Below are 55,627 nucleotides of genomic sequence, written 5' to 3' on the forward strand. Positions count from 1 at the left end.
CGGCCACGCCTACGCGAACTCAGACCAGCGCCGCGAAGCCCTGCCTGTGTGGAACCACTTCTACAACTGGCACCGCCCGCACCACGGCATCAATCTCGTGGCCCCCGTCTCGCGTCTCTCGATGTCTCGCAAGAACCTCTTGACACTTCACATCTAGGCGCGGACGCGGCGGTGCGAGAGACCTGACGCGGGAATCACGTGCCTCAGTTGCGTCCGACGATGGCGGCGGTGGCCATCAGTTCCTCGAGCAGGGCCATCGACACCTTGCCGGAGACGGCGTAGGGGTCGAGCTCCGGGCGCTCGGAATAGCGCAGCAGCGTGGCGGCATGGACCTTGGTCAGGTGCACCTGACCCATGGTCCAGCCCCCGAAACGGCGCTCGCTGATCTCTTCGTAGTGCAGCAGCACCACGTCCTTGTGGCGCGGGTCCTTCTGGATGTGGCCGTACAGGTCGCTCACGGCCGCGCGGCCGCCTTCGATGGCCTGCAGGAAGATGCCCGCGCTGTAGCACAGGATGCCCGTGATGCCGCAGGCGGTGTTGTGCGCCCTCGATTGCGCGAGGATCGCATCGGTGGCGCTCGTGCTGTTGTCGACCGCACGGCTGGCGTAGATGAGGCGTACCAGCATGGCGTTCAGCGCGAGCGCGGCAGCAGGGACAGGAATTCGCGGCGCAGGTTCGGGTCCTTGAGGAACACGCCGCGCATGACGGAGTTGATCATCTTGCTGTCCATTTCCTTGACGCCACGCCAGGCCATGCAGAAGTGCTCGGCCTCCATCACCAGCGCCAGGCCGTCGGGCTGGGTCTTCTGCTGGATCAGGTCGGCCAGTTGGACCACCGCCTCTTCCTGGATCTGCGGCCGGCCCATCACCCACTCGGCCAGGCGCGCGTACTTCGACAGGCCGATCACGTTGGTGTGCTCGTTGGGCATCACGCCGATCCAGAGCTTGCCGATGATCGGGCAGAAGTGGTGCGAGCAGGCGCTGCGCACCGTGATCGGGCCGACGATCATGAGCTCGTTGAGGTGCTCGGCGTTCGGGAATTCGGTCAGCGAGGGCGGCGGCACGTAGCGGCCGCGGAACACCTCGTTGAGGTACATCTTCGCGACACGGCGTGCGGTGTTGTCGGTGTTGTGATCGTTCTCGACGTCGATCACCAGGCTCTCGAGCACGCCCTTCATCTTGACCTCGACCTCGTCGAGCAGCGCCTCGAGCTCGCCCGGCTGGACGAATTCGGCGATGTTGTCGTTGGCGTTGAAGCGCTTGCGCGCGGCCCGCAGGCGCTCCCGGATCTTGACGGAGACGGGCGTCCCCTCGTCATCGGCCGGTGCGGCGGGGGGTTGGGGGGCGTCGATCTTCCTGAGCATGGCGGGAATCCTACCAGCGAACGCCCCGACGCCGCGGGGCCGCCGACGCACACCCCGTGCCCGCGCAGCGCTACTTATTCGATAGCGAGAAATCGGTCAGCAGCGGCAGGTGATCGGACATCCGGGCCCAGATCGGCCCGCGCGGCACGCTGCAGGCGACCGGCGCGAGCCGACGCGCATAGATGAAGTCGAGCTGCGTGACCGGCAGGCGCGAGGGATAGGTCAGCGTGGGCGGCCCGCGCAGGTCGCTGGAATCGCGCATGCCCATGGCGTTCATCGCGTAGCGCATGCGCGCGCCCCAGTCGTTGAAGTCGCCGGCCACCAGCACCGGCTCGTCGGGCGGGATCTCGCGCTCGATGAATTCGCGCAGCCGCGCGATCTGGCGCACACGGCTGCCCTTGATCAGGCCCAGGTGCACCACGATGGCATGCACCGGTGCGCCGTCGACGTCGATCAGCACGTGCAGCAGGCCGCGCTGTTCGAAGCGGTGGTCGGAGATGTCCTGGTGGGTGGTGCGGATCACCGGCCAGCGCGTGAGCAGCGCGTTGCCGTGCTCGCCGTGGCGCGTGACGGCGTTGGTCTCGTAGACGGCGGTGTAGCCCTCGGGGGCGAGAAAGTCGGCCTGCGGCAGCTCGGGCCAGCGCGCGAAATGGCGCTCGCCCTGCCGGTTCATCTTGCGCACTTCCTGCAGGCACACGATGTCGGCATCGAGCTGCTCGATCGCATGGCCGAGGTTGTGGATCTCGAGCCGGCGCGCCGGGCCGATGCCCTGCACGCCCTTGTGGATGTTGTAGGTCGCCACCCGAAAGGTGTTCGCGGTCGCGTTCATGGTGCAAATTGTGGCAGCAGCAGGATGGCTTCTGCGTTGGAGGGGGAAAAACAGGCGTCGGCCGCCTGGCGGTACGGCAGCCACTGCCAGGCCGTGTGCTCGCGCGGTGCCAGCACCGGCACGATGCACTCGGGCACGCACAGGCCGAACAGCTGCTCGGTGTTGCGCGTCACGCCCGGTGCGTAGCGCGCGCGCCAGCGCGGGTAGATCTCGTAGACGTTCTGCAACTGCCAGTCGCGCAGCTGCGAGGCCAGCGCGCTGCCGGGCAGGCAGTCGATGCCGGTCTCTTCGCCGACCTCGCGCGCCGCCGTGAGCGCCGGTGGCTCGTCGAGGTGGTCCTTGCTGCCCGTCACCGATTGCCAGAACTCATCCGCATCCGCGCGGCGGATCAGCAGCACGTCGAGCGCCGGCGTGTGGATCACGACCAGCACCGACTCGGGTATCTTGAAGGGTCTCATCGGCTGCGTGTGGAAGACGGCAAAGCAGCGACGGTACCGCATGCGGCCTTGCCATGGCCCGGGTTTTGGCGCCCCGGTAAAATTCGCATCGACGCAGCCATGGTGCTTCCCGGCAGGCCCGGAGAAGCCCACGCCACGCATTCCAGGAGCCCGGGCCTCGCCGCCCGCAGCACAAGCTCCGCGCGCGGCTCCATCCAACAGTCGGTAGACGTCGGTGCAGGGGACATACGGATTCGAGAGGAAGGCATCGGCCTTCGGTCTCGTTGTGTCCGTTCGTTCGCATGGCTCCCTGCACCCATCGTGCATGCCGCCCATCCGCGCCTCGTGCCCGGCCCGGGCGCCTCGGGGCCCAGGGCGAAGGACGGACGTCTTTCCACTCACAGGAATCACCAGATGATGATGTTGAAGAAAACCTACCCTGCCCTGCTGGGATTGGCGATGTCCCTCGCCCTGGTCACGGCCCATGCGGCAGAACCCAAAAAAGTGGATGTCATGCTCATCGGCGGCGGCATCATGAGTTCGACCCTGGGCATCTGGCTCAGCGAACTCGAACCCGGCTGGTCCATGGAAATGGTCGAGCGGCTCGACAGCGTCGCCAAGGAAAGCTCCAACGGCTGGAACAACGCAGGCACCGGCCACTCGGCCCTGGCCGAGCTCAACTACACGCCCGAAGACAAGAACGGCAAGATCGAGATCGCCAAGGCGGTGGAGATCAACGAGGCCTTCCAGATCTCGCGCCAGTTCTGGTCCTGGCAGGTCAGGAACAACGTGCTGAAAAACCCGCGCTCCTTCATCAACTCGACGCCGCACATGAGCTTCGTCTGGGGCGACGACAACGTGCAGTTCCTCAAGAAGCGCTACGACGCGCTGCAGGCCAGCCCGCTGTTCCGCGGCATGCAGTACTCGGAAGACCCGGCGCAGATCAAGCAATGGGTGCCGCTGATGATGGAAGGCCGCGACCCGGCCCAGAAGATCGCCGCCACCTGGACGCCCATCGGCACCGACGTGAACTTCGGCGAGATCACGCGCCAGTTCGTCGGCCACCTGCAGTCGCAGCCCAACTTTTCGCTCAAGCTCTCGAGCGAGGTACAGGACATCACCCGCAACGCGGACGGCACCTGGCGCATCGCCTACAAGAACGTCAAGGACGGCACGGCCACCCAGACCGACGCCAAGTTCGTGTTCATCGGCGCGGGCGGCGGCGCGCTGCACCTGCTGCAGAAGTCGGGCATCCCCGAAGCGAAGAACTACGCAGGCTTCCCGGTGGGCGGCTCCTTCCTCGTGACCGACAACCCGGCCATCGCCGAGCAGCACCTGGCCAAGGCCTACGGCAAGGCCTCGGTGGGCTCGCCGCCGATGTCGGTGCCCCACCTCGACACCCGCGTGCTCGACGGCAAGCGCGTGATCCTGTTCGGCCCCTTCGCCACCTTCTCGACCAAGTTCCTCAAGGAGGGCTCCTACCTCGACCTGTTCAGCAGCACCACGCCGCACAACGTCTGGCCGATGGCCAAGGTGGGCATGGCCGAGTTCTCGCTGGTCCAGTACCTGGCCGGCCAGCTGATGCTGTCGGACAACGACCGGATGAACGCATTGAAGGAATACTTCCCGAATGCGAAGAAGGAAGACTGGCGCCTGGTGCAGGCCGGCCAGCGCGTGCAGATCATCAAGCGCGACGAAGCCAAGGGCGGCGTGCTCAAGCTGGGCACCGAGATCGTCAGCTCGGAGGACGGCAGCCTCGCCGGCCTGCTGGGCGCCTCGCCCGGCGCCTCCACCGCGGCGCCGATCATGCTGGACCTGATGAAGCAGGTCTTCAAGGACAAGCTGGCGACGCCCGCCTGGCAAACGAAGATCCGCGAGATCGTGCCCAGCTACGGCACGGCGCTCAACGCCTCGCCCGAGAAGGTGGTGCAGGAATGGACCACCACGGCCCAGGTGCTGCAGCTGACCCCGCCGCCGACCATCGACCTCACGCCGACCGTAGCGCCCTCGCCGGCGCCGGCACCGGACAGTGCCCCGGCGGCCGCCCGCAAGCGCAAGCCCGTGGCCGACGTCGCGCTGTGACGCGCAGCCGGAGCGGCAGGCTCCGGCTTTGAAAACCCCAAAAAAAAGGGCACCCCTCGGGGTGCCCTTTCTTGTTGCGGCCTGCGCCGCGAACAGCGTCGTCAGACCGCAGCGGGCTGGACGTTGCGCAGCTTGATGTGCAGTTCGCGCAGCTGCTTCTCGTCGACCGGGCTCGGCGCCTGCGTCAGCAGGTCCTGTGCGCGCTGGGTCTTGGGGAAGGCGATCACGTCGCGGATCGACTCGGCGCCGGTCATCAGCATGACCAGGCGGTCCAGGCCGATGGCGATGCCGCCATGCGGGGGCGCGCCGTACTGCAGCGCGTCGAGCAGGAAGCCGAACTTGAGCTGGGCGTCCTCGGCGCTGATCTTGAGCGCGCGGAACACCTTGCTCTGCACTTCCTCGCGGTGGATACGCACCGAGCCGCCGCCCATCTCGATGCCGTTGAGCACCATGTCGTAGGCCTTGGCGATGCACTTCTCGGGCGCGGTGTCCATGAGGTCTTCATGACCGTCCTTGGGCGCCGTGAACGGATGGTGCACGGCCGACCAGCGCTGGCCTTCCTCGTCGAACTCGAACATCGGAAAGTCCACCACCCACAGCGGTGCCCAGCGGTCGTCGAACAGGCCGCTCTTCTTGCCGAAGGCGCTGTGGCCGATCTTCACGCGCAGCGCGCCGATCGCGTCGTTGACGATCTTCTCCTTGTCGGCGCCGAAGAACAGGATGTCGCCGTTGCGCGCACCGGTGCGCGCGATGATCTCGGCCAGCGTGGCGTCGTCGAGGTTCTTCACGATCGGGCTCTGCAGGCCGTCGCGGCCCGCGGCCGCGTCGTTGACCTTGATGTAGGCCAGGCCCTTGGCGCCGTAGATCTTGACGAATTCCTGGTACGCGTCGATTTCACCGCGCGACAGGCCGCCTTCGCCGCCGCCGCCCGGCACGCGCAGGGCCACCACGCGGCCGTCCTTCTGCGTCGCGGCGTTCGAGAACACCTTGAACTCGACGCGCTTCATCAGCTCGGTGAGTTCGGTGAATTCGAGCTTCACGCGCAGGTCGGGCTTGTCCGAACCGTACTTGAACATCGCGTCGCCATAGGTCATGGTCGGGAACACCGGCAGGTCGATGCCCGCGGCGTTGCGGAACATGGTGCGGACCATGCCTTCGAACATCTCGCGGATCTCTTCTTCCGACAGGAAGGAGGTCTCGATGTCGATCTGCGTGAATTCGGGCTGGCGGTCGGCGCGCAGGTCCTCGTCGCGGAAGCACTTGACGATCTGGTAGTAGCGGTCGTAGCCGGCCACCATCAGCAGCTGCTTGAACAGCTGGGGCGACTGCGGCAGCGCGAAGAAGCTGCCGTCGTGCACGCGGCTGGGCACCAGGTAGTCACGGGCGCCTTCGGGCGTGGACTTGCCCAGCATCGGGGTCTCGATGTCGATGAAGCCGTTGGCGTCGAGGAACTTGCGCGTCTCCATCGTGACCTTGTAGCGCAGCATCATGTTGCGCTGCATCGCCGGGCGGCGCAGGTCGAGCACGCGGTGCGTGAGGCGGGTGGTCTCCGACAGGTTGTCGTCGTCGAGCAGGAACGGAGGCGTCACCGAGGGGTTCAGCACCTTGAGCTCATGGCACAGGACTTCGATCTTGCCGCTCTTGAGGCCGTCGTTGGTCGTGCCTTCGGGGCGCGCGCGCACCAGGCCCTTGATCTGCACGCAGAACTCGTTGCGCAGGCCTTCGGCCACGGCGAAGGTGGTGGCGCGGTCGGGATCGCAGACCACCTGCACATAGCCTTCGCGGTCGCGCACGTCGACGAAGATCACGCCGCCATGGTCGCGGCGGCGGTTGACCCAGCCGCACAGGGTGACGGTTTCGCCCATCTGGGCTTCGGTCACGAGACCGCAGTAGTGAGAACGCATGGCCATAAGTCGATTCCGGCGCCCCGAGGGCGCGTGTTCATTCAGGAAGAAGTTGCGAGGGTCGCGGGGCCGCCGGGAACGACCACGCCCATCGAGACGATGTACTTGAGCGCCTCGTCCACGCTCATCTGGAGTTCGATGCAGTCGCTGCGCTTGAGCATCACGAAATAGCCGCCGGTGGGGTTCGGCGTGGTCGGCACGTAGACGCCGAGGTATTCGCCGCCGCCCAGGTGCGCCAGCACGTCGGCGCCCGGCGTACCGGTCACGAACGCGATGGTCCAGACGCCTTCACGCGGCCACTGCACCAGCACCGCGGTGCGAAAGGCGTTGCCGTTCTCGGAGAACAGCGTGTCCGACACCTGCTTGACGCTGGAGTAGATCGAGCGCACGACCGGGATGCGCCGCACCACCGCGTCGCCCCAGCCCAGCAGGCGCTTGCCGATGAAATTGCTCGCCACCGCGCCCACCACCAGCAGGATCGCCAGCGTGAACAGCACGCCCAGCCCGCGCACCTTGTGCATCGTGAGCCAGCTCTGCCAGTCCTCGGGCAGCAGCCAGAGCGTCTGGTCGAGGGTGTCGATGATCCACTTCAGCACCGCCAGGGTGACGAACAGCGGAACGATCACCAGCAGGCCGGCGAACAACCATTTGCGCAGCGCGAGCATGGCGAAGGCGGGCCCGTTCAGTCGCCGCTCTTGGCGGCGGGGGCCGGCGCGGGCGCCGGTGCAGGGGACGATGCAGCGGGCGCGGGCGCCGGACTGGCCGCGGGAGCAGGCGCGGCCGACGATTCACCGGACTTGGCACTGTCGCCCGAGGCCGGTGCGGTCGCGGGCTCGGCCTTCTTGCCGCCGCCCTCTCGGAAATCGGTCACGTACCAGCCCGAGCCCTTGAGCTGGAAGCCGGCGGCGGTCACCTGCTTCTCGAAGGTGCTCGCCCCGCAGGCCGGGCACACCGTGAGAGGGGCGTCGGACATTTTCTGCAACGCGTCTTTGGCAAAGCCGCAGGCACTGCACTTGTAGGCGTAGATAGGCATGGGAGTGGGCGAAAAAGAACGACGCAGCTGTCGCTCGCAAAGCCCGCAATTATAGGGCCGCGCCCGAAAGCACCCCGCCCGTCAGAGCGTGCCCTCGACCAGCGGGCGGTGCGGCGTACGGGTGTTGGCCACCCACTGCGGCGCCAGCGACCCGGCCACCATGCCCACGAAGGCCGCGAGCACGCCGGCCAGCTGCGCCGGAAAGGCCAGGCCCCAGGGCAGCGCCAGGAACAGCAGCCAGGTGCCGATGCCCAGCAGCACCGCCGCCATGGCGCCCTGCGTGGTCGCGCGCTGCCAGTAGAGCCCGCACACCAGCGGCACGAAGGCACCGACCAGGGGCACCTGGTAGGCACCGGAGACCAGTTCGTAGATGGGCGTGCCCTGCATGCGGATCGAATAGGCCAGCACCGCGGCGCTGAAGACCAGCGTGGTGATGCGCATGGTGCGCAGGTTCTCGCGGTCGTTGCCGGCCGGGCGGAACTGGCGCCAGATGTTCTCGGTGAAGGTCACGCTCGGTGCCAGCAGGGTGGCCGAGGCGGTCGACTTGATGGCCGACAGCAGCGCACCGAAGAAGAGCACCTGCATCACGAAAGGCATCTTCTCGAGCACCAGCGTGGGCAGCACCTTCTGCGGGTCGTCCTTGAGCAGGGCCGCGGTCTGCTCCGGCATGATCAGCAGCGCGCTGGCCACCAGGAACATCGGGACGAAGGCGAACAGGATGTAGGCGATGCCGCCGATCACCGGGCCGCGGGTCGCGGACTTGACGTTGTTGGCCGACATCACGCGCTGGAACACGTCCTGCTGCGGGATCGAGCCCAGCATCATGGTGATGGCCGCGGCGAAAAAGAAAACCATGTCCTTGTAGTTCGGCTCGGGCCAGAACTTGAACAGGTCCTTGCTGACGGCGAAGGCCACCACCTTGTCCGCGCCGCCGGCCATCTGGCCCGCGAACACCGCGATCACCGCCAGGCCCAGCACCAGGATGATCATCTGGATGAAGTCGGTGACGGCCACCGACCACATCCCGCCGAAGAGCGTATAGGCCAGGATCGACACCACGCCGATCACCATGCCCAGCGACACGCCGATGGCGCCGCCCGACAGCACGTTGAAGACCAGACCCAGCGCCGTGACCTGCGCCGAGACCCAGCCCAGGTAGCTCAGCATGATGATCAGCGAGCACGCCACTTCGATCACCCGGCCATAGCGCTCGCGGTAGTAGTCGCTGATGGTCAGCAGCGTCATGCGGTAGAGCTTGCCGGCGAAGAACAGGCCCACCAGGATCAGGCAGGTGCCGGCGCCGAAGGGGTCTTCGATGACGCCGTTCAGGCCGCCCTCGATGAACTTGGCCGGAATGCCCAGCACCGTCTCGGACCCGAACCAGGTCGCGAAGGTGGTGGTCACGATCATGAAGAGCGGCAGATGCCGCCCGGCAATCGCGAAGTCGGTGGTGTTCTTGACCCGCCGGGCCGCATAGAGCCCGATGGCGATCGTGAGCAACAGGTAGACGGCGACCAGGGTCAACAACACGACGATTTCTCCTCTTCTTCTCTCAATTCAATGCGGCTCTTGAAGGCCGCGCAAGGGCCGTGCCAGTCAGAAGACCTGGACGCGCACGACGATCTGCATCACGACCATGCCCAGCACGAAGCCCAGGGCCGTGGCGATCACGATCTGCAACAGCCGGTTGGTGCGTTTCTGCGCCGCCAGCAGCTCGAGCAGTTCCCGGCGATGGTCGGCCGGCTTGTTCTCCAGGAACTCGTGCAGCAGGCGCGGCAGCTGCGGCAGCAGCTTGGCGTAGCGCGGGGCCTCGGCCTTGAGCTGCGCGAACAGGCGCTTGGGGCCGATCTGGTCGAGCATCCACTTCTCGAGGAAGGGCTTGGCCGTGGCCCAGAGGTCGAGCTCGGGGTCGAGCTGGCGGCCCAGGCCCTCGATGTTGAGCAGCGTCTTCTGCAGCAGCACCAGCTGGGGCTGGATCTCGACGTGGAAGCGGCGCGAGGTCTGGAACAGCCGCATCAGCACCATGCCCAGCGAGATCTCCTTGAGCGGCCGGTCGAAGTAGGGCTCGCACACGGTGCGGATCGCGGCCTCGAGCTCGTCGATGCGCGTGCCCTCTGGCACCCAACCGCTCTCAAGGTGCAGTTCGGCCACGCGCTTGTAGTCGCGCCGGAAGAAGGCCACGAAGTTCTGCGCCAGGTATTCCTTGTCGGTCTCGGTGAGCGTGCCCACGATGCCGAAGTCGAGCGAGATGTAGCGCCCGAAGGTCTGCGGCTGCAGGCTCACCATGATGTTGCCGGGGTGCATGTCGGCATGGAAGAAGCCGTCGCGGAACACCTGGGTGAAGAAGATGGTGACGCCGTCGCGCGCCAGCTTGGGGATGTCGACACCGGCCGCGCGCAGGCGCTCGAGCTGCGCGATGGGCACGCCGTTCATGCGCTCCATCACGATCACTTCCGGGTGGCAGTAGTCCCAGAGCATCTCGGGGATCAGCACCAGCTCGAGCGTCTCCATGTTGCGGCGCAGTTGCGCGGCATTGGCGGCTTCGCGCACCAGGTCGAGCTCGTCGTGCAGGTACTTGTCGAACTCGGCGATCACCTCGCGCGGCTTGAGGCGCTTGCCGTCGGCCGAAAGGTTCTCGACCCATCGGGCCATCATGGCCATCAGCGCCAGGTCTTTCTCCATGACCGTGCGCATGCCCGGGCGCAGCACCTTGACCGCCACGTCGCGCAGCGTGCCCTTGGCATCGCGCACGGTCGCGAAATGGACCTGCGCGATCGACGCGCTGGCCACCGGGGTCTCGTCGAACTGCACGAACACCTCGCCGACCGGGCGGCGGAAGGCGCGCTCGATGGTGGCGATGGCGATGGCCGAGGGAAAGGGTGGCACCCGGTCCTGCAGCCAGGCCAGCTCGTCGGCGATGTCGGGCGGCAGCAGGTCGCGCCGTGTCGAGAGCACCTGGCCGAACTTGACGAAGATCGGGCCGAGGCGCTCGAGCGCCTCGCGCAACCGCTGGCCGCGCGGCGCATCGAGGTTGCGGCCGATCGAGACGACGCGCGCCACGATCCGAAGCCAGGGCTTCTGGAAGCTCGTGAGCACGAGCTCGTCGAGGCCGTAGCGCAGCGCGACCCAGACGATGAAGATGCCGCGATAGAAGCGCGTCATTCGACGCCCGCGCCGCCAATGCCTGGTTTGCGCGTGCGATCGCCGACGAACTGCCGCAGCGCGGCGACGACGCGGCGCGCTGCGTTGCCCAGGGTATGGGCCGGCACGTCGCCGATCACGCGGGCGAGGTCGTCCTCGACGTCCCAGCGCACATGGTCGACCAGCCAGTTCACCTCGGCCGCGAGCTGCACGTCGCCGACGATGCGCACCGCCGGCTTGTCCCCGCGCAAGGTGGCGCGGGCCAGGTCGAACGGCGAGGTGTCGGTCACGGTGAGCGTGAGTTCGGGGACCGCGCCCTCGGGCGCCAGGTCGAGCAGGCCGGCCGGCGTGGCGATCAGCCGCATCGTGACGAAGCTCCACTCGAACTGCACGACACGCCCCTTCTGCCGCACCAGGCGCTGCTGCGCCTCGGGTTCTTGCTGCAGCACATGGTTGAGGAAGAGCACCGCGCGGTGCTGGACCTCGTGCACGGCCCACGGCGGCGGCTGCAGCCGGGTGCCGATACGGCTGACGAGGTCATTCAAAAAAGCGAATGGGGACGATGGTGTGGCCATGTCCCCATTATTCCCGACCCGGCCCCTGGATCGGGGCCTGTGGCGCGACAGATCGCGCCTATCTATGGCCTCATTGCAGCGCCTGGACGCCCGCCACCAGCCAGCCGCCGCGGCCATCGGTCGGCTTGGCCATGTTCCAGACTTCGCGGAACGGGCTCGGGCCGGCCGATGCGTCTTCGCGGATCATCCCCGAGAACTCGACGCTCGCCAGGTAGGCATCCGGCGCTTCCTCGATGCCCAGCAGCTTGGCGTCGAGCATCACGACCTCGGTCTTGTTGGGCTGGCTGCCGGTGTGCACTTCGCGCTCCGCCAGCTGCGACTGGATCTCGCCGACCATGCTGTCGGTCATCATCGAACGCAAGGTCTGGATGTCGTTGCGGTCCCATGCGCCCTGCAGGGTCACGAAGTTGCGCTTGGCCGCGGCCAGGAAGCCGTCGACGTCGAAGCCGGCCGGAATGCCCCACGACTGGGCGCCGTCGAGTGCCGAACCGATCATGCTGGCGCCACCCGCCACGGCCGCACCGGCCATCGACGAACCGCCGTTGCCGGCCTGCGCTGGCGCCGGCGCGCTGTCGAAGGCAGCGTTCTGCTGCTCCCAGGGACGCGCCGAGGCATCGTTGCCGACGTTGCCGGGGTTGTACTGCGCTGGCGCCGCAGGGTTGCCGGGGCTGCCCGCGCCCTGGAAGGCGAAGCCACCCTGGCCCGAGCCGTTCTGTTGCCGCGAACGCGCCGCGAAGATGCGCCACACCACCACCGCCGCCAGCACCAGCAGACCGATCAGCAGCATGTTGCCGAAGGCGGCGCCCAGGCCCAGCGAATTGGCGAGCCAGGCCAGGCCCAGGCCGGCGGCCAGGCCGCCCAGCATCGCGCCCCATGGGCGCTTGGGTGCCGCGGCGGCCGCAGGGGCGGCGCCAGCGGGCTTGGCGGGCGCGGCGTTGGTCGCGTTCTGTGCCGGTGCACCCGGCGTGTTGGCCGGCGGGGTCGCCTGGCGTTGCGTCACGTTGCCCGATTGGCGGCCAAAGGACTTGCCGCCGCCCATGCGCGCGGCCTCAGCCTGCATGCCGACCAAGGTCATGGCGCACACCAGCAAAACGGTACCCAATTTTTTCATCATGAAGTCTCCTCAGATCGCCATAAATGGCACTGCAATCGTCAATTCAACACTTGATTCCAACATGCAGGGCGACCACGCCCCCCGTCATGTTGTGATAGTCCACATGCCCGAAACCACCCTCTTTCATGAGGGTCTTGAGCTCTTCCTGCGCCGGATGCATCCGGATCGACTCGGCCAGGTAGCGGTAGCTCGCGTCGTCGCCCGCCACCACCTTGCCCAGGCGCGGCAGCACCTTAAAGGAATACCAGTCGTAGGCCTTCTGCAGGGGCTTGGCGACCTTGGAGAACTCCAGCACCAGCAGCTTGCCGCCGGGCTTGAGCACACGGTTCATCTCCTTGATGGCCGCGTCCTTGTGGGTCATGTTGCGCAGGCCGAAGGCCACCGTCACGACGTCGAAGTGGGCGTCGGCGAAGGGCAGCTTCTCGGCGTCGCAGACCATGGTGGGCAAGGCCACGCCGGCGTCGAGCAGGCGGTCGCGGCCGGTGCTCAGCATGGCCTCGTTGATGTCGGTGTGCACCACCTGGCCGGAGGCGCCGACCTTCTTGGCGAAGGCCAGGGCCAGGTCGCCCGTGCCGCCGGCGATGTCGAGCACGCGCGAGCCCTCGCCGACGTTGGCCACCATCACCGTGTAGGCCTTCCAGGCGCGGTGCAGGCCCATCGACATCAGGTCGTTCATGATGTCGTAGCGGGTGGCGACCGAATCGAAGACGCCGCGCACGCGGCGCGCCTTGTCGCTTTCGTCGACGTTCTCAAAACCGAAATGGGTGGTGCTCATGCACCCGATGTTAGGGCGGAAGCGCCTGCCATCAAGTGGACGACCCCGCAGCGACGGCGGACATTGCCGCCGCGGGCCTCAGTGGCTGCTGCAGCCGTGGCCGCCCTTGGGCGCCATCGGGGCGTCGCGCTCGACGCCCGCGGCGGCCAGGCGCCGCTCGTATTCGGCCCACAGGGCCGCCTGCTTCTGGCCCAGTTCGTAGAGCAGCGTCCAGGTGAAGATGCCGCTCTCGTGGCCGTCGGTGAACACCGGCTTGACCGCGTAGTTGCCCACCGGCTCGAGTTCGAGCAGGCCGACCTCGCGCTTGCCGGTCTGCAGCACCTCCTCGCCCGGGCCATGCCCCTGCACTTCGGCCGAGGGCGAGTAGATCCGCATCAGCTCGAAGGGGATGCGAAAGCTCGCGCCGTCGGAGAAGCCGACCTCGAGCACTTTCGACTTGTTGTGCACCGTGATCGATTGGGGCGTCGGAGCGCCGGCTTGCAGACCTGCCATCAGGATGTCCTTTTGCTGAGTGCCGCGATCATCGCAGCCTCGGCCGCAGGCAGTGCCGCCGCGACGCCCGCCTCCCTGCCGGCGTCGCGGTCTCGCTGCGCCGTCGCCCAGACGGGTGCCGGGAAGCGCGTGTCCCAATCGAAGCGGGCGATCACGTGCCAGTGCAGGTGCGGCACCATGTTGCCGAGCGCCGCCAGGTTGATCTTGGCCGGCGCGACATGCGTGCGCAGGCTCTGCTCGACGATCGCCACCGCCTCCATGCAGAGCGCCCGATCGGTGCTCGACAGGTCGGAGAACTCCGCGGCATGCGCTTGCCAGATCACGCGGTAGAAGGCGGGAAAGCCCGCCTCCTCGGCGTGGATCACGCGCAACTGCGGTGTCTCGAAGACCAGGCGGCCGCCGGGGGTTTCGCAGAGCACGCAGCCGTCACGCTGGGCACTCATACGAGCACCCGCTCGATGCCGCCGCTGTTCGCAGCCGCGACGTACTCCGGCAGCCACTGATCGCCCAGGATCTGGTTGGCCATCTCGACCACGATGTAGTCGGCTTCGAGCAAACCGTTGTTCAGGTCGTTGCCGTAGCGCGAGAGGCCCTGCAGGCAGCTCGGGCAGCTGGTGAGGATCTTCACGTTGCCCTGGGCCGCGACCTTGCCGCTGTCGCGTAGCGCGGCCTCGCCCTTCTTGAGCTCCTCTTCCTTGCGGAAGCGGATCTGGGTCGAGATGTCGGGCCGCGTCACGCCCAGGGTGCCCGATTCGCCGCAGCAGCGGTCGTTCTTGAGCACGTTGTCGCCCACCAGCGCCTTGACGGTCTTCATCGGGTCCTGCAGCTTCATCGGGCTGTGGCAGGGGTCGTGGTACAGGTAGCCGCCACCGCCGGCATCGCCCAGCGTGATGCCCTTCTCGAGCAGGTACTCGTGGATGTCGATGATCCGGCAGCCCGGGAAGATCTTGTCGAACTGGTAGCCCTGCAGCTGGTCGTAGCAGGTGCCGCAGCTCACCACCACCGTCTTGATGTCGAGGTAGTTGAGCGTGTTGGCCACGCGGTGGAAGAGCACGCGGTTGTCGGTGATCATCTTCTCGGCCTTGTCGAACTGGCCGCTGCCGCGCTGCGGATAGCCGCAGCACAGGTAGCCCGGCGGCAGCACCGTCTGCACGCCCGCATGCCAGAGCATGGCCTGCGTCGCCAGGCCCACCTGCGAGAACAGCCGCTCCGAGCCGCAGCCCGGGAAGTAGAACACCGCCTCGGTCTCGGAGGTCGTGGCCTTGGGGTTGCGGATGATCGGCACGTAGTCGGCATCCTCGATGTCCAGCAGCGCGCGCGCCGTCTGCTTGGGCAGGCCGCCGGGCATCTTCTTGTTGATGAAGTGGATCACCTGCTCCTTGATCGGCGCCGGGCCCAGCGTGGCCGGCGGCGCGGCCGTCTGCTTGCGCGCCACGCGGCGCAGCAGGTCGTTGGCCAGGCGCTGCGCCTTGAAGCCGATGCCCACCATGCCCAGGCGCATGGCCTTGATGGTCTGCGGGCTGGTCGCGTTGAGGAACAGCATGGCGGCCGCGTTGCCGGGCCGGAAGCTCTTCTGGCCCATCTTGCGCAGCAGGTTGCGCATGTGCATCGACACCTCGCCGAAGTCGATCTTCACCGGGCAGGGCGTGAGGCACTTGTGGCAGACCGTGCAGTGGTCGGCCACGTCCTCGAACTCCTGCCAGTGCTTGATGCTCACGCCGCGCCGGGTCTGCTCCTCGTAGAGGAAGGCCTCGACCAGCAGCGAGGTCGCGAGGATCTTGTTGCGCGGGCTGTAGAGCAGGTTGGCGCGCGGCACGTGGGTGGCGCAGACCGGCTTGCACTTGCCGCAGCGCAGGCAGTCCTTGACCGAATCGGCGATGGCGCCGATGTCGCTCTGCTGCATGATCAGCGACTCGTGGCCCATCAGGCCGAAACTGGGCGTGTAGGCGTTGGTGAGGTCGGCCTGCAGGCCGTGCGCGGCCGGCGAATCGCCGCGCAGCAGCTTGCCCTTGTTGAAGCGGCCTTCGGGGTCGACGCGCTGCTTGTAGTCGGTGAAGGGCTGCAGCTCGGCGTCGCTCAGGAATTCGAGCTTGGTGATGCCGATGCCGTGCTCGCCCGAGATCACGCCGTCGAGGCTGCGCGCCAGCGCCATGATGCGCACCACCGCCGCATGGGCGGTCTGCAGCATCTCGTAGTTGTCGCTGTTGACCGGCAGGTTGGTGTGCACGTTGCCGTCGCCCGCGTGCATGTGCAGCGCCACCCACACGCGGCCCTTGAGCACGCGCTGGTGGATGGCCGCGCACTCGGCCAGGATCGGCGCGAACTCGGCGCCGCTGAAGATGGCCTGCAGCGGCTGGCGGATCTGGGTCTTCCAGCTTGCGCGCAGCGTGTGGTCCTGCAGGCGCGGGAACAGCGCGTCGACGTCCTGCAGCCAGCCGGCCCACAGCGCGCGCACCTCCTGCACCAGGGCCACGGCCTGCGCCACGCGGTCCTCCAGCAGCTCGGCCGAGGGAATGTCGTTGGCGTCGTCGCTCTTGCCAAGCGGCAGGTTGCCGCGCAGGAAGAAGGCCTCCAGCGCGTCGGCGAAGGCCAGCTTGTTCTGCAGCGAGAGCTCGATGTTGATGCGCTCGATGCCGTCGGTGTATTCGGCCATGCGCGGCAGCGGGATCACCACGTCCTCGTTGATCTTGAAGGCGTTGGTGTGCTTGCTGATCGCGGCCGTGCGCTTGCGGTCGAGCCAGAACTTCTTGCGCGCCTCCGGGCTGATGGCGATGAAGCCCTCGCCGCTGCGCGAATTCGCGATACGCACCACTTCCGAGGTGACGCGCGCCACCGCATCGGCGTCGTCGCCCGCGATGTCGCCGAACAGCACCATCTTCGGCAGGCCGCCGTGCTTCTTCGACTTGGTGGCGTAGCCAACCGCCTTGAGGTAGCGGTCGTCCAGGTGCTCCAGGCCCGCGAGCAGCACGCCCGAGCGCTTCTGCTCGGCGAACATGAAGTCCTTGATCTCGACGATGCTGGGCACCGCGTCCTTGGCGTTGCCGAAGAACTCCAGGCACACGGTGCGGGTGTGCGCGGGCATCTTGTGCACCACCCAGCGGCAGCTGGTGATCAGGCCGTCGCAGCCCTCCTTCTGGATGCCCGGCAGGCCCGAGAGGAACTTGTCGGTCACGTCCTTGCCCAGGCCCTCCTTGCGGAAGGTCTTGCCCGGGATGTCGAGGATTTCGGTGCGCAGCCTGGTCTTGCCGTCGGCCGCGAAGTACTGCAACTCGAACACGGCGCGCTCGGCGTCGTGGATCTTGCCCAGGTTGTGGCCGATGCGCGTGACCTCGAGCCATTCGGCCTGCGGCGTCACCATGCGCCAGGAGGCCAGGTTGTCCAGCGCCGTGCCCCACAGCACGGCCTTCTTGCCGCCCGCGTTCATCGCGACGTTGCCGCCCACGCAGGAGGCTTCGGCCGAGGTCGGGTCGACCGCGAACACGTAGCCCGCGCGCTCGGCCGCGTCGGCCACGCGCTGGGTGACCACGCCGGCCTCGGTCCAGACCGTGGGCACGGGCGCCTCCAGGCCCGGCAGCGCCATGAACTCGACCTCGGTCATGGCCTCGAGCTTCTCGGTGTTGATGACCGCGCTGTTCCAGGTCAGCGGGATCGCGCCGCCGGTGTAGCCGGTGCCGCCGCCGCGCGGGATGATGGTCAGGCCCAGCTCGATGCAGCCCTTGACCAGCAGGGCCATCTCGGCCTCGGTGTCGGGGCACAGCACCACGAAGGGGTACTCCACGCGCCAGTCGGTGGCATCGGTCACGTGCGACACGCGCGACAGGCCGTCGAACTTGACGTTGTCCTTGGCGGTGAGCCGGCCGAAGGCGCGCGTGGCCTTGCGGCGCAGCGCGGCGACGTTGCGGAACATGGTGTCGAAGGACGCGATGGCCTGCGCCACCAGCGTGGTCAGCTCACCGACCAGCAGGTCGCGCTGGGCGTCGACGTCGGGGGTGCGGCGCTTGGCGACTTCGCTCAGCCGGTGGTTGAGCGCATCGACCAGCTGGCCTCGGCGGCGCGGGTTGTCCAGCAGGTCGTCGACCAGGTAGGGGTTGCGCTGCACCACCCAGATGTCGCCCAGCACCTCGTAGAGCATGCGGGCCGAGCGGCCGGTGCGGCGCTCGTCGCGCAGCGACTGCAGCAGCGTCCAGCCGCGTTCGCCCAGCAGGCGGATCACGATCTCCCGGTCGGAGAAGCTGGTGTAGTTGTACGGGATCTCGCGCAGTCGGGCAGGCTCTGCGGCCTGCGTCAACAACGCAGTCAGCGCGATCGGAGCGTTCATCGGGGAGCACCTCGGCAGGACGCTGCGCGCCCTTGAACCGGGCCGGAGATTTTAAGTCAGCGCCGATGCCGGCGCTGACGGCTCAGAAAAGGACCCGGCTGCGGATGGTGCCGGGCACCTGGGCGAGCTTCTCGAGCGCCAGGTCGGACGAGGCCGCATCGATGTCGGTCACCACGTAGCCGACCTTCTCGTTGGTCTGCAGGTACTGCGAGGCGATGTTGATCTGGTTGTCCGAGAAGATCTTGTTGATCTCCGACAGCACGCCCGGCACGTTGTGGTGGATGTGCAGCAACCGGTGCTTGCCCGGGTGCGCGGGCAGCGCCACCTCGGGGAAGTTGACCGAGGAGATCGAGGTGCCGTTGTCGCTGTACTTGACCAGTTTCTCGGCCACCTCGCCGCCGATGTTGGCCTGCGCCTCCATCGTGGAGCCGCCGATGTGCGGCGTGAGGATCACGTTGTCCAGGCCACGCAGCGGCGACTGGAACTCCTCGTTGTTGCTGCCGGGCTCGACCGGGAACACGTCGATCGCCGCACCCCAGAGCTTCTCGCTTTGGATGCCCTGGGCCAGCGCGTCGATGTCGACCACCGTGCCGCGCGCCGCATTGATCAGGATGCCGCCCTGCTTCATGGCCGCGATCTCGGCCGGGCCGATCATCCATTTCGTGGACGGCAGCTCGGGCACGTGCAGGCTCACGATGTCGCTCTGGGCCAGCAGGTCGTGCAGCTTCGGCACCTGGCGTGCATTGCCCAGCGGCAGCTTGCTCACCACGTCGTAGAAGGCCACGTGCATGCCCAGGCCTTCGGCCAGCACCGACAGCTGGGTGCCGATCGAGCCGTAGCCCACGATGCCCAGCGTCTTGCCGCGGATCTCGTGCGAATGGGCCGCCGACTTCATCCAGCCGCCGCGGTGCACCAGCGCGTTCTTCGCCGGGATGCCGCGCAGCAGCAGGATCGCCTCGGCCAGCACCAGTTCGGCCACCGAGCGGGTGTTGGAGTACGGCGCGTTGAACACCGCCACGCCACGCTCGCGCGCCGCGTTGAGGTCGACCTGGTTGGTGCCGATGCAGAAGCAGCCGACCGCCACCAGCTTGGGCGCCGCCGACAGCACGTCGGCCGTGAGCTTGCTCTGCGAGCGGATGCCGAGGAAATGGACGTCGGCCAGCTTGGCCTTGAGCTCCTCGCCTTGCAGCGCCTTGGGCAGGGTCTCGATCTGCGAGTAACCCGCGCCCTTGAGGACCTCGATTGCAGAGGGATGCACACCTTCGAGCAGAAGGAACTTGATCTTGCTTTTGTCGAGGGAGGTCTTGCTCATGGGAGGTCGCGAAAGCCCTGCGAATCGCTCGCAAGACAGAGCTGAAAAGGAGGGATGACGATGCTAGCATGGTGCAGCGCAACACAACGGCTGGCGGGCCCCGGCCCGGGCGCCAAAAGGGTTTCCCCGCTTGGCGCCGTCGACACCCTCGTGCGACAAACATGACGCGGTTGTGTCACAGGCACGACCTACGATCAAGCACGGTCTACCATTCGCGCTTTTCTGCTTTCAAAATCCCATCAGGAGTCTTCATGCGATTCAAAACGCTCGCCTTGGCCTCGGCGCTCGCGGCAACACTGTTCAACACGGCGCAAGCGCAGACCGAGATCCAGTGGTGGCACTCGATGACCGCGGTCAACAACGAGTGGGTCAACGACCTCGCCAAGCAATTCAACGAAAGCCAGAAGGACTACAAGATCGTCCCGACCTTCAAGGGCACGTACGACGAGTCGATGACCGCCTCGATCGCGGCCTTCCGCGCCGGCAACGCACCGCACATCCTGCAGGTGTTCGAAGTGGGGACCGCCACGATGCAGGCCAGCAAGGGCGCGGTCATCCCGGTGGGCCAGATCATGAAGGACGCGGGCGAGAAGTTCGACCCGGCCGCCTACATCCCCGCCGTGGCCGGCTACTACACGGCCCCCAACGGCCAGATGCTGAGCTTCCCGTTCAACAGCTCGACCACCATCTTCTATTTCAACAAGGACGCCTTCAAGGCGGCCGGCCTGCCGACCGACAAGGCGCCGGCGACCTGGCCCGAAGTGGTGGCCGCGGCCGCCAAGCTCAAGGCCAGCGGCCACAAGTGCCCGTTCACCACCGCCTGGCAGAACTGGACCCAGGTCGAGAGCTTCTCGGCCTGGCACAACGTCGAGTTCGCCTCCAAGGCCAACGGCCTGCAGGGCCTGGACGCCCGCCTGAAGGTCGATTCGCCGCTGCATGTGCGCCACATCGAGAACCTGGCCAACATGGCCAAGCAGGGCCTGTTCGTCTACAAGGGCCGCGGCAACGTGCCCGAGGCTTCGTTCGTCTCGGGCGAGTGCGCCATGATCAACACCTCCTCGGGCTTCTACGGCAACGTGGCCAAGAACGCCAAGTTCGCCTACGGCCTGGCACCTCTGCCCTACTACCCGGACGTGCCGGGCGCACCGCAGAACACCGTCATCGGTGGCGCCAGCCTGTGGGTGATGTCGGGCAAGAAGGCCGAGGAGTACAAGGGCGTGGCCAAGTTCTTCAGCTTCATCTCGCAGCCTGAAGTGCAGTCCGCCAGCCACAAGCGCACGGGCTACCTGCCCGTCACGACCGCCTCGTACAAGCTGACCGAGGAATCCGGCTTCTACAAGCAGAACCCGGGCACCGACGTCGCCGTGACGCAGATGATCCGCAAGGTGACCGACAAGAGCCGCGGCATCCGCCTGGGCAACTACGTGCAGATCCGCGCCATCGAGGACGAAGAACTCGAACAGGTCTGGAATGGCAAGAAGACCGCCAAGGAAGCCCTGGACTCGATCGTCAAGCGCGGCAACGAGCAGCTCGAGCGCTTCCAGAAAGCCAACAAGGGCTGACGCCTTTTCGGTCTTCGCCGCACCGCCGGCACCCCGCCCTGGCCTCCCTGCGAGACAGAGAGGGTTCCCGCCGGTAAAAGAGGGGCGTCGACCACAGTAGACTCTGCCCGCCGCGCTTTCGAGCCCGGCGGGTTTTCTTTTATCCAGGGTCCCTATGGAAAAACGCGTTTTCTTTCGCTCCGGCTGGTTGCCGTGGCTGCTTCTGACACCCCAAATGGCGGTGATCCTGGTCTTCTTCTTCTGGCCTGCGGCGCAGGCCTTGCTGCAGTCGCTGCAGCAGCAGGACCCGTTCGGCACGTCCATCGAGTTCGTCGGCTTCGACAACTTCAGGCAGCTGTTCGCCGACCCGAGCTACGTCGAGTCCTTCAAGACGACCGCGCTGTTCTCGGTGCTGGTCGCCGGCATCGGCATCAGCCTGTCGCTGATGCTGGCGGTGTTCGCCGACCGCGTGGTGCGCGGCGCCACCTTCTACAAGACGATGCTGATCCTGCCCTACGCCGTGGCCCCCGCGGTCGCGGCCGTGCTGTGGGTGTTCATGTTCTCGCCGTCGCTGGGCGTCGTGGCCTATGCGCTGGGCAAGTTCGGCATCAACTGGAACCACCTGCTGGACTCCGGCCACGCCATGACGCTGATTGTCATGGCCTCGGTCTGGAAGCAGATTTCCTACAACTTCCTGTTCTTCCTGGCCGGCCTGCAGTCGATCCCGAAGTCGCTGATCGAAGCCGCCGCCATCGACGGCGCGCGCCCGTGGCGCCGCTTCTGGACGGTGCAGTTCCCGCTGCTCTCGCCCACCACCTTCTTCCTGCTGGTGATCAACGTGGTCTACGCCTTCTTCGACACCTTCGCGATCGTCGATGCGGCCACGCAAGGCGGCCCGGGCAAGGACACCGCGATCCTGGTCTACAAGGTTTATTACGACGGCTTCAAGGCCATGGACCTCGGCGGTTCGGCGGCCCAGTCGGTGGTGCTGATGCTCATCGTCGTGGCGCTCACGGTCGTGCAATTCCGCTACGTCGAGAAAAAGGTTCAATACTGATATGGTCGAAAAACGCGGAACCCACGGGATCCTGGCGCACGTCGTCATGGTGCTCGGCGTCCTGATCGTCGCCTTCCCGCTCTACCTGGCCTTTGTGGCCTCCACCCACACGGCGCAGGAGATCGTGCAGGCGCCGATGCCGCTGCTGCCCGGCGGCCACATGTGGGACAGCTACAAGGCCGCGCTGTTCGGCCGCGAAACCAGCGCCGGCTCCAATGCGCCGGTGGCCCACATGATGTGGGTCAGCTTCGTGACCGCCATGGTGATCTCGGTCGGCAAGATCTCGATCTCGCTGCTGTCGGCCTTCGCGATCGTCTACTTCCGCTTCCCGTTCAAGAAGATCTGCTTCTGGGCCATCTTCGTGACGCTGATGCTGCCGGTGGAGGTGCGGATCCTGCCCACCTACAAGGTGCTGGCCGACCTGAACATGCTCAACACCTATGCGGGTCTCACGGTGCCGCTGATCGCGTCGGCCACGGCCACCTTCCTGTTCCGCCAGTTCTTCCTGACGGTGCCCGAGGAATTGACCGAAGCCTCGCGCATGGACGGCGCGGGCCCGATGCGCTTCTTCTTCGACGTGCTGCTGCCCCTGTCGAAGACCTCGATCGCGGCGCTGTTCGTGATCCAGTTCATCTACGGCTGGAACCAGTACCTCTGGCCGCTGCTCGCGACCACCAGCGAAGACATGTACCCGGTGGTGGTGGGCATCAAGCGGATGATCGCCGGCGGCGACGGCCAGAACGAGTGGAACGTGGTGATGGCCACGGCCATCCTCGCGATGCTGCCGCCCGCGCTGGTCGTGGTGCTGATGCAGAAGTGGTTCGTCAAGGGCCTGGTCGACACAGAGAAGTGACCCACCCCCGAGGCGGGCTCACTTCGTGTAGCCCGCTCCCCCCTTAAGGGGGCACCACCAGCGGCCCGGCGAAGCCGGTTCTGCGGTGGTCCTGGAAAAAGAAATAGCGCCTCGTTGAGGCAGAGATCGAGAAGAACATGGCTGCACTTTCCCTTCGCAACGTCATCAAGCGCTACGGCGTGGGCCCCAAGGCCAACCAGGTCATCCACGGCGTGAGCGCCGAGATCGCCGACCATGAATTCATCGTGATCGTCGGGCCCTCGGGCTGCGGCAAGTCCACGCTGCTGCGCATGGTCGCCGGCCTGGAAGAAGTCTCGGCGGGCGAGATTTCCATCGGCGGGCGCGTGGTGAACGACCTCGAACCCTCCGAGCGCGACATCGCGATGGTGTTCCAGAACTACGCGCTCTACCCGCACATGACGGTCTTCGACAACATGGCCTACGGCCTGAAGATCGCCAAGGTGCCGGTGCCCGAGATCAAGACCCGCGTCGACAAGGCCGCGAAGATCCTCGAGCTGGGCCACCTGCTCGAGCGCAAGCCGCGCGAGCTGTCCGGCGGCCAGCGCCAGCGCGTGGCCATGGGCCGCGCGATCGTGCGCCAGCCGCAGGTCTTCCTGTTCGACGAACCGCTGTCGAACCTCGACGCCAAGCTGCGCGCCCAGACCCGCATCGAGATCCAGAAGCTGCACCGCGAGTTGGGCATCACCTCGCTGTTCGTGACCCACGACCAGGTCGAGGCCATGACCCTGGCGCAGCGCATCATCGTGATGAACGGCGGCGTGATGGACCAGTTCGGCACCCCCGAAGAGGTCTACAACCGCCCCGCGACCACCTTCGTGGCCAGCTTCATCGGCTCGCCGCCCATGAACCTGCTCAAGCACGCACCCGGCGTGCGCCCGGGCCAGATCCTCGGCGTGCGCCCCGAGCACCTGAAGCTGGACCAGACCGGCTGGACCGTGCAGGTCGAGCACGTCGAACTGCTGGGCGCCGAGCGCCTGGTCTACGGTCGCATCGGCGAGGAGCAGATCATCATGCGCACCGACGCAGCCGACCATCCGCCGACCGCCGGCGACACGGTCCATATCTCGGCGCCGCAGGAGAGCCTGCACTGGTTCGACGCCGGCTCCGGCAAGAGAACAGTCTGACCATGGCGGCGCCCTGGCCCTACCCCCGCTGGGTCGCGCATCGCGGCGCCGGCAAGCTCGCGCCCGAGAACACGCTAGCGGCCTTCCGGCTGGGCGCTTCGCATGGCTACCGCATGTTCGAGTGCGACGCCAAGCTCAGCGCCGACGGCGTGCCCTTCCTGATGCACGACAGCACGCTGGAACGCACCACCAGCGGCCGCGGCACCGGCGGCGACCGGCCGTGGGCCGAACTGTCGCAGCTCGACGCCGGCAGCTGGCATTCGCGCGCCTTCGCGGGCGAGCCGCTGCCCAGCCTGGAGAACGTGGCGCGCTACTGCGTGCGCAACCACCTGCTGCTGAACATCGAGATCAAGCCCACGCCCGGCGTCGAACGCCGCACCGGCGAAGTGGTGGCACGCGACGCCGCACGGCTCTGGGCCGGCGAGGCGATCCCGCCGCTTCTGACCTCCTTCAAGACCGAGGCGCTGGCCGGCGCGCGCGACGCGGCGCCCCAGTTGCCGCGCGGGCTGCTGCTCGACACGCTGTGGGACGGCTGGCTGGTCGCGGCGCGCGATCTGGGCTGCGTGGCGATCGTCTGCAACCATGCGTTGTGGGACGCCACCACCGTGGCCCTGGCCCATGAGGCCGGGATGCGCACGCTGAGCTACACCGTCAACGACGAGTGGGCGGCCGAGCGACTCATCGCCCTGGGCACCGACGGCATCATCACCGACCGCGTCGATCTGTTCAGCCCCGCGGGCTGAATCCGGCGCCGCCGCGGGCTCTCATAATGGCCCGATGAGATCCATTTCCCGCGGGCTGGCCGCCCTGCTGCTGCTGGCGGCCTTCGCCATGACCGCTGTCGCGGCCCCACCGCCGGCGGCCAAGGCCACGGCCGTGGCCGTGACCGCCGGCGACGGCAGCAATGGCAGCCCGGTGCCGGCGCCCGAAATCACGGTGCCCGCGCTGCGCGCCCGGCTCGACAAGATCCCCGAGGCGGTCGACACCGACGACGACGTCACGGCCCTGGTCGCGCAGACCCAGGACATCGTGGCCCAGGCCCAGCGCTTCGTGGCCTCGCGCGCCGGCCCGCTGGCCGACCTCAACGCCCGGCTGGGTGAACTGGGCACCGCCCCGCCCAAGGGCACCGCCGAGGACGCCGACATCACGCGCCAGCGGGCCGCGCTGGAAAAGGAACGCAACGCGCTGGACGCCGACATCCGGCTCGCACGCCTGGTCGCGGTCGACGCCCAGCAGCGCGGCAGCGACCTGCTCGCCCAGCGCCGCGCGCTGTTCGAGGCGCATCTGCTCGAACGCTCCAATTCACCGCTGGCCGGCGCCTTCTGGCGTGACATCCGCAGTGCCTGGCCGACCGACCGCGACCGGCTGGTGGCGCTCGAGAAGGAGGTCCGCACCGGTGTCTCGACCGCCCTGCACGGCCCCGAGCGCGGCGGCGTGATCGCCTCGCTGGTCGGCGCGCTGCTGCTGGCCCTGCTGGGCAGCTGGGCCGCCGAACACGGGCTCACCCGGCTCGCGGCCCGCAGCTTCCCGATGGGCCGGCTGCGGCGCTCGCTGCTGGCCGTGGCCATGGTGACGGCCACCGTGCTGATCGTGGCGCTGGCCGCGCAATGGGGCTGGCAGACGCTCGAGGACGCGGGCCAGTGGGGCCCGACCGCGCAGCGCCTGGGCGAATCGGTGGCCAACTTCGCCATCTTCGTGGGCTTCGTGATCGGCCTAGGCCGTGCCCTGCTGGCCAACGGCCGACCGTCGTGGCGGCTGCCGCCGATGGCCGACGCCATGGCCGCGCGCATGGCGCCCTACCCCTGGCTGATCGCGGGCGTGACCACGCTGATCTGGCTCACGACCCAGATCAACACGCTGGTCGACGCCAGCCTGGCCGCCACGGTTGCGACCCATGTGGCCACGGCCCTGGCGCTGACCGCACTGACGGTGGTGATGCTGATGCGCCTGCGCCTGCCCGAGGCCGACGTGGCGCCGGCCATCGCCGCAGCGCCCGCGCCCGACGCGCTCAAGCCGGAAGAGGCCGCGGCGCTCGCCGGCCGGCCCCTGTGGGTCGGGCTGGTGACCGGCGCGGTCGCGGTGGTGCTGATCGCGATCTGCGTGCTGGCCGCCTTCGGCTATGTGTCGCTGGCCAGCTTCCTCGCCAGCCAGCTGACCTGGACCGGCGTGGTGGGCGCCGCGGCCTACCTGCTGTTCAAGTTCACCGACGACCTGTTCATCGCGCTGCTGTCCTCGCGCAGCAATGCCGGCCAGCGGCTGCAGAAGAGCCTCAACGTCGCGCCGCAGACGCTCGACCAGGCGGCCATCGTGCTGTCCGCGGTGGGCCGCGTCGCGCTGTTCTTCTACCTGGTGATCGCGCTGCTGGCGCCGCTGGGCACGTCGCCGAGCGAACTGTTCCAGCGCAGCGGCAAGGTCGGCTCCAGCCTCAAGGTGGGCCAGTTCGAGCTGGTGCCGGGCGCGCTGTTCGGCGCGCTTGCGGTGCTGGTGATCGGCTTCCTCGTGCTGCGGCTGTTCAAGCGCTGGCTCGACAACAGCTACCTGCCGAGCACCACGCTCGAGCCCGGCATGCGCAGCTCGCTCACCACCCTGCTGGGCTATGTGGGCGGCATCCTGGTGGTCGCCTCGGCGCTGTCGGCGCTGGGCATCGGCATCGAACGCATCGCCTGGGTGGCGAGCGCGCTGTCGGTGGGTATCGGCTTCGGGCTGCAGGCCATCGTGCAGAACTTCATCTCGGGGCTGATCCTGCTGGCCGAGCGGCCGGTGAAGGTGGGCGACTGGGTGGTGCTGGGCACGGCCGAGGGCGACGTGCGTCGCATCAACGTGCGCGCCACCGAGATCCAGCTGGGCGACCGCTCGACGCTGATCGTGCCGAATTCCGAGTTCATCACCAAGACCGTGCGCAACATGACGCTGGCCAATGCCGAAGGCCGCGTGCTGATCCGCCTGCCGATGCCGCTGACCACCGACGCGCAGCAGGTGCGCACGCTGATGCTCGCGGCCTGCAGCACCCACGAGGGCGTGCTGGCGACGCCCGCACCCTCGCTCACGCTCGAGGGCATCGAGAACGGGCTGCTGATCTTCCAGGCCATCGCCTATGTGGCGAGCCCGCGGCTGGCGGGTGGCGTGCGCAGCGACCTGCTGTTCGTGATCCTCGAAGAGCTCAAGAAGGCCGGGCTGCCGATGGCGACGCCGACCACGATGGTGATGGCGCCGGCCGAGCCGGCGGCGGCGGCCGTGGTGCCGGCCACGCCCAGCTCGCCGATCCCCGGCACGCAGACCTGACGCGATTCGGGGATTCATGCACCGTCCCTGTGCGTTCCAGCCTCTAGACTCGCCATTGCCGGCAACGCATTGCGCGCGCCGGCCTGCTGCGTGCCGCGCCGGTCATCCAGACCGAAGCGGCATTCAGACGCATCCACGCTTCTTCGGAGACCTTCAGTGAAAAATGCCTTGCTTCGCACCCCCTTCAGCGCCGTGGCCCTGGCCCTCGGCATGCTGGCCGCCGCGCCCTCCTTCGCCGCCGACACCAAGTCGGTGGCCGTGACCGCCATCGTCGAACATCCCGCGCTCGACGCCGTGCGCGACGGCGTCAAGGCCGAGCTCAAGGCCGCCGGCTACGAAGAAGGCAAGAACCTCAAGTTCAGCTACCAGAGCGCGCAGGGCAACGTGGGCACCGCGGCGCAGATCGCCCGCAAGTTCGTGGGCGATGCCCCCGACGTGATCGTCGCCATCGCCACGCCCTCGGCGCAGGCCGTGGTGGCCGCCACCAAGACCATCCCGGTCGTGTACTCCGCGATCACCGATCCGGTCGCGGCCAAGCTGGTGAAGAACTGGGACGCCACGGGCACCAACGTGACCGGCGTGTCCGACCTGTCGCCGCTCGAGAAGCACGTGGCCCTGATCAAGCAGGTGGTGCCGAACGCCAAACGCATCGGCGTGATCTACAGCCCCGGTGAAGCCAACTCGGTGGCCATCGTCGCCGCGCTCAAGAAGGCTGCGACCGACGCCGGCATGACGGTGGTCGAAGCCGCCGCCGCACGCACCGTCGACGTGCCGACCGCCGCCCAGAGCCTGGTGGGCAAGGCCGACGTGATCTACACGCCGACCGACAACAACGTGGTCTCGGCCTTCGAGGGCATCGTCAAGGTGGCCCAGCAGGCCAAGCTGCCGGTGGTGGCCGCCGACACCGCCACCGTCGAGCGCGGCGCCGTGGCCGCCCTGGGCCTGAACTACAGCGACATCGGCCGCCAGACCGGCAAGATCGTGGTGCGCATCCTCAAGGGCGAGAAGCCCGGCACCATCGCCTCGCAGACCAGCACCAACTTCGAACTGGTGGTGAACCCCGGCGCGGCCAAGCTGCAGGGCGTGACCCTGTCCGAAGAACTGCTGAAGACGGCCAAGGTCGTGAGCACCAAGTAAGCCAGCCCCTGCGGGCCCGTCGCCGCCGTGTGGCGGCGGCGTCGGGCCTGTCCTCTTGCCTCGCAGGAAGCCCCCATGTCCCTCATCGCATCGCTGGGCGCCATCGAGATCGGTCTGATCTTCGGACTGGTCGCGCTGGGCGTCTTCATGTCGTTCCGCATCATCAATTTCCCCGACCTCACGGTCGACGGGAGCTTTCCGCTGGGCGCCGCCGTCGCCGCGACGCTGATCGTCGCCGGCTGGAACCCGGTCCCGGCCACCGTCATGGCCTGCATTGCCGGTGCGGCCTCTGGCTGGCTCACGGCCTGGCTCAACGTCAAGCTCAAGATCATGCAGCTGCTCGCGAGCATCCTGGTGATGATCGCGCTGTACTCGATCAACCTGCGCGTGATGGGCAAGCCCAACGTCGCGCTGATCACCGAGCCCACCGTGTTCACCATGGTCGACTTCGGCGGCATGCCCGAGCAGTGGGCCAAGCCGCTGTTGCTGCTGCTGATCGTGATCGCGGCCAAGATCGTGGTCGACATCTTCTTCGCCTCCGAAGCCGGGCTCGCGATGCGCGCCACCGGCAGCAACGCACGCATGGCGCGCGCCCAGGGCATCTCGACCGACTTCCACACCATGGCGGGCCTGGCGATCTCCAATGCGCTGGTGGCGCTGGCGGGCGCGCTGTTCGCGCAGAGCCAGGGCACGGCCGACATCTCGATGGGCGTGGGCACGATCGTGATCGGCCTGGCCGCGGTGATCATCGGCGAGACGCTGCTGCCCGCGCGCAGCATGGTGATCACCACGCTGGCCTGCATCATCGGCGCGCTGCTCTACCGCTTCTTCATCGCGCTGGCGCTCAACACCGACTTCATGGGCCTGCAGGCGCAGGACCTGAACCTGGTGACCGCCGTGCTCGTGGCCTTCGCGCTGCTGGTGCCCGCCTACAAGCGCAAGCTGGGCGCGCTTTTCAAGGGGAAGAACTGATGCTGCGCGCCCAACAACTCGAGATCACCTTCAACGCGGGCACGCCGATCGAGAACCGCGTGCTGCGCGGGCTCGACCTGGAGATCCCCACCGGCCAGTTCGTCACCGTGATCGGCTCGAACGGCGCGGGCAAGTCGACCTTCCTCAATGCGGTGAGCGGCGACCTGATCGTCGACCAGGGCCGCATCGAGATCGACGGCAAGGACGTCACGCGGCTCAACGCCTGGCAGCGCTCGGGCATGGTGGCCCGCGTGTTCCAGGACCCGATGGCCGGCACCTGCGAGGCCCTGACCATCGAGGAGAACATGGCGCTGGCCTGGAAGCGCGGCGAGCGCCGCAGCTTCGGCTTCGCGCTCAACCGCGGCCTGCGCGAGCTGTTCCGCGAGAAGCTGGCGATCCTCAAGCTGGGGCTGGAGAACCGGCTGACCGACCGCATCGGCCTGCTCTCGGGCGGCCAGCGGCAGGCGGTGAGCCTGCTGATGGCCTCGCTGCGGCCCTCGCGCATCCTGCTGCTGGACGAACACACGGCCGCGCTCGACCCCAAGACCGCGGCCTTCGTGCTCGAGCTCACGGCCAAGATCGTCGAAGGCAGCCAGCTGACCGCGATGATGGTCACGCACAGCATGCGCCAGGCGCTGGACTACGGTTCGCGCACCGTGATGCTGCACGAGGGCCAGGTGATCCTCGACGTGGCCGGACCGCAGCGCGATGGGCTTGACGTGCCCGACCTGCTGCGCATGTTCGAGCAGACGCGCGGCGAGAAGCTCGACGACGACAAGCTGCTGCTGGCCTGATGGCGCCGCAAGCCGTGCGGCTGCGCACGATGCACGCCGACGACCTCGAGGCCGTGCTCGCGATCCAGCTGGCCTGCTACGGCGCCGGTTTCGTCGAGGACGGCGCGCTGATCGCCCGCCGCCGCGCGGCCGCGCCGCACACCGGCTGGGTGGTCGAACAGGCCGGCGCGGTGCGCGCCTACCTCGCCGCCTATCCCTCGGTGCGGGGCAAGCTCACGCCGCTGCACGGCGAATTCGAGCCCGCGCCCGCGGCCGACGCGCTCTACCTGCACGACCTGGCGGTGCATCCGTCGGCGGCCGGTCTGGGCCTGGGGCCGTTGCTGGTGCGCCACGCCTGGGCCCACGCGGCGCAGGCGGGCTGGGCGCACTCGACACTGGTGTCGGTGCAGGCATCGGTCGGCTTCTGGGCGCGTCACGGCTATGCGGCGGTCGCGCCGGCGGGGCCCGCGCAGCAGGCCCGGCTCGACACCTACCCAGGCGACGCGGTGTACATGGCGCGCCGGCTCGGCTGAGGGCGGCTCAGCGGCGCCAGCCGCGCAGCACCAGCCACTGCACGGTGCCGCAAACGACCACCAGCGCGGCATAGGTGCTCATCCGGCCGTCGCGCCCGGACACCACGAGCCCGGCCACCAGGACCGCCACACCGGCGACAAAGGTGATCGCCCACTGCAGCCACCAGCGCGGCACGCCGGTGCGCGAGGCACCCAGGAAACGCCCGATCGCCACCAGCACCAGCGCGAGAAAGGCCGCCGGCGCGGCGAAATTCAGCAGGTGATCGAGGGTGTTCAGCAGGTCCATCAGAGGCGAAACGTGGGCCAGGCGGCAAAAATCATGGCGGTCATAGGGAATGCCATTGACCCCCGGGCGGGACCCGGTCGGCCGCTGATTTTATAATCGCTGTCTATGTCAGTCTGGGCCCTTGGGTTGAACCACACGACCGCGCCGCTCGATCTGCGCGGTCGTTTCGCGTTCGCGGTCGATCAGCTGGCCCCCACGCTGCAGAGCCTGCGCAGCTCTTTCGCCTCTGGCCGGCACCCGGCCATCGAGGCCGCGATCATCTCCACCTGCAACCGCACCGAGATCTATTGCGCGGCCGACCACACCGCCGTCGACCATGCGCTGGGCTGGCTGGCCGAGAGCGGCGGCGTGTCGCCGGCGCTGCTGCGCACCCATTCCTACACGCTGAGCAACGACGCCGTCGCGCGCCACGCCTTCCGCGTGGCCAGCGGCCTCGATTCGATGGTGCTGGGCGAGGCCCAGATCCTGGGCCAGATGAAGGACGCCGTGCGCGCTGCCGAAAGCGTCGGTTCGCTGGGCAGCACGCTCAACCAGCTGTTCCAGCGCTCCTTCGCGGTCGCCAAGGAAGTGCGCACCGCCACCGAGATCGGCGCGCATTCGATCAGCATGGCGGCCGCGGCCGTGCGGCTGGCCGGCCAGCTGTTCGAGGATTTGCGCCAGACCCGCGTGCTGTTCGTGGGCGCCGGCGAGATGATCGACCTGGCCGCGACCCACTTCGCGGCCAAGGAACCCAAGTCCATCACCATCGCCAACCGCACCATCGAGCGCGGCGAGAAGCTCGCCACCCGCTTCGGCGGCACCGCGATGCGGCTGGCCGACCTGCCGGCGCGGCTGGCCGAATTCGACATCGTGGTGAGCTGCACCGCCAGCACCTTGCCGCTGATCGGCCTGGGTGCGGTCGAACGCGCACTCAAGCAGCGCAAGCACCGCCCCATGTTCATGGTCGACCTGGCCGTGCCGCGCGACATCGAGCCCGAAGTCAAGGCGCTGGAAGACGTCTACCTCTACACCGTGGACGACCTGGCCCAGGTGGTGCAGCAGGGCCAGGCCAGCCGCCAGGCCGCGGTGGCGCAGGCCGAAGTCATCATCGACGCCGGCGTGCAGAGCTTCATGCACTGGCTGGACCAGCGCGGCACCGTGCCGCTGATCCAGCAGCTCAACGCCCAGACCGACGAGTGGCGCGCGGCCGAGCTGGCCCGCGCCCGCAAGCTGCTGGCCAGGGGCGAGTCGGTCGATGCGGTGCTGGAGGCGCTCTCGCGCGGCCTCACGCAGAAGATGCTGCACGGCGCCATGGCCGAGCTGCACGCGGGCGACGCCGCCGCGCGTGCCCAGACCGCGCAGGTGGTCTCGCGCCTGTTCCTGCGCGGCGACCCGCGCGGCCCCAAAGAGCGTTAGCGACGCTGGTCTGCCCGGCTGCCGCATGCGGCCGCCCGCCCCTGTCTTCCCTTTGACGGAAGGCGCCCTCTTCCCTTTTTCCGTTCCTGCCGTGAAACCCTTTCTGCGCCATCAACTCGAGCGCTATGCGCAACGCCTCGGCGAGCTGGACTTCCTGCTCTCGCGCGAGGACATCATGAGCGACATGGCGCAGTACCGCGTGATCTCCAGGGAGCACGCCGAGGTCACGCAGATCGCCGGCCGCTGGGCCCGCTACACGCAGCGCGAGGCCGACATCGCGGGCGCGCAGGAGATGCTCGACGACCCCGACATGGCCGAGATGGCGCGCGAGGAGATCGCCGGCGGCGAGGCCGAGCTGCTGCAGCTCGAGGACGAACTGCAGCGCCTGCTGCTGCCCAAGGACCCCGACGACGCGCGCAACGCCTTCATGGAAATCCGCGCTGGCACGGGCGGCGACGAGTCGGCGCTGTTCGCGGGCGACCTGCTGCGCATGTACACGCGCTACTGCGAGCGCGCCGGCTGGCGCTGCGAGATCGTCAGCGAGAGCCCGAGCGAGCTGGGCGGCTTCAAGGAAGTGGTGCTGCGCATCGTGGGCGACGACGTGTTCGGCCAGCTGCGCTTCGAATCGGGCGGCCATCGCGTGCAGCGGGTGCCGGCCACCGAGACGCAGGGCCGCATCCACACCAGCGCCTGCACGGTGGCGGTGCTCGCCGAGCCCGACGAGACCGTGGCGGTGCAGATCAACCCGGCCGACCTGCGCATCGACACCTACCGCGCCAGCGGCGCGGGCGGCCAGCACATCAACAAGACCGACTCGGCGGTGCGCATCACGCACATCCCGACCGGCATCGTGGCCGAGTGCCAGGACGACCGCAGCCAGCACCGCAACAAGGCCAAGGCGCTGCAGGTGCTGTCGGCCCGGATCCAGGAAAAGGACCGCAGCGAGCGCGCCGCCAAGGACGCGGCGCTGCGCAAGGGCCTGGTCGGCAGCGGCGACCGTTCCGACCGCATCCGCACCTACAACTTCCCGCAGGGCCGACTCACCGACCACCGGATCAACCTCACGCTCTACAAGCTGCTGCAGATCATGGAAGGCGACCTGGGCGACGTGCTGGCCGCCCTGCAGGCCGCGCGCGAGGCCGAACAGCTGGCCGAGCTGGAATCGAGCCTGCCCGCATGACGGACCTCCCACAAGCCCCTTCGACGCTGGCCCAGGCGCTGCGCGCCGCGGCCGCGCTGGGCGTGGACCGGCTCGATGCCCAGCTGCTGCTGCTGCAGGTGCTGCAGCGCCCGGTGCACGAGCGCGCCTGGCTGCTGGCGCACGACGGCGATGCGCTGCCCGCTGACGCGTGGACCGTGTTCGCGCAGCTGTGCGCACGGCGCGTCGCGGGCGAACCGGCCGCCTACCTGCTGGGCGAGAAGGAATTCCACGGCCTGGCGCTGCAGGTCGATGCCCGCGTCTTGGTGCCGCGGCCCGACACCGAGACGCTGGTCGAGTGGGCGCTCGAAGTCCTGGAGGCGCACCAGGCCCCGACCGTGCTCGACCTCGGCACCGGCAGCGGCGCGATCGCGCTGGCCGTGCAGCATGCACGCCCCGACGCCCGCGTCGACGCGGTGGACGCCAGTGCCGACGCGCTGGCGGTCGCGCGCGAGAACGGCCGCCGGCTGGGCTTGGCGGTGCGCTTCGCCCAGGCCGACTGGCTGGCCGGCGCGGCCACGGGCTACCAACTCATCGTGTCCAACCCGCCTTACATCGCGGCCGGCGACCCGCACCTGCCCGCGCTGGCGCACGAACCCGTGGCCGCGCTGGTGGCGGGCACCGACGGCCTCGACGACCTGCGCCGCATCGTGCGGGCCGCGCCCGGCCACCTGGCGGCCGGGGGCTGGCTGCTGCTCGAGCATGGCCACGACCAGGCCGATGCCGTGCGTGCGCTGCTGGCCGCGCAGGGCTTCGAGGAGGTTCAGCACCGCCACGACCTGGCCGGCATCGCGCGCTGCACCGGCGGGCGCTACGCCGGGCTTTGAATCCGCCGCGCGGCGCGAAAGCCGGCGCGGTGAAATAATCCGATCAGTCTATTTTCAGGAGTGCCCCCATGTCCGACGCCCAACAACGCATCGACGACCTCGTCAAGACCAACGAACTCGTGCTCTTCATGAAGGGCAACGCCAGCTTCCCGATGTGCGGCTTCTCCGGCCGCGCGATCCAGATCCTCAAGGCCGTGGGCGTCGACACGCGCACGCTCAAGACGGTCAACGTGCTCGACGACCAGGAGATCCGCCAGGGCATCAAGGAATACAGCAACTGGCCCACCATCCCCCAGCTCTACGTCAAGGGCGAATTCATCGGCGGTTCGGACATCCTGATGGAGATGTACGAATCGGGCGAGCTGCAGCAAGTGATCAGCGCCCCGGCGGCGTAAGCCGTCCCGCCGCCGCGCCACCCATTGGTGCGGCTGGCTCCGTGGGCGAATCGGGCGCCTTGCGCAATCAGTAACATGAGGGGCATCCGAGACCCCCATGACACTGACCCAAAGCCTGCTTCTCATCCTCGGGCTCATCGCGGCGAGCGCCTTCTTCTCGCTGGCCGAGATCACGCTCGCCGCCTCCCGCCGCCTGCGCCTGCGCCAGATGGCCGACGACGGCGACGCACGCGCCGACCGCGTGCTGCGCATCCAGGAACAGCCCGGGCCCTATTTCACCGTGGTCCAGATCGGCCTCAACGCGGTGGCGATCCTGGGCGGCGTGGTGGGAGAAGGCGCCTTCTCCCCCTTCTTCGCCGACCTGCTCGGCCGCTGGCTCAGCGCCGAAGCGGCCCAGGGTTGGGCCTTCGCGGCCTCGTTCTCGATCGTGATCGCGCTGTTCCTGGTCTTCGCCGACCTGTTCCCCAAGCGCCTGGGCATGAACGACCCCGAACAGCTGGCGGTGCGCATGGTCGGTCCGATGAACGTGCTGATCACCACCTTCAAGCCGCTGGTGTGGTTCTTCACGCGCTGCACCGACCTGCTGTTCAAGCTCCTGGGCGTGCCGCTGCAGCGCGTCGACCAGATCACCTCGGCCGACATCCTGGCCATGACCGAGGCCGGCGCCCGCGCGGGCGTGCTGGCCGCGCGCGAGCAGCAGGTGATCGCCAACGTGTTCGAGCTCGACACCCGGCTGGTCGGCAGCGTGATGACCTCGCGCGACCGCATCGCCTGGTTCCAGAAGGACGACCCCGAATCGGTGCTGCGCGCACGCATCGTGGCCGAACCCTTCTCCGCCTACCCGGTGTGCGACGGCGACATCGACCACGTGCTGGGCTACGTCGATGCCAAGGACATGTTCCAGCGCGTGCTGAGCGGCCAGCCGCTGGCGCTCGACCAGGGCGTGCCGCTGCACAAGGCGCTGGTGGTGCCCGACCGGCTCTCGCTGACCGAGGTGCTCGAGCAGTTCCGCCAGGCGCACGAGGACTTCGCGATCATCGTCAACGAGTACAGCCTGGTGGTCGGCGTGATCACGCTCAACGACGTGATGAGCACGGTGATGGGCGACCTGGTCGGCCCGCAGGAAGACGAGGAGCAGCAGATCGTGCGGCGCGACGAGAACTCCTGGCTGATCGACGGCGTGACGCCGGTGCAGGACGTGCAGCGCGCGCTCGACATCGACGTGCTGCCGCATGCCGACGAGTACGAGACGCTGGCGGGCTTCCTGATGGTGATGCTGCGCCGCGTGCCCAAGCGCACCGACAGCGTGGTCTGGGCCGGCTACACCTTCGAGGTGATGGACGTCGACAGCTACCGCATCGACCAGGTGATGGTGACGCGCACGCCGCCCAAGAACTAGTCCGCCGCGCGGTCCTTGAAGGTCCAGAGCCGCTGGTTGGCGAACACCGCGTCCGGGTACGGCGCCCGCCCGCGGCTGCCGTTGTAGCGGCCGAGCGTGAGGAACAGGTCGCCACGCTCGCGGTCCAGGTAGTGGCGCAGGATCACGCAGCCGAAGCGAAGGTTGGTCTGCATGTGGAACAGCTTGGCGGGATCGGCGTCGCCGATCACCCGGGTCCAGAAAGGCATGACCTGCATGTAGCCGCGCGCCCCGGCGCTCGAGACGGCGAACTTGCGGAAGTTGCTCTCGACCTGGACCAGGCCCAGCACCAGGCTCACGTCCAGCCCGGCGCGCTTGCTCTCGTACCAGGCGGTCTGGAGGAATTCCTTGCGCGAGGGCCAGTCGGCGATCTTCTTCTTGAGCCGCTCGCTCATGTCGCCCAGCCAGCGCAAATAGGCCATCCGCGCCTCGGTGCTCGCGAATTCGGGGATCGGGGGCGCCTTGTTGTGGATGGCCGAACTCAGCGCGGTGCGCACCGAGTCGATCAGCGGCTCCTCGATCTGCGCGCCGGCCCATGCGCCGCGCGGGCAGGCCAGCACCAGCGCACCGGCCGCCGCGCCGCCGAGCAGCTGTCGGCGGGAGGTGGCCGGCGTCAGGCTCATGCGGCCAGGCGGGACTGCAGGAAGCTCAGGGCCGCCGAGGCGGGCACCTTGGTCGCGGCGGTGTCGCGCCGGTGCTGGTACTCCAGCTCGCCTTCCTTGAGCCCGCGGTCCGAGATCACGATGCGGTGCGGCACGCCGATCAGTTCCCAGTCGGCGAACATCGCGCCCGGGCGCTCGCCGCGGTCGTCGAGCAGCACGTCGACGCCGGCCACCAGCAGCTGGTCGTAGAGCGCCTCGGCGGCGGTCTTGACCTCTGCGCTGCGGTCCATGCCGATCGGGCAGACCACCACGGTGAAGGGCGCGATGGCGTCGGGCCAGATGATGCCGCGCTCGTCGTGGTTCTGTTCGATGGCCGCGGCCGGCAGCCGTGTGATGCCGATGCCGTAACAGCCCATCTCGAGGAACTGCGGCTTGCCGTTCTCGTCGAGGAAGGTGGCATTCATCGGCTTGCTGTACTTGGTGCCGAGGTAGAACACGTGGCCCACCTCGATCCCGCGCTCGATCGCCAGCACGCCCTTGCCGTCGGGCGAGGCATCGCCAGCCACCACGTTGCGCAGGTCGGCCACCAGCACGGGCTCGGGCAGGTCGCGGCCCCAGTTCACGCCGGTGAAGTGGAAGTCGGGCACGTTGGCGCCGCAGATCCAGTCGGCCATCACCGCCACATCGCGGTCGGCGACGACCTGTACCGGCTTCTTCAGGTTCAGCGGGCCGAGGTAGCCCGGCTTGCAGCCGAAGTGCTCGTCGATCTCGGCCGTCGTCGCGAAGCGGAAGCCCTGGTCCAGGCCGGGCAGCTTGCCGACCTTGATCTCGTTCATGTCGTGGTCGCCGCGCAGCAGCAGCAGCCAGACCTGCACGCCCTTGGGCTGGCCGGCGGCATCGAGCAGTTCGGTGGCCAGCACCAGCGACTTGACCGTGCGCGCCAGCGGCAGGCCCAGCAGTTCGGCGACGTCGGCGCAGGTGCTCTTGCCCGGCGTGGGCGTCTGGGTCAGCGCCTGCGTGGCGGGGCCGCGCGGCGTGCCGGGCGCCAGCGCCTCGGCCTTCTCCATGTTGGCGGCGTAGTCGCTGTCGGGGCAGTAGACGATGGCGTCCTCGCCGGTCGCGGCGATCACCTGGAATTCCTCGCTCAGGTCGCCGCCGATGGCGCCGCTGTCGGCCGCCACGGCGCGATAGCGCAAGCCGAAACGATCGAAGATCTTGCGGTAGGCGCCGGCCATCGTCTGGTAGCTGGCCTTGGCGGAAGCACCGTCACGGTCGAAGCTGTAGGCGTCCTTCATGGTGAACTCGCGCCCACGCATCAGGCCGAAACGCGGACGGCGTTCGTCGCGGAACTTGGTCTGGATCTGGTAGAAATTCTTCGGCAGCTGCTTGTAGCTGCGGAATTCCTGGCGCGCGATGTCGGTCACCACTTCTTCGCTGGTGGGCTGGATCACGAAGTCGCGGTCGTGACGGTCCTTGATGCGCAGCAGTTCTGGGCCCATCTTGTCGAAGCGGCCGGTTTCCTGCCAGTACTCGGCCGGCTGGATCACCGGCGTGACGAGTTCGACCGCGCCGGCGCGGTCCATTTCCTGGCGCACGATGGCCTCGACCTTGCGGATCACGCGCAGTCCCATGGGCATGTAGCTGTAGATGCCGGCACCCAGCTTCTTGATCATGCCGGCGCGCATCATGAGCCGGTGGCTCGCGACTTCGGCATCAGCCGGCGCTTCCTTCTGGGTGGAGACAAAGAAACGGGAAGCTTTCATCGGTCGTTCGCGAGCTCAGGAAGGGGGTTTGGGCCGCAGGGCCAGGGAACTGGTCGCTTGCCGAGAGCGACCCGGCAGGCATAATCAACGCAGTTCAAAAATTGGGGTTTGATTATGCTCGACCGGGACGGCTTCAGGCCCAACGTCGGCATCATCCTGCTCAACCAGAGAAACGAGGTTTTCTGGGGCAAACGCATCCGCACTCACTCCTGGCAATTCCCGCAAGGCGGCATCGACCGAGGCGAGAGTCCCGAGCAAGCCATGTTCCGGGAATTGCATGAAGAAGTGGGACTCCAGCCGGAGCATGTGAGGATCGTCGCCCGTACCCGTGACTGGTTGCGCTACGAGGTGCCGGATCGGTTCATCCGCCGTGACGCACGGGGCCATTACAAGGGCCAAAAGCAGATCTGGTATCTGCTGCAGTTGGTCGGACACGACTGGGACCTCAACCTGCGTGCCACCGATCATCCGGAGTTCGATGCCTGGCGTTGGCACGACTACTGGGTACCCCTCGACGTCGTCGTGGAGTTCAAGCGCGGCGTCTATGAAATGGCGCTGACCGAACTCGCACGCTATCTGCCCCGCCAGGACTTCCGCAACCGCTTCCTGCGCAGCAACGTGCGCGCCCGTGAATTCGAGCGCCCGTCGTCTGCTGCAGGCCAAGACCCTCAGTTCGACCTGCCCCCGGGCGCCACCTTCGACCCGGACCCCAATGCCACGCCTGCCCACGACAACCCTGCCTCGCGCAACCCCTTCCATGTCCCGCGCTAGCCGCGCCCTGCTGCTGGCCTGCCTGCTCGGCGGCGCAGGCGGTGGTGCCATCGGCCAGATCTTCCAGGGCCCCGACTGGAAGGAAAGCGACGCCCCGCCGCCGCCGGCCTACGACCTGCGCCGCCTGGTGCCCTTCGAAGTGCCCGCCTACATGACCCTCAAGTTCGGCGTGGACCCGGCGACCATCGTGATCACCGACGACGGCCTGGTGCGCTACGTCGCCGTGGGCACCAGCAAGTCCGGCAACGCGGTCAATGCCTTCTACGAAGGCGTGCGCTGCGCGACCGGCGAGGTCAAGAGCTATGCGCGCTCGAGCGGCAGCGGCTGGGAGCTGGTCGCCAATCCGGAATGGAAGCCGATGGCACTGGTGAACTCCAACTACACCCACGCGCTCGCGGTCCAGGGCCTGTGCCGCAGCGGCGCCCCGCGCGCCAGCGTCGGCGAGATGATTCGACGGCTCAAGAATCCGGTGCAGGAACTCGAATAATCCGAGCTCTGCGCGCTGACTGGCGTCAGCGCGCGCCCATCAGCACCATGTTGTCCCGGTGCACCATCTCGGGCTCGGCCGCATAGCCCAGCAGCCGCTCGAATTCGGCCGACGGCTTGCGGCACAGCGTGCGGGCCTCGGCACTCGAATAGTTGGCCAGGCCGCGCGCGACCTCTGCGCCCTGCGGATCGCGCACCGCGATCACGTCGCCGCGCGAGAACTCGCCCTCCACGCCCGTCATGCCGATCGGCAGCAGGCTCTTGCCTTCGCCGCGCAGCTTGGCGGCCGCGCCCGCGTCCACGGTGACGGCGCCGCGCAGCTGCAGATGGTCGGCCATCCAGCGCTTGCGCGCCTGGTGCTTGGCGGTCTGCGCCACCAGCAAGGTGCCGATGGCTTCGCCGCGCGCCAGGCGCAGCAGGGCATCGGGCTCCCGGCCCCAGGCGATCACGGTCGAGGCGCCCGAGCCGGCCGCGCGCTTGGCTGCGAGGATCTTGGTGATCATCCCGCCGCTGCCGATGGCCGAGCCCACGCCGCCCGCCATGGCCTCGAGCGCCAGGTCGCCGGCCAGGCCCTCATGCACGAAAGTGGCCTGCGGGTCCTTGCGCGGGTCGGCGGTGTAGAGGCCCTTCTGGTCGGTGAGGATCACCAGCGCGTCGGCCTCGACCAGGTTGGCGACCAGCGCGCCCAGCGTGTCGTTGTCGCCGAACTTGATCTCGTCCGTGACCACCGTGTCGTTCTCGTTGATCACCGGCACCACGCCCAGGCCCAGCAGCGTGAGCAGGGTCGAGCGCGCGTTCAGGTAGCGCTCGCGGTCCGCCAGGTCGGCGTGCGTGAGCAGCACCTGCGCGCTGCCGACGCCGTTCAGCCGCAGCTTGGTCTCGTAGATCTGCGCCAGGCCCATCTGGCCCACCGCGGCCGCGGCCTGCAGTTCGTTGATCTCGCGCGGGCGCGTGCGCCAACCCAGGCGCTTCATGCCTTCGGCGATCGCGCCGCTGGACACCATCACCACCTCGCGGCCGTCCTGCATCAGGCTGGCCAGCTGGCGGCACCATTCACCGATGGCCGCCTCGTCGAGCCCGCGGCCCTCGTTGGTGACCAGGCTCGAGCCCACCTTGACGACGATCCGGCGCGCATCGCGCAAGGCAGTGGAAGCGAAGGTGGAGCTCATGGTGCAGGCGAGGCGGAATCAGAAACTCGAAAACAGGGGCGACCGCGGCCGCCCCGGGGAAACGCTCAGGCGAAGCGCGGATCGACGTCGACCGGCGGCTGCTCGGCCACCTGCTGCGCCTTGACGTGCTGGTAGATGGCTTTCACGAGCGGCTCGCAGCCATCGCGGGTGAGTGCCGAGATCTCGAACACCGGGCCCTTGAAACGCAACCGCTTGACGAAGTCCTTGACGCGCGCGGCGCGCTCGTCGGACGGCACCATGTCGAGCTTGTTGAGCACCAGCCAGCGCGGCTTGTCGTAGAGGCCCGCGTCGTATTTCTTGAGCTCGCCGGCGATGGCCTTGGCCTGTGCCACGGGGTCGACGCCTTCGTCGAAGGGCGCGAGGTCGACCACATGCAGCAGCAGGCGGGTGCGCTGCAGATGGCGCAGGAACAGATGGCCCAGGCCGGCGCCCTCGGACGCACCCTCGATCAGGCCGGGCAGGTCGGCCACCACGAAGCTCTGCTCGGGGCCGACGCGCACCACACCCAGGTTGGGATGCAGCGTGGTGAAGGGATAGTCCGCGATGCGCGGGCGGGCGTTGGAGATGGCCGAGATCAGCGTCGACTTGCCGGCGTTCGGCATGCCCAGCAGGCCCACGTCGGCCAGCACCTTGAGCTCGAGCTTGAGGCTCTTCTTGTCGCCCGGCCAACCCGGCGTCTTCTGGCGCGGTGCGCGGTTGATCGCGCTCTTGAAGCGCATGTTGCCGAAACCGCCGTCGCCGCCCTTGGCGATCGTGACCATCTCGCCCGGCACCAGCAGTTCGTACAGCACCTCGCCGGTCTCGGCGTCGGTGATGATGGTGCCGACCGGCATCTTCAGCACGATGTCGTCGCCGGCGGCGCCGAACATGTCGGAGCCCATGCCGTGCTGGCCGCGCTTGGCTTCGTGGCGCCGCGAATAGCGGAAGTCGACCAGCGTGTTGAGGTTGATGTCGGCCACGGCGAACACATGCCCGCCCCGACCGCCGTCACCCCCGTTGGGACCGCCGAATTCCTTGTACTTCTCATGACGGAACGACACGCAGCCGTTGCCGCCATCGCCGGCGGCGATGTCGATGAAGGCTTCGTCGACGAACTTCATGGGATGTCCAGTTTACAAATGAAAGGCCCGGCAGGCGACTTCGATGTGAAGTCTCCCCCCGCGAGCGGAAAAATGGAGACGCCCGGACGAGCGGGCGAAAAATGCAGAAGCCCCGACAAGCGGGGCTCCGGGCAGATCGAAACGACGGTGCTTACGCAGCCGGCGTCACATTGATCGTGTGCTTGTTCAGCGCGCCCTTGATGGCGAACGACACGTGGCCGTCGACCAGTGCGAACAGCGTGTGGTCCTTGCCCACGCCGACGTTGACGCCGGGGTGGAACTGGGTGCCGCGCTGACGCACGATGATCGAGCCTGCGCTGATCAGTTCACCGCCGAACGCTTTCACGCCCAGCATCTTAGGCTTGGAATCGCGCCCGTTTCGCGTGGAGCCGCCGCCTTTTTTCTGTGCCATGGTGCTTTCCCCTTAACCGGCGATCGCGCCGATTTGCAGTTCGGTGAACTGCTGGCGATGGCCTTGGCGTTTCTGATAGTGCTTGCGACGGCGCATCTTGAAGATGTGCACTTTGTCGTGCTTGCCGTGCGAGAGCACAGTGACCGTGACGGATGCGCCGGACACCAGGGGCGTGCCGACCTTGATTTCCGCGCCGTTGCCGACTGCGAGAACCTGATCGATCACGATCTCCTGGCCTACGTCCGCAGCAATCTGTTCTACTTTAATTTTTTCGCCGGAAGCAACGCGATACTGCTTGCCGCCGGTTTTTATGACCGCGTACATGATGACCTCTTGATGAAGATGGCTCCGCGGCGAATTCCGCAGAGCCCAAGATTCTAGCACGGGCTCTTTCCCCGAGCCAATGCGCTCCGGCAGGCATCCCCAGCGCTCCCTATAATTTGGCTTCGCACCCGCGGCCCGCGCCGCTCGTCCTTCACTTCAAGCAGCGCCCCGTCGCGTCACCGTTTTGCCCAGCCCCGCAGCAGACTCCTCCCCGACGACCTCCGTTCTGGCGCTGATTGCTGGCGACATGGTCGAAGTCGATCGCGTGATTGCACGCCGCCTCGATACCGGGGTGCCGCTGGTCAGCCATGTGTCGCAGTACATCATCTCCGCCGGCGGCAAGCGGCTGCGGCCGGCCTTGCTGCTGCTGATGGCCGGCGCGCTGGGCTACCGCGGCGAGCAGCGCTTCAACCTCGCCGCCGTGGTGGAATTCATCCACACCGCGACCCTGCTGCACGACGACGTGGTCGACGAATCCACGCTGCGGCGCGGCCGGCCGACGGCCAACGAATCCTTCGGCAACCCGGCCAGCGTGCTGGTCGGCGACTTCCTCTACTCGCGCGCCTTCCAGATGATGCTGGATGCCAACAACATGCGCGTGATGCAGATCCTGGCCGAGGCGACCAACATCATTGCCGAGGGCGAGGTGCTGCAGCTCATGAACATGCATGACGCCACGCTCGACGAATCGGCCTACCTGCGCGTGATCCGCTCCAAGACCGCCAAGCTCTTCGAGGCTAGCACCCGGCTGGCCGCGGTGCTGGCCGGCGCCGACGCCGCGACCGAGGAAGCCTGCGCCTCCTACGGCCAGGCCCTGGGCACGGCGTTCCAGGTCATCGACGACGTGCTGGACTACGAAGGCGACGCCAGCGAAACCGGCAAGAACGTCGGCGACGACCTGCGCGAAGGCAAGACCACGCTGCCGCTGATCCTCGCGATGCAGCGCGCCGCACCCGCGCAGAGCGCGCTGGTGCGCGACGCCATCGAGACCGGCGACACCACCCAGCTGCCCCACATCGTGGCCATCGTGCGCGAAACGGGCGCACTGGAGGCGACCCGCGCCGCCGCCGCCGCCGAAGCGCAACGCGCCATCGATGCATTAAGTGGTTTTTCTGCGAATTCGCACGTCCAAGGTTTGCTACAATTAGCGGCTCAGTTGCTTGAGCGACGCGCCTAGACCCCTCACGAGAGTGAGCAACCAGGACGATTTCTCTTTTCTTGCAACCACCATCGGGGTGTAGCTTAGCCTGGTAGAGCGCTACGTTCGGGACGTAGAGGCCGGAGGTTCGAATCCTCTCACCCCGACCAGCCTTTTGAGGCTGTAATACACAATGCTGCGCCGTCATTCGATGGGCAGCCGTTTACAGTCCCTGGGCGATCAGCGATGATCGTGAAGCACTTTTTCACGTTTTTTACATTCGCTGATGGCCGCTGCAGATCCCATTGCCAAAGATAGCGCCTCCGTCGCCCTCCCGGGCCTCGCGCGAGCGTTGATCTCTGCCGGCAAGCTGCCCGCCAAGACCGCCGAAGAAATCTACCAGCGCTCGCTCTCGGGGCGCTCCAGCTTCATTGCCGAGCTCACCGGCACTGGCGCCGTGTCCGCGGCCGATCTCGCACACACCTTGTCCAGCGCCTTCGGCGCGCCCTTGCTCGACCTCGACGCCATCGATCCGCAGCGGCTGCCCAAGGACCTGCTGGATCCGAAGCTGTGCCAGGCCTACCGGATCGTGGTGCTCAGCAAGCGCAACAACCGGCTGATCGTCGCCACCGCCGACCCCTCCGACCAGCAGGCCGTCGAGAAGATCAAGTTCGCCTCGCAGATGGGGGTCGACTGGGTCATCGCCGAGTACGACAAGCTCTCCCGCATGGTCGAGCAGGCGGCGGTCACCGCGGCCGAGACCATCGACGGCATCGTCGGTGCCGAATTCGAGTTCGACGAAGCCTCGATCGACTCGCCCAGCGAAAGCGCCGAACAGGCGGTGGCCGAAGTCGAGGATGCGCCGGTGGTGCGCTTCCTGCACAAGATGCTGCTCGACGCCTTCGCGATGCGCGCCTCGGACATCCACTTCGAACCCTACGAGCACCAGTACCGCGTGCGCTTTCGCATCGACGGCGAACTGCGCGAGATCGCGAGCCCGCCGCCGGTCATCAAGGACAAGCTGGCCTCGCGCATCAAGGTCATCTCCAAGCTCGACATCTCCGAGAAGCGTGTGCCGCAGGACGGCAAGATGAAGCTCAAGATCGGGCCCGACCGGGTGATCGATTTCCGGGTCAGCACGCTGCCGACGCTGTTCGGCGAGAAGATCGTGATCCGGATCCTGGACCCGAGCAGCGCCAAGCTGGGCATCGATGCGCTGGGCTACGACGCGGTCGAGAAGGAGCGACTGCTCACCGCGATCGGCCGGCCCTACGGCATGGTGCTGGTCACCGGCCCCACGGGCTCGGGCAAGACGGTGTCGCTCTACACCTGCCTCAACCTGCTCAACAAGCCCGGCGTGAACATCGCGACCGCGGAAGACCCGTCGGAAATCAACCTGCCGGGCGTCAACCAGGTCAACGTCAACGAGAAGGCCGGCCTGACCTTCGCCACCGCGCTGCGCGCCTTCCTGCGCCAGGACCCCGACATCATCATGGTCGGCGAGATCCGCGACCTCGAAACCGCCGACATCTCGATCAAGGCCGCGCAGACCGGCCACCTGGTGCTCTCGACGCTGCACACCAACGACGCGCCGACCACGCTCACGCGGATGCGCAACATGGGCATCGCGCCCTTTAACATCGCGTCGAGCGTCATCCTGATCACGGCCCAGCGCCTCGCGCGTCGGCTGTGCACGGTGTGCCGCGAACCGCTCGAGATCCCGCGCGAGGCCTTGCGCGATGCCGGCTTCAAGGAAGCAGACATCGACGGCAGCTGGAAGCCCTACCGCCCCGTCGGCTGCTCGGCCTGCAACGGCGGCTACAAGGGGCGCGTGGGCATCTACCAGGTCATGCCGGTGTCCGAGGAAATCCAGAAGATCATCCTGCGCGACGGCAGTGCGATGGAAATCGCCAAGCAGTCCGAGGCCGAAGGCGTGCGCTCGCTGCGCCAGTCGGGCCTGAAGAAGGTGATGCAGGGACTGACCTCGCTCGAGGAAGTGCTCGCGGTCACGAACGAATAGCATTGTTGAGAAGCGGAACCCCCATGGCAACGGCAACATCCACCCCACGCGGACACAAGGAATTCGTGTACGAATGGGAGGGCAAGGATCGCAACGGCAAGCAGGTGCGTGGCGAACTGCGCGCGGCCGGCACCAACCAGGTCCAGGCCGCGTTGCGGCGCCAGGGTGTGCTGCTGACCAAGGTGAAGAAGCGCCGCATGCGCTCGGGCAAGGCCATCAAGCCCAAGGACATCGCGATCTTCACGCGCCAGCTGGCGACCATGATGAAGGCCGGCGTGCCGCTGCTGCAGGCCTTCGACATCGTCGGGCGCGGCAACGCCAACCCGAGCGTCGCCAAGCTGCTCAACGACATCCGCAGCGACGTCGAGACCGGCACCTCGCTGTCGGCCGCCTTCCGCAAGTTCCCCAAGTACTTCGACAACCTCTACTGCAACCTGGTCGAAGCCGGCGAAGCCGCGGGCATTCTGGAAGAACTGCTGGACCGGCTCGCCACCTACATGGAGAAGACCGAGGCCATCAAGTCGAAGATCAAGTCGGCGCTGATGTACCCGATGTCGGTGGTGGTGGTCGCGTTCATCGTGGTGGCCATCATCATGATCTTCGTGATCCCGGCCTTCAAGGAAGTGTTCAGTTCCTTCGGCGCCGACCTGCCGGCCCCGACGCTGATCGTGATGGGCATCAGCGAGTTCTTCGTGTCCTACTGGTGGCTGATCTTCGGCGTGATCGGCGGCGGCATCTACTTCTTCCTGCAGGCCTGGAAACGCAACGAGAAGGTGCAGCGCGTCATGGACCGGCTGCTGCTGCGCCTCCCGATCTTCGGCACGCTGATCGACAAGTCCTGCGTCGCGCGCTGGACCCGCACGCTGGCGACCATGTTCGCGGCCGGCGTGCCGCTGGTCGAAGCGCTCGACTCGGTGGGCGGCGCGTCCGGCAACTCGGTGTATGCCGATGCCACGGTCAAGATCCAGCAAGAAGTCTCGACCGGCACCAGCCTGACGACGGCCATGACCAACGCCAACGTGTTCCCCTCGATGGTGCTGCAGATGGCCGCCATCGGCGAAGAATCCGGCTCGATCGACCACATGCTGGGCAAGGCCGCCGACTTCTACGAGGCCGAGGTCGACGACATGGTCGCCGGCCTGTCGAGCCTGATGGAACCCATCATCATCGTGTTCCTGGGCACCCTCATCGGCGGCATCGTGGTGTCGATGTACCTGCCCATCTTCAAGTTGGGCCAGGTCGTCTGATGCTCGTATCGCAAGGTGTGGACGCCGCGTTGGCCGGCGTGTTCGGGCTGCTGATCGGCAGTTTTCTCAACGTGGTGATCTACCGCCTGCCCAAGATGCTCGAGCGGCAGTGGGTGTCGGATTGCGCCGGCCTCGACGGCAGCGAACCGGGCGCCGTCGAGCCCTTCAACCTGATGGTGCCGCATTCGCGCTGCCAGCAGTGCGGCCACGTGATCCGCTGGTACGAGAACGTGCCGCTGCTGAGCTACCTGATGCTGCGCGGACGCTGCTCGGCCTGCAGCACGCCGATCGGCCTGCGCTACCCGCTGGTCGAGCTCGTGACCGGCCTGCTGTTCGCCTGGTGCGTCTGGCGCATGCCCGGCCAGTGGGCGGCGCTGGCCTGGTGCGGCTTCTCGGCCGCGCTGCTGGCGCTGGCGCTGATCGACTGGGACACCACGCTGCTGCCCGACGACATCACCCTCCCCCTGCTGTGGGCCGGGTTGCTGGCCTCGATGCTGGGCTTCACCGGCGTGGCCTTGAACACCGCCGTGGTGGGCGCGGTCGCCGGCTACCTCTCGCTGTGGAGCGTGTACTGGCTGTTCAAGCTCGCCACCGGCAAGGAAGGCATGGGCTACGGCGACTTCAAGCTCTTCGCGGCCTTCGGCGCCTGGTTCGGCTGGCAGGCGCTGGTGCCGATCGTGCTCATGGCCTCGGTGATCGGCGTGGTCGTCGGCCTGGCGCTCAAGTTCAACAACGGGTTGCGCGAAGGCGGCTACGTGCCCTTCGGCCCCTTCCTCGCCGGTGCCGGCTTCACGGCCATGTTCTTCGGTGCCGACGCGATCCTGCGCGTGGTCGGCCTTGGGTGACCCCATGCGCATCGGCCTGACCGGCGGCATCGGCAGCGGCAAGAGCACGGTCGCGGCCCTGCTGGTGCAGCGCGGCGCGACCCTGGTCGACACCGATGCCATTGCGCGTGCCATCGCCCAGCCCGGCGGTGCGGCCATGCCCGCGATCGAGGCCGCCTTCGGCGCCACGGTCCTCGATGCCGACGGCGGCCTCGACCGTGCCCGCATGCGCGCGATCGTATTCAGCGACACCGACGCCCGGAAGCGGCTCGAAGCCATCCTGCACCCGCTGATCGGCCTCGAAACCGAGCGTCAGGCCGCGGCCGCCACCGGCGCGCCGATCGTCTTCGACGTGCCGCTGCTGGTCGAATCCAGGCGCTGGCGGGGCCTCGTGGACCGCGTGCTGGTGGTCGATGCGCACGAGGCCACGCAGCTGCAGCGTGTGGTCGCGCGCTCCGGCTGGACGCCCGAGGCCGTGCAGGCCGTGATCGCGCAGCAGGCGCCGCGCCCTGCGCGCCGTGCCGCCGCCGACGCCATCATCTTCAACGACGGGCTCGACCTGCAGCAGCTGGCCCGGGAAGTGCACCAGCTGTGGGCGCGCTGGACGACCCAATGAAGCAAGACGACACACCCTGCGCGCCACCCGGCGGCTATGATCCCTCGACAGGAAACGATACACCCGCGTGATTCTTTACGAGTACCCCTTCAACGAGCGCATCCGGACCTACCTCCGGCTGGAGCATCTGTTCCGCCGGCTGGGCGAGTTGGTCCCCTCGGACTCCGCCCTCTCCCATCACTACGCCCTGGTCACGATCTTCGAGATCATGGACGTGGCGGCGCGCGCCGACCTCAAGGCCGACGTGCTGCGTGATCTCGACAAGCACAAGAGCGTCTTCAACAGCTACCGCGGCAATCCGGCGATCTCGGAGGCCGCGCTCGACCAGGTCGTCGCGCAGCTGGAGCGCAACTTCGCCACGCTCCACACCCTGCCCGGCAAGGCCGGCCAGGCGTTGACGGAGAACGAGTGGCTCATGAGCATCCGCAGCCGCGCCGGCATTCCCGGCGGCACCTGCGAGTTCGACCTGCCGGCCTACCATGCATGGCAGAACCGCCCTCCCACGGCGCGGCGCAAGGACCTGGAACGCTGGTCGGCGACCCTGTCGCCGCTGGCCGAAGCCATCTACCTGCTGCTCAAGCTGCTGCGCGATGCCGACGTGCCCTACAAGGTCATGGCGGCCGGCGGCCAGTTCCAGCAGAATCTGCCGCAAGGCCGGAGCTTCCAGTTGCTGCGCCTGCGCATCGACCCGCGGCTGGGCGTGATCCCCGAGATCAGCGGCAACCGCCTGATGGTCTCGGTGCGGCTCATGCGCCACGAAGCCGACGATCGCCTGCATGCCAGCACCCAGGACACCCCTTTTGAATTGACGCTCTGCGCGTGATCCGCACGCAGGCGAACCGGCTTGGACGCCCCTTGCGGGCGCGAAGCGCAGGAGAAACACGATGAGCACCCGAAGCACACCGACCGGCGAACGCATCGTCCGCTGCCCCGGCTGCGGCCAGGACAGCGTCTACGGCCCCAGCAATGCCCACCGACCCTTCTGCAGCGCACGCTGCAAGGGCGTCGACCTGGGCGCCTGGGCCAGCGAGGAATTCCGCGTGCCGACCGAGGCGCCGCCGGACGAAGCCACGTTCGGCGACCCGCGGCTGCAGTGAGGAAAAGCGCAGCCTAGGCCGCGCGCTCTTCGCTCAGCCACTGCAGCACCGGCAGCGCTCCCGGCAACACCGGGCTCACGTCCAGCGGCAGCTGCTGCCAGCGCATGGCCTGGCCTTCACGCATCTCGAACTCGCCGGACCACGCGCGCACCTTGCACCAGTGCAGCCGCACCAGCGCATGCGGGTAGTCGTGCTCGGTGACCTTCCAGACCTCGGCGCCCGCGATGGTGATGCCGAGTTCTTCCTCGAGTTCGCGGCGCAGCGCCTCTTCGACCGTTTCACCGGCCTCGATCTTGCCGCCGGGGAACTCCCAGTAGCCCGCGTAAGGCTTGCCTTCGGGGCGCGTCGACAGCAGCAGGGCCTCGTCGGCGCCGATCAGGATGCCGACCGCGACTTCGGTGTGCTTGCGCCCGGTCATGCTCTTCCTGCGTAGTCGCGCGCGAACTGGTAGGCCACGCGGCCGCTGCGCGAGCCGCGTTCCAGCGCCCAGACCAGCGCCTCGGGCCGTGCGGCCTCGATCGCCGCAGCCGTCACGCCGAAGGAGGACAGCCACTGCGCCGTGATCGCCAGGTACTCGCTCTGGCTGAAGGGATAGAAACTGACCCAGAGGCCGAAGCGCTCCGACAGCGAGATCTTCTCCTCGATCACCTCGCCCGGGTGCACCTCACCGTCTTCGGTGTGGGTATAGCTCAGGTTGTCCTTCATGTACTCGGGCAGCAGGTGGCGCCGGTTGCTGGTCGCGTAGATCAGCACGTTGGGCGTCGAGGCGGCCACCGAGCCGTCGAGGATGGACTTGAGCGCCTTGTAGCCGGGCTCGCCTTCGTCGAAGCTCAGGTCGTCGCTGAAGACGATGAACTTCTCGGGGCGGTTCGCCACCACCTCGACGATGTCGGGCAGGTCGGTCAGCTCGGCCTTGTCGACCTCGATCAGGCGCAGGCCCTGCGGCGCATAGGCGTGCAGACAGGCGCGGATCAGCGACGACTTGCCGGTGCCGCGGGCCCCGGTCAGCAGCACGTTGTTGGCGGGCTTGCCCTCGACGAACTGGCGTGTGTTGCGCTCGATCTTTTCCTTCTGGACGTCGATTTCCTTGAGCGCATCGAGCGGCATCTGGGCCAGATGGCGCACCGGCTCTAGCACGCCGTGGCCCGAGCTGCGGCGGCGGTAGCGCCAGGCGATCGCGGCATCCCAGTCGGCGGGCGCCTGCAGTGGCTGCGGAAGGATCGATTCGATGCGCGCGATCAGCTGCTCGGCGCGTTCGATGAGCTTGTCAAACTTGTCGTTCATGGTTCTGTCAGCAAGAAAACAGGAAGACGAAACGGCGCGCCCGTGCGCCGCCTGCGGCAGATCAAGACCGGTAGTCGGCGTTGATGGAGACGTAATCGTGGCTCAGGTCGCAGGTCCAGACCGTGTCGAAGGCCGTGCCGCGGCCCAGGCCGATGCGCACCGTGATTTCGCTCTGCTTCATCACGCGCTGGCCGTCCTCTTCGCGGTAGGCCGGGTTGCGCCCGCCCTTGAGCGCCACATGCACGTCGTCGAGGTGCAGGTCGATGCCGGTCTGGTCGAGGTCGTCGATGCCGGCATAGCCGACCGCCGCGAGGATCCGGCCGAGGTTGGGGTCGCTGGCGAAGAAGGCCGTCTTGACCAGCGGCGAATGCGCCACCGCATAGGCCACCTGGCGGCATTCCGCGCCATCGCGGCCGCCTTCGACGCGGATGGTGATGAACTTGGTGGCGCCTTCGCCGTCGCGCACGATGGCCTGGGCCAGCAGGCGCGCCACCTCCTGCATCGCCGCGAGCAGCGCCCGGCCGTCGGCCGAGTCGAGCGAATCGATGCGGGCGTGGACCGCCTTCTGCGTGGCGATCACGACGAAGGAATCGTTGGTCGAGGTGTCGCCGTCGATGGTCACGCGATTGAAGGATGCGTCGGCCAGGGCCTTGGCCAGCGGCTGGATCAGCGCCGGGTCGATCTGCGCGTCGGTGGCCATGAAGCCGAGCATGGTCGCCATGTTCGGCCGGATCATGCCCGCGCCCTTGCTGATTCCGGTCACGGTCACGGTCGCGCCGCCGATCTGCACCTGCCGGCTGAAGGCCTTGGGCACGGTGTCGGTGGTCATGATGCCCTCGGCCGCGCGCGCCCAATGGTCGGGCGAGGCATCGGCGATCGCGGCGGGCAGCCCGGCCTCGATGCGGTCGACCGGCAGCGGCTCCATGATCACGCCGGTCGAGAAGGGCAGGATCTGTTCGGGCGCGATGTTCAGTTCGCGGGCCAGCGCCACGCAGCTCTGGTGGGTGCGCGCCAGGCCGTCCTGGCCGGTGCCGGCGTTGGCGTTGCCGGTGTTGATCAGCATCGCGCGGATGCCGTAGTTCTTCGCCAGGTGCTCTCGGCAGACCTGCACCGGCGCCGCGCAGAACCGGTTCTGCGTGAACACGCCGCCGACGGCCGCGCCTTCGTCGATCAGCACGACCGTCAGGTCCTTGCGGTTCGCCTTGCGCACGTGGGCTTCAGCCACGCCGATGCGCACGCCAGGCACCGCATGCAGCGCGGCAGGATCGGGGGCGGACAGGTTCACGGGCATGACAGTGGTTCCTTAGGGGGTGTGGGTTCCGTAGATCGAGCGGAGGCAAGCGCCCCCTTTGACTACCGCGGAACCGGCTTTGCCGGCCCGCTGGCATCGCCCCCGGCGCGGGGGTGGGCGCTGCCCCGCGAAGCGGGCAGGCCTGGGGCCGTGTTCAGGTCAGCTTGCCGTGGCACTGCTTGAACTTCTTGCCGCTGCCGCAGGGGCAGGGATCGTTGCGACCGACGCGCGCGAAAGCTGCGGCTTCGGCGCTCAGGCCCCCGCCCGCTGCGGCGGCCGCGGCGGCGCGACGCGTGCTCTCCTCGTCGACGCGCACCTCGACCTCGCCCGTTTCGGTGGGCGCGGTGTAGGTGATGTTCGAGATCGCTTCGGCACGGTTTTCCAACGTCTCGGCGGCCTCTTCGAGCTGCTCGCCCGACTGCACGCGCACGGTCATGAGCTGACGCGTGACGGCGTTCTTGACCGAGTCGAGCAGTTGGCCGAACAGCTCGAAGGCTTCGCGCTTGTATTCCTGCTTGGGCTGCTTCTGCGCATAGCCGCGCAGGTGGATGCCCTGGCGCAGGTAGTCGAGCGAAGCCAGGTGTTCGCGCCAGTGGGTGTCGATGCTCTGCAGCAGCACCATGCGTTCGAACTGGGTGAAGTTCTCCTGGCCGATCAGCGCCAGCTTGGCCTCGAAGGCGGCATTGGCGGCGGCCACCACCTTCTCGACGATGTCCTCGTCGGTGATGGCCGAAGCCGCCTCGACGTCGGCCTTCAGCGGAATGTCGAGCGCCCAGTCGTTGGCCAGCGTCTTCTCGAGCGCGCCCAGCGACCATTGTTCCTCGACCGACTCGGCCGGCACGTGCTGGCGCGTCAGGTCGGTGAAGCAGCCTTCGCGCAGCGCCGTGATCTGCGCATTGAGATCGGTGGCATCGAGGATGTCGTTGCGCTGCTGGTAGATCACCTTGCGCTGGTCGTTCGACACGTCGTCGTACTCGAGCAGCTGCTTGCGCACGTCGAAGTTGCGCGCCTCGACCTTGCGTTGCGCGCTTTCGATGCTGCGCGTGACGATGCCGGCTTCGATCGCCTCGCCGTCGGGCATCTTGAGCCGGTCCATGATGGACTTGACGCGGTCGCCCGCGAAGATGCGCATCAGCGGATCGTCCAGGCTCAGGTAGAAGCGCGAGGAGCCCGGGTCGCCCTGGCGGCCCGAACGGCCACGCAGCTGGTTGTCGATGCGGCGCGATTCGTGGCGCTCGGTCGCGATGATGCGCAGTCCGCCCAGCGCCTTGATGGCTTCATGGTCCTTGTCCCACTCGGCACGCAGCGTGGCGATCTCGGCCTGCTTGCCGGCCTCGTCGAGGCCTTCGTCGGCCTCGACGGCCGCGATCATCTTCTCGACGTTGCCGCCCAGCACGATGTCGGTGCCCCGGCCCGCCATGTTGGTGGCGATGGTGATCATCTTGGCGCGACCGGCCTGCGCGACGATGTCGGCTTCACGGGCGTGCTGCTTGGCGTTGAGCACCTGGTGCGGCAAGCCGGCCTTGTTGAGCAGCTCGTCGATGATTTCCGAGTTCTCGATCGACGAGGTGCCGACCAGCACCGGCTGGCCGCGTTCGTAGCATTCGCGGATGTCCTGGATCGCCGCCTCGTACTTCTCGCGCGTGGTCTTGTAGACGCGGTCGAGCTGGTCCTCGCGCCGGCTGATGCGGTTGGGCGGGATGATCATGGTCTCCAGACCGTAGATCTCCTGGAACTCGTAGGCTTCGGTGTCGGCCGTGCCGGTCATACCCGACAGCTTGTTGTACAGGCGGAAGTAGTTCTGGAAGGTGATCGAGGCCAGCGTCTGGTTCTCGGCCTGGATCTCCACGCCTTCCTTGGCTTCCACGGCCTGGTGCAGGCCGTCGCTCCAGCGGCGCCCGCTCATCAGGCGGCCGGTGAACTCGTCGACGATCACGACCTCGCCCTGCTGCACCACGTAGTGCTGGTCGCGGTGGTAGAGATGCCGGGCGCGCAGCGCGGCGTTCAGGTGGTGCATCAGCGTGATGTTCGCCGGGTCGTAGAGCGAGGCGCCTTCGGGCAGCAGCTTGAACTCCGACAGCACCTGCTCGGCCTTCTCGTGGCCGGCCTCGGTCAGGAAGACCTGATGCGTCTTCTCGTCGACCGTGAAGTCGCCGGGCTTGGTCACGCCCTCGCCGGTGCGCGGGTCTTCCTCGCCCTCCTGCTTGACCAGCAGCGGCACGACCTTGTTGATCGCCAGGTAGGTGTCGGTGTGGTCCTCGGCCTGGCCGCTGATGATCAGCGGCGTGCGGGCCTCGTCGATCAGGATCGAGTCCACCTCGTCGACGATCGCGTAGTTCAGCTGACGCTGCACGCGGTCCTGCGACTCGTAGACCATGTTGTCGCGCAGGTAGTCGAAGCCGTATTCGTTGTTGGTGCCGTAGGTGATGTCGGCGGCGTAGGCGGCCTGCTTTTCCTCGCGTGGCATGTTGGGCAGGTTGATGCCCACGGTCAGCCCGAGGAAGTTGTAGAGCCGGGCCATCCACTGCGCATCGCGGTTGGCCAGGTAGTCGTTCACCGTCACCACGTGCACGCCCTTGCCGGACAGCGCATTCAAATACACCGGCAGCGTCGCCGTGAGGGTCTTGCCCTCGCCGGTGCGCATTTCCGAGATCTTGCCGTTGTGCAGGGCCATGCCGCCCAGCAGCTGCACGTCGAAGTGCCGCATCTTCATCGAGCGCTTGGAACCCTCGCGCACCGTGGCGAAAGCCTCGGGCAACAGGTCGTCCAGCGACTCGCCCTTGGCGATGCGCTCCTTGAACTCCTGCGTCTTGGCGCGCAGCGCATCGTCGCTGAGCTTCTCGAACTGGGGTTCGAGGCTGTTGATGCGCTCGACGGTCTTGCGGTACTGCTTGAGCAGCCGGTCGTTGCGACTGCCGAAGATTTGGGTCAGGAAGTTGGTGGCCATGTGTGAAGGATCGATCGGGCGCTCGAAGCTTCGGACGCTGCGACGAAATCCCTAAGATAGGGTGAAAGCACTTGGGCACGCTTTGCCTGAAAGCAAGCGGTCCGTACCGGCGCATGTGCCGGCAAACCAGGCATTTTAGCCACTAGGTCCAGCTCCCCTCATGTCAATACACCGCCGCTTCAAGCCCCAGACCCTGCTCGAGGCCACGGATGGCTCGCCCACGCTGGCCGCATTGCTCGCGCGGGCCCGCGATGCGAGCGAGCGGCTCAAGGCGGTCGAGACGCTGATTCCGGCCGACATGCGGGCCGCGGTGAAGGCCGGCCCCGCCG

53 protein-coding genes and 1 tRNA gene (1 of these 54 running past the window's edge) are annotated in these 55,627 nt (G+C 67.6%); 27 read left to right on the plus strand and 27 right to left on the minus strand.

What is annotated here, in order from left to right:
* Positions 1–203: 203 nt before the first annotated feature.
* The 4 genes from K0H49_RS12630 to nudB all read right to left on the minus strand — a co-directional run bounded on the left by K0H49_RS12630 (position 204) and on the right by nudB (position 2,650).
* Entirely contained in the window at positions 204–626 is a 423-nt protein-coding gene (locus K0H49_RS12630) for a BLUF domain-containing protein (protein WP_219212559.1), read from the minus strand.
* A 5-nt stretch (positions 627–631) separates the two neighbouring features.
* On the minus strand, positions 632–1,363 hold the full coding sequence (folE, locus tag K0H49_RS12635) for a GTP cyclohydrolase I (protein ID WP_219212561.1): 732 nt from the start codon (positions 1,361–1,363) through the stop codon (positions 632–634).
* Positions 1,364–1,433: 70 nt separating this feature from the next.
* Positions 1,434–2,192, minus strand: a complete 759-nt coding sequence (locus K0H49_RS12640) for an endonuclease/exonuclease/phosphatase family protein (RefSeq protein ID WP_219212562.1) — start codon at positions 2,190–2,192, stop codon at positions 1,434–1,436.
* A complete protein-coding gene (gene nudB, locus K0H49_RS12645; RefSeq protein WP_219212564.1) occupies positions 2,189–2,650 on the minus strand; it encodes a dihydroneopterin triphosphate diphosphatase in 462 nt (153 codons plus the stop codon). The genes K0H49_RS12640 and nudB overlap by 4 nt, the downstream gene beginning before the upstream one ends.
* 399 nt (positions 2,651–3,049) lie before the next feature.
* Between nudB and mqo the strand changes: the two genes are divergently transcribed.
* Complete coding sequence (mqo, locus tag K0H49_RS12650) at positions 3,050–4,711, plus strand: malate dehydrogenase (quinone) (protein WP_219213289.1); 1,662 nt, start codon at positions 3,050–3,052, stop codon at positions 4,709–4,711.
* A gap of 101 nt (positions 4,712–4,812) precedes the next feature.
* On the opposite strand, the gene aspS is transcribed toward mqo, so the two are convergent.
* The 12 genes from aspS to serA all read right to left on the minus strand — a co-directional run bounded on the left by aspS (position 4,813) and on the right by serA (position 19,375).
* Positions 4,813–6,621, minus strand: coding sequence for an aspartate--tRNA ligase (aspS, locus tag K0H49_RS12655; RefSeq protein ID WP_219212566.1), 1,809 nt, complete (start codon positions 6,619–6,621; stop codon positions 4,813–4,815).
* Positions 6,622–6,656: 35 nt separating this feature from the next.
* Positions 6,657–7,280 carry a DUF502 domain-containing protein gene (locus K0H49_RS12660; RefSeq protein WP_219212569.1) on the minus strand — a complete coding sequence of 208 codons (624 nt, stop codon included), beginning with the start codon at positions 7,278–7,280 and terminating at the stop codon, positions 6,657–6,659.
* A 17-nt stretch (positions 7,281–7,297) separates the two neighbouring features.
* The gene (locus K0H49_RS12665; RefSeq protein ID WP_219212571.1) at positions 7,298–7,648 is read right to left on the minus strand and encodes an FmdB family zinc ribbon protein; all 351 of its coding nucleotides are present in this window, start codon (positions 7,646–7,648) and stop codon (positions 7,298–7,300) included.
* An 81-nt stretch (positions 7,649–7,729) separates the two neighbouring features.
* Positions 7,730–9,178, minus strand: a complete 1,449-nt coding sequence (locus K0H49_RS12670; protein ID WP_219212573.1) for a sodium:solute symporter family protein — start codon at positions 9,176–9,178, stop codon at positions 7,730–7,732.
* A gap of 66 nt (positions 9,179–9,244) precedes the next feature.
* Positions 9,245–10,810, minus strand: coding sequence for a ubiquinone biosynthesis regulatory protein kinase UbiB (gene ubiB / locus K0H49_RS12675; RefSeq protein ID WP_219212575.1), 1,566 nt, complete (start codon positions 10,808–10,810; stop codon positions 9,245–9,247).
* The gene (locus K0H49_RS12680) at positions 10,807–11,364 is read right to left on the minus strand and encodes a ubiquinone biosynthesis accessory factor UbiJ (protein ID WP_219212577.1); all 558 of its coding nucleotides are present in this window, start codon (positions 11,362–11,364) and stop codon (positions 10,807–10,809) included. The genes ubiB and K0H49_RS12680 overlap by 4 nt, the downstream gene beginning before the upstream one ends.
* Positions 11,365–11,434: 70 nt before the next feature.
* A complete protein-coding gene (locus K0H49_RS12685) occupies positions 11,435–12,475 on the minus strand; it encodes a Tim44 domain-containing protein (protein ID WP_219213292.1) in 1,041 nt (346 codons plus the stop codon).
* Between the two features lie 46 nt (positions 12,476–12,521).
* Positions 12,522–13,253: a bifunctional demethylmenaquinone methyltransferase/2-methoxy-6-polyprenyl-1,4-benzoquinol methylase UbiE gene (gene ubiE, locus K0H49_RS12690; protein ID WP_219212579.1), complete on the minus strand. Its 732-nt coding sequence runs from the start codon at positions 13,251–13,253 to the stop codon at positions 12,522–12,524.
* Positions 13,254–13,331: 78 nt separating this feature from the next.
* Complete coding sequence (locus K0H49_RS12695) at positions 13,332–13,745, minus strand: gamma-butyrobetaine hydroxylase-like domain-containing protein (protein ID WP_219212582.1); 414 nt, start codon at positions 13,743–13,745, stop codon at positions 13,332–13,334.
* Complete coding sequence (locus K0H49_RS12700) at positions 13,745–14,188, minus strand: HIT family protein (protein ID WP_219212584.1); 444 nt, start codon at positions 14,186–14,188, stop codon at positions 13,745–13,747. Before K0H49_RS12700 ends, K0H49_RS12695 begins: the two co-directional genes overlap by 1 nt.
* Positions 14,185–18,063, minus strand: a complete 3,879-nt coding sequence (locus K0H49_RS12705; protein ID WP_219212586.1) for a DUF3683 domain-containing protein — start codon at positions 18,061–18,063, stop codon at positions 14,185–14,187. Before K0H49_RS12705 ends, K0H49_RS12700 begins: the two co-directional genes overlap by 4 nt.
* 82 nt (positions 18,064–18,145) lie before the next feature.
* Positions 18,146–19,375, minus strand: coding sequence for a phosphoglycerate dehydrogenase (gene serA / locus K0H49_RS12710; protein ID WP_219212588.1), 1,230 nt, complete (start codon positions 19,373–19,375; stop codon positions 18,146–18,148).
* 251 nt (positions 19,376–19,626) lie between these two features.
* Between serA and ugpB the strand changes: the two genes are divergently transcribed.
* The 10 genes from ugpB to K0H49_RS12760 all read left to right on the plus strand — a co-directional run bounded on the left by ugpB (position 19,627) and on the right by K0H49_RS12760 (position 30,668).
* Complete coding sequence (gene ugpB / locus K0H49_RS12715) at positions 19,627–20,937, plus strand: sn-glycerol-3-phosphate ABC transporter substrate-binding protein UgpB (protein WP_219212589.1); 1,311 nt, start codon at positions 19,627–19,629, stop codon at positions 20,935–20,937.
* Positions 20,938–21,091: 154 nt separating this feature from the next.
* Positions 21,092–21,973, plus strand: a complete 882-nt coding sequence (ugpA, locus tag K0H49_RS12720; RefSeq protein WP_219212591.1) for a sn-glycerol-3-phosphate ABC transporter permease UgpA — start codon at positions 21,092–21,094, stop codon at positions 21,971–21,973.
* 1 nt (position 21,974) lies between these two features.
* Complete coding sequence (ugpE, locus tag K0H49_RS12725; protein ID WP_219212593.1) at positions 21,975–22,826, plus strand: sn-glycerol-3-phosphate ABC transporter permease UgpE; 852 nt, start codon at positions 21,975–21,977, stop codon at positions 22,824–22,826.
* Between the two features lie 137 nt (positions 22,827–22,963).
* Positions 22,964–23,971, plus strand: a complete 1,008-nt coding sequence (locus K0H49_RS12730; protein WP_219212594.1) for a sn-glycerol-3-phosphate import ATP-binding protein UgpC — start codon at positions 22,964–22,966, stop codon at positions 23,969–23,971.
* Between the two features lie 2 nt (positions 23,972–23,973).
* Positions 23,974–24,714, plus strand: coding sequence for a glycerophosphodiester phosphodiesterase (gene ugpQ, locus K0H49_RS12735; protein WP_219212597.1), 741 nt, complete (start codon positions 23,974–23,976; stop codon positions 24,712–24,714).
* A gap of 34 nt (positions 24,715–24,748) precedes the next feature.
* On the plus strand, positions 24,749–27,253 hold the full coding sequence (locus tag K0H49_RS12740; protein ID WP_257624684.1) for a DUF3772 domain-containing protein: 2,505 nt from the start codon (positions 24,749–24,751) through the stop codon (positions 27,251–27,253).
* A 156-nt stretch (positions 27,254–27,409) separates the two neighbouring features.
* Positions 27,410–28,390, plus strand: a complete 981-nt coding sequence (locus tag K0H49_RS12745) for an ABC transporter substrate-binding protein (RefSeq protein ID WP_219212599.1) — start codon at positions 27,410–27,412, stop codon at positions 28,388–28,390.
* Positions 28,391–28,465: 75 nt separating this feature from the next.
* Positions 28,466–29,362: an ABC transporter permease gene (locus K0H49_RS12750; RefSeq protein WP_219212601.1), complete on the plus strand. Its 897-nt coding sequence runs from the start codon at positions 28,466–28,468 to the stop codon at positions 29,360–29,362.
* Entirely contained in the window at positions 29,362–30,156 is a 795-nt protein-coding gene (locus K0H49_RS12755) for an ABC transporter ATP-binding protein (RefSeq protein ID WP_219212603.1), read from the plus strand. The genes K0H49_RS12750 and K0H49_RS12755 overlap by 1 nt, the downstream gene beginning before the upstream one ends.
* On the plus strand, positions 30,156–30,668 hold the full coding sequence (locus K0H49_RS12760; RefSeq protein ID WP_219212605.1) for a GNAT family N-acetyltransferase: 513 nt from the start codon (positions 30,156–30,158) through the stop codon (positions 30,666–30,668). Before K0H49_RS12755 ends, K0H49_RS12760 begins: the two co-directional genes overlap by 1 nt.
* Before the next feature lie 7 nt (positions 30,669–30,675).
* Here K0H49_RS12760 and K0H49_RS12765 read toward each other — a convergent pair whose 3' ends face one another.
* Entirely contained in the window at positions 30,676–30,954 is a 279-nt protein-coding gene (locus K0H49_RS12765) for a hypothetical protein (RefSeq protein WP_219212607.1), read from the minus strand.
* A gap of 105 nt (positions 30,955–31,059) precedes the next feature.
* Between K0H49_RS12765 and hemA the strand changes: the two genes are divergently transcribed.
* The 5 genes from hemA (at position 31,060) to K0H49_RS12790 (ending at position 36,168) form a co-directional block, all read left to right on the plus strand.
* Positions 31,060–32,349: a glutamyl-tRNA reductase gene (gene hemA / locus K0H49_RS12770; protein ID WP_219212609.1), complete on the plus strand. Its 1,290-nt coding sequence runs from the start codon at positions 31,060–31,062 to the stop codon at positions 32,347–32,349.
* A 91-nt stretch (positions 32,350–32,440) separates the two neighbouring features.
* A complete protein-coding gene (gene prfA, locus K0H49_RS12775; protein WP_219212610.1) occupies positions 32,441–33,529 on the plus strand; it encodes a peptide chain release factor 1 in 1,089 nt (362 codons plus the stop codon).
* Complete coding sequence (gene prmC, locus K0H49_RS12780) at positions 33,526–34,374, plus strand: peptide chain release factor N(5)-glutamine methyltransferase (RefSeq protein ID WP_219212612.1); 849 nt, start codon at positions 33,526–33,528, stop codon at positions 34,372–34,374. The genes prfA and prmC overlap by 4 nt, the downstream gene beginning before the upstream one ends.
* Positions 34,375–34,442: 68 nt before the next feature.
* On the plus strand, positions 34,443–34,769 hold the full coding sequence (grxD, locus tag K0H49_RS12785) for a Grx4 family monothiol glutaredoxin (RefSeq protein ID WP_219212614.1): 327 nt from the start codon (positions 34,443–34,445) through the stop codon (positions 34,767–34,769).
* Between the two features lie 97 nt (positions 34,770–34,866).
* Entirely contained in the window at positions 34,867–36,168 is a 1,302-nt protein-coding gene (locus tag K0H49_RS12790; RefSeq protein ID WP_219212616.1) for a hemolysin family protein, read from the plus strand.
* On the opposite strand, the gene K0H49_RS12795 is transcribed toward K0H49_RS12790, so the two are convergent.
* Together K0H49_RS12795 and K0H49_RS12800 are read right to left on the minus strand one after the other, a co-directional pair.
* Entirely contained in the window at positions 36,165–36,809 is a 645-nt protein-coding gene (locus K0H49_RS12795; RefSeq protein WP_183025027.1) for a lytic transglycosylase domain-containing protein, read from the minus strand. The two genes, K0H49_RS12790 and K0H49_RS12795, sit on opposite strands and share 4 nt — an antisense overlap.
* Entirely contained in the window at positions 36,806–38,551 is a 1,746-nt protein-coding gene (locus K0H49_RS12800) for a proline--tRNA ligase (RefSeq protein WP_219212618.1), read from the minus strand. The genes K0H49_RS12795 and K0H49_RS12800 overlap by 4 nt, the downstream gene beginning before the upstream one ends.
* A gap of 114 nt (positions 38,552–38,665) precedes the next feature.
* On the opposite strand from K0H49_RS12800, the gene K0H49_RS12805 reads away from it, so the two are divergent.
* Positions 38,666–39,322 (plus strand): RNA pyrophosphohydrolase, encoded by a 657-nt coding sequence (locus K0H49_RS12805; protein ID WP_219213298.1) that lies wholly within the window; start codon positions 38,666–38,668, stop codon positions 39,320–39,322.
* Positions 39,309–39,809, plus strand: a complete 501-nt coding sequence (locus tag K0H49_RS12810) for a CNP1-like family protein (protein ID WP_257624686.1) — start codon at positions 39,309–39,311, stop codon at positions 39,807–39,809. Before K0H49_RS12805 ends, K0H49_RS12810 begins: the two co-directional genes overlap by 14 nt.
* A 25-nt stretch (positions 39,810–39,834) precedes the next feature.
* Here the strand turns inward: K0H49_RS12810 and proB are convergent, their stop codons facing one another.
* The 4 genes from proB to rplU all read right to left on the minus strand — a co-directional run bounded on the left by proB (position 39,835) and on the right by rplU (position 42,834).
* Complete coding sequence (proB, locus tag K0H49_RS12815; protein ID WP_219212623.1) at positions 39,835–40,977, minus strand: glutamate 5-kinase; 1,143 nt, start codon at positions 40,975–40,977, stop codon at positions 39,835–39,837.
* A 65-nt stretch (positions 40,978–41,042) separates the two neighbouring features.
* Entirely contained in the window at positions 41,043–42,098 is a 1,056-nt protein-coding gene (gene cgtA, locus K0H49_RS12820) for an Obg family GTPase CgtA (RefSeq protein ID WP_219212625.1), read from the minus strand.
* 151 nt (positions 42,099–42,249) lie between these two features.
* Positions 42,250–42,510: a 50S ribosomal protein L27 gene (gene rpmA / locus K0H49_RS12825; RefSeq protein ID WP_140839925.1), complete on the minus strand. Its 261-nt coding sequence runs from the start codon at positions 42,508–42,510 to the stop codon at positions 42,250–42,252.
* A gap of 12 nt (positions 42,511–42,522) precedes the next feature.
* The gene (gene rplU / locus K0H49_RS12830; protein WP_219212627.1) at positions 42,523–42,834 is read right to left on the minus strand and encodes a 50S ribosomal protein L21; all 312 of its coding nucleotides are present in this window, start codon (positions 42,832–42,834) and stop codon (positions 42,523–42,525) included.
* Between the two features lie 184 nt (positions 42,835–43,018).
* Between rplU and K0H49_RS12835 the strand changes: the two genes are divergently transcribed.
* From K0H49_RS12835 to K0H49_RS12870, 8 genes are all read left to right on the plus strand, one after another.
* A complete protein-coding gene (locus tag K0H49_RS12835; RefSeq protein ID WP_219212629.1) occupies positions 43,019–44,011 on the plus strand; it encodes a polyprenyl synthetase family protein in 993 nt (330 codons plus the stop codon).
* Positions 44,012–44,065: 54 nt separating this feature from the next.
* A tRNA-Pro gene (locus K0H49_RS12840) sits at positions 44,066–44,142 on the plus strand.
* 116 nt (positions 44,143–44,258) lie between these two features.
* Positions 44,259–45,992, plus strand: a complete 1,734-nt coding sequence (gene pilB / locus K0H49_RS12845; protein WP_219212630.1) for a type IV-A pilus assembly ATPase PilB — start codon at positions 44,259–44,261, stop codon at positions 45,990–45,992.
* Between the two features lie 23 nt (positions 45,993–46,015).
* Complete coding sequence (locus K0H49_RS12850) at positions 46,016–47,239, plus strand: type II secretion system F family protein (protein ID WP_219212633.1); 1,224 nt, start codon at positions 46,016–46,018, stop codon at positions 47,237–47,239.
* The gene (locus K0H49_RS12855) at positions 47,239–48,084 is read left to right on the plus strand and encodes a prepilin peptidase (RefSeq protein WP_219212635.1); all 846 of its coding nucleotides are present in this window, start codon (positions 47,239–47,241) and stop codon (positions 48,082–48,084) included. The genes K0H49_RS12850 and K0H49_RS12855 overlap by 1 nt, the downstream gene beginning before the upstream one ends.
* Positions 48,085–48,088: 4 nt before the next feature.
* On the plus strand, positions 48,089–48,679 hold the full coding sequence (coaE, locus tag K0H49_RS12860) for a dephospho-CoA kinase (RefSeq protein ID WP_219212637.1): 591 nt from the start codon (positions 48,089–48,091) through the stop codon (positions 48,677–48,679).
* 67 nt (positions 48,680–48,746) lie between these two features.
* A complete protein-coding gene (gene zapD / locus K0H49_RS12865) occupies positions 48,747–49,502 on the plus strand; it encodes a cell division protein ZapD (RefSeq protein WP_219212639.1) in 756 nt (251 codons plus the stop codon).
* Between the two features lie 61 nt (positions 49,503–49,563).
* Positions 49,564–49,776 (plus strand): DNA gyrase inhibitor YacG, encoded by a 213-nt coding sequence (locus K0H49_RS12870; protein ID WP_219212642.1) that lies wholly within the window; start codon positions 49,564–49,566, stop codon positions 49,774–49,776.
* Between the two features lie 13 nt (positions 49,777–49,789).
* On the opposite strand, the gene mutT is transcribed toward K0H49_RS12870, so the two are convergent.
* From mutT to secA, 4 genes are all read right to left on the minus strand, one after another.
* Entirely contained in the window at positions 49,790–50,194 is a 405-nt protein-coding gene (mutT, locus tag K0H49_RS12875) for an 8-oxo-dGTP diphosphatase MutT (RefSeq protein ID WP_219212644.1), read from the minus strand.
* A complete protein-coding gene (locus K0H49_RS12880; RefSeq protein ID WP_219212645.1) occupies positions 50,191–51,060 on the minus strand; it encodes an ATP-binding protein in 870 nt (289 codons plus the stop codon). Before K0H49_RS12880 ends, mutT begins: the two co-directional genes overlap by 4 nt.
* Before the next feature lie 61 nt (positions 51,061–51,121).
* The gene (gene argJ, locus K0H49_RS12885) at positions 51,122–52,351 is read right to left on the minus strand and encodes a bifunctional glutamate N-acetyltransferase/amino-acid acetyltransferase ArgJ (RefSeq protein WP_219212647.1); all 1,230 of its coding nucleotides are present in this window, start codon (positions 52,349–52,351) and stop codon (positions 51,122–51,124) included.
* 154 nt (positions 52,352–52,505) lie between these two features.
* A complete protein-coding gene (gene secA / locus K0H49_RS12890) occupies positions 52,506–55,298 on the minus strand; it encodes a preprotein translocase subunit SecA (RefSeq protein ID WP_219212649.1) in 2,793 nt (930 codons plus the stop codon).
* Positions 55,299–55,464: 166 nt separating this feature from the next.
* Between secA and K0H49_RS12895 the strand changes: the two genes are divergently transcribed.
* Positions 55,465–55,627, plus strand: the 5' portion of a protein-coding gene (locus tag K0H49_RS12895) for a DciA family protein (protein WP_219213301.1). 143 nt of this gene lie beyond the right edge of the window; 163 of the gene's 306 nt are visible here — the first part of the coding sequence; its start codon is at positions 55,465–55,467; the stop codon falls past the right edge of the window.

It is taken from the genome of Variovorax boronicumulans, from assembly GCF_019352895.1.
GTDB classification, from domain to species: Bacteria; Pseudomonadota; Gammaproteobacteria; order Burkholderiales; family Burkholderiaceae_C; genus Variovorax; species Variovorax boronicumulans_A.

Excerpts from the sequence above, each read along its gene's own strand:
- K0H49_RS12630 (WP_219212559.1), bottom strand. The coding sequence starts at position 626 with ATGCTGGTACGCCTCATCTACGCCAGCCGTGCGGTCGACAACAGCACG.
- folE (WP_219212561.1), bottom strand. The coding sequence starts at position 1,363 with ATGCTCAGGAAGATCGACGCCCCCCAACCCCCCGCCGCACCGGCCGAT.
- K0H49_RS12640 (WP_219212562.1), bottom strand. The coding sequence starts at position 2,192 with ATGAACGCGACCGCGAACACCTTTCGGGTGGCGACCTACAACATCCAC.
- nudB (WP_219212564.1), bottom strand. The coding sequence starts at position 2,650 with ATGAGACCCTTCAAGATACCCGAGTCGGTGCTGGTCGTGATCCACACG.
- mqo (WP_219213289.1), top strand. The coding sequence starts at position 3,050 with ATGTTGAAGAAAACCTACCCTGCCCTGCTGGGATTGGCGATGTCCCTC.
- aspS (WP_219212566.1), bottom strand. The coding sequence starts at position 6,621 with ATGGCCATGCGTTCTCACTACTGCGGTCTCGTGACCGAAGCCCAGATG.
- K0H49_RS12660 (WP_219212569.1), bottom strand. The coding sequence starts at position 7,280 with ATGCTCGCGCTGCGCAAATGGTTGTTCGCCGGCCTGCTGGTGATCGTT.
- K0H49_RS12665 (WP_219212571.1), bottom strand. The coding sequence starts at position 7,648 with ATGCCTATCTACGCCTACAAGTGCAGTGCCTGCGGCTTTGCCAAAGAC.
- ubiB (WP_219212575.1), bottom strand. The coding sequence starts at position 10,810 with ATGACGCGCTTCTATCGCGGCATCTTCATCGTCTGGGTCGCGCTGCGC.
- K0H49_RS12680 (WP_219212577.1), bottom strand. The coding sequence starts at position 11,364 with ATGGCCACACCATCGTCCCCATTCGCTTTTTTGAATGACCTCGTCAGC.
- K0H49_RS12685 (WP_219213292.1), bottom strand. The coding sequence starts at position 12,475 with ATGAAAAAATTGGGTACCGTTTTGCTGGTGTGCGCCATGACCTTGGTC.
- ubiE (WP_219212579.1), bottom strand. The coding sequence starts at position 13,253 with ATGAGCACCACCCATTTCGGTTTTGAGAACGTCGACGAAAGCGACAAG.
- K0H49_RS12695 (WP_219212582.1), bottom strand. The coding sequence starts at position 13,745 with ATGGCAGGTCTGCAAGCCGGCGCTCCGACGCCCCAATCGATCACGGTG.
- K0H49_RS12700 (WP_219212584.1), bottom strand. The coding sequence starts at position 14,188 with ATGAGTGCCCAGCGTGACGGCTGCGTGCTCTGCGAAACCCCCGGCGGC.
- K0H49_RS12705 (WP_219212586.1), bottom strand. The coding sequence starts at position 18,063 with ATGAACGCTCCGATCGCGCTGACTGCGTTGTTGACGCAGGCCGCAGAG.
- serA (WP_219212588.1), bottom strand. The coding sequence starts at position 19,375 with ATGAGCAAGACCTCCCTCGACAAAAGCAAGATCAAGTTCCTTCTGCTC.
- ugpB (WP_219212589.1), top strand. The coding sequence starts at position 19,627 with ATGCGATTCAAAACGCTCGCCTTGGCCTCGGCGCTCGCGGCAACACTG.
- ugpA (WP_219212591.1), top strand. The coding sequence starts at position 21,092 with ATGGAAAAACGCGTTTTCTTTCGCTCCGGCTGGTTGCCGTGGCTGCTT.
- ugpE (WP_219212593.1), top strand. The coding sequence starts at position 21,975 with ATGGTCGAAAAACGCGGAACCCACGGGATCCTGGCGCACGTCGTCATG.
- K0H49_RS12730 (WP_219212594.1), top strand. The coding sequence starts at position 22,964 with ATGGCTGCACTTTCCCTTCGCAACGTCATCAAGCGCTACGGCGTGGGC.
- ugpQ (WP_219212597.1), top strand. The coding sequence starts at position 23,974 with ATGGCGGCGCCCTGGCCCTACCCCCGCTGGGTCGCGCATCGCGGCGCC.
- K0H49_RS12740 (WP_257624684.1), top strand. The coding sequence starts at position 24,749 with ATGAGATCCATTTCCCGCGGGCTGGCCGCCCTGCTGCTGCTGGCGGCC.
- K0H49_RS12750 (WP_219212601.1), top strand. The coding sequence starts at position 28,466 with ATGTCCCTCATCGCATCGCTGGGCGCCATCGAGATCGGTCTGATCTTC.
- K0H49_RS12755 (WP_219212603.1), top strand. The coding sequence starts at position 29,362 with ATGCTGCGCGCCCAACAACTCGAGATCACCTTCAACGCGGGCACGCCG.
- K0H49_RS12760 (WP_219212605.1), top strand. The coding sequence starts at position 30,156 with ATGGCGCCGCAAGCCGTGCGGCTGCGCACGATGCACGCCGACGACCTC.
- K0H49_RS12765 (WP_219212607.1), bottom strand. The coding sequence starts at position 30,954 with ATGGACCTGCTGAACACCCTCGATCACCTGCTGAATTTCGCCGCGCCG.
- hemA (WP_219212609.1), top strand. The coding sequence starts at position 31,060 with ATGTCAGTCTGGGCCCTTGGGTTGAACCACACGACCGCGCCGCTCGAT.
- prmC (WP_219212612.1), top strand. The coding sequence starts at position 33,526 with ATGACGGACCTCCCACAAGCCCCTTCGACGCTGGCCCAGGCGCTGCGC.
- grxD (WP_219212614.1), top strand. The coding sequence starts at position 34,443 with ATGTCCGACGCCCAACAACGCATCGACGACCTCGTCAAGACCAACGAA.
- K0H49_RS12790 (WP_219212616.1), top strand. The coding sequence starts at position 34,867 with ATGACACTGACCCAAAGCCTGCTTCTCATCCTCGGGCTCATCGCGGCG.
- K0H49_RS12795 (WP_183025027.1), bottom strand. The coding sequence starts at position 36,809 with ATGAGCCTGACGCCGGCCACCTCCCGCCGACAGCTGCTCGGCGGCGCG.
- K0H49_RS12800 (WP_219212618.1), bottom strand. The coding sequence starts at position 38,551 with ATGAAAGCTTCCCGTTTCTTTGTCTCCACCCAGAAGGAAGCGCCGGCT.
- K0H49_RS12805 (WP_219213298.1), top strand. The coding sequence starts at position 38,666 with ATGCTCGACCGGGACGGCTTCAGGCCCAACGTCGGCATCATCCTGCTC.
- K0H49_RS12810 (WP_257624686.1), top strand. The coding sequence starts at position 39,309 with ATGTCCCGCGCTAGCCGCGCCCTGCTGCTGGCCTGCCTGCTCGGCGGC.
- proB (WP_219212623.1), bottom strand. The coding sequence starts at position 40,977 with ATGAGCTCCACCTTCGCTTCCACTGCCTTGCGCGATGCGCGCCGGATC.
- cgtA (WP_219212625.1), bottom strand. The coding sequence starts at position 42,098 with ATGAAGTTCGTCGACGAAGCCTTCATCGACATCGCCGCCGGCGATGGC.
- rpmA (WP_140839925.1), bottom strand. The coding sequence starts at position 42,510 with ATGGCACAGAAAAAAGGCGGCGGCTCCACGCGAAACGGGCGCGATTCC.
- rplU (WP_219212627.1), bottom strand. The coding sequence starts at position 42,834 with ATGTACGCGGTCATAAAAACCGGCGGCAAGCAGTATCGCGTTGCTTCC.
- pilB (WP_219212630.1), top strand. The coding sequence starts at position 44,259 with ATGGCCGCTGCAGATCCCATTGCCAAAGATAGCGCCTCCGTCGCCCTC.
- K0H49_RS12850 (WP_219212633.1), top strand. The coding sequence starts at position 46,016 with ATGGCAACGGCAACATCCACCCCACGCGGACACAAGGAATTCGTGTAC.
- K0H49_RS12855 (WP_219212635.1), top strand. The coding sequence starts at position 47,239 with ATGCTCGTATCGCAAGGTGTGGACGCCGCGTTGGCCGGCGTGTTCGGG.
- coaE (WP_219212637.1), top strand. The coding sequence starts at position 48,089 with ATGCGCATCGGCCTGACCGGCGGCATCGGCAGCGGCAAGAGCACGGTC.
- K0H49_RS12870 (WP_219212642.1), top strand. The coding sequence starts at position 49,564 with ATGAGCACCCGAAGCACACCGACCGGCGAACGCATCGTCCGCTGCCCC.
- mutT (WP_219212644.1), bottom strand. The coding sequence starts at position 50,194 with ATGACCGGGCGCAAGCACACCGAAGTCGCGGTCGGCATCCTGATCGGC.
- K0H49_RS12880 (WP_219212645.1), bottom strand. The coding sequence starts at position 51,060 with ATGAACGACAAGTTTGACAAGCTCATCGAACGCGCCGAGCAGCTGATC.
- argJ (WP_219212647.1), bottom strand. The coding sequence starts at position 52,351 with ATGCCCGTGAACCTGTCCGCCCCCGATCCTGCCGCGCTGCATGCGGTG.
- secA (WP_219212649.1), bottom strand. The coding sequence starts at position 55,298 with ATGGCCACCAACTTCCTGACCCAAATCTTCGGCAGTCGCAACGACCGG.